The sequence below is a fragment of the Nonomuraea sp. NPDC050451 genome (assembly GCF_044458585.1).
The window spans coordinates 393,808-450,321 of sequence record NZ_JBITHZ010000005.1; the positions used below are offsets into that span (position 1 = coordinate 393,808).

Annotated in this window: 53 protein-coding genes and 1 pseudogene (2 of these 54 cut by a window edge); 27 read left to right on the plus strand and 27 right to left on the minus strand. The window is 69.8% G+C overall.

The features are described 5' to 3' along the window. The 3 genes from ACIBI9_RS20380 to ACIBI9_RS20390 form a co-directional block, all read right to left on the minus strand. Positions 1–450, minus strand: the start of a protein-coding gene (locus ACIBI9_RS20380; protein WP_397223696.1) for a LacI family DNA-binding transcriptional regulator. The gene continues 588 nt to the left of window position 1, outside the view; 450 of the gene's 1,038 nt are visible here — the first part of the coding sequence; its start codon is at positions 448–450; its stop codon lies off the left edge, out of view. A 12-nt stretch (positions 451–462) separates the two neighbouring features. Next, a complete protein-coding gene (locus ACIBI9_RS20385; RefSeq protein ID WP_397223697.1) occupies positions 463–1,260 on the minus strand; it encodes a family 43 glycosylhydrolase in 798 nt (265 codons plus the stop codon). Between the two features lie 61 nt (positions 1,261–1,321). Then, positions 1,322–2,848, minus strand: coding sequence for an alpha-N-arabinofuranosidase (locus ACIBI9_RS20390; protein WP_397223698.1), 1,527 nt, complete (start codon positions 2,846–2,848; stop codon positions 1,322–1,324). A gap of 115 nt (positions 2,849–2,963) precedes the next feature. Between ACIBI9_RS20390 and ACIBI9_RS20395 the strand changes: the two genes are divergently transcribed. Together ACIBI9_RS20395 and ACIBI9_RS20400 are read left to right on the plus strand one after the other, a co-directional pair. Continuing rightward, entirely contained in the window at positions 2,964–4,244 is a 1,281-nt protein-coding gene (locus tag ACIBI9_RS20395; protein WP_397223699.1) for an immunoglobulin-like domain-containing protein, read from the plus strand. Between the two features lie 105 nt (positions 4,245–4,349). Then, on the plus strand, positions 4,350–6,650 hold the full coding sequence (locus ACIBI9_RS20400) for an alpha-L-arabinofuranosidase C-terminal domain-containing protein (RefSeq protein ID WP_397223700.1): 2,301 nt from the start codon (positions 4,350–4,352) through the stop codon (positions 6,648–6,650). 102 nt (positions 6,651–6,752) lie between these two features. On the opposite strand, the gene ACIBI9_RS20405 is transcribed toward ACIBI9_RS20400, so the two are convergent. Then, entirely contained in the window at positions 6,753–7,295 is a 543-nt protein-coding gene (locus ACIBI9_RS20405) for a hypothetical protein (RefSeq protein ID WP_397223701.1), read from the minus strand. A 94-nt stretch (positions 7,296–7,389) separates the two neighbouring features. Next, positions 7,390–9,465, minus strand: coding sequence for a hypothetical protein (locus ACIBI9_RS20410; protein ID WP_397223702.1), 2,076 nt, complete (start codon positions 9,463–9,465; stop codon positions 7,390–7,392). Between the two features lie 364 nt (positions 9,466–9,829). On the opposite strand from ACIBI9_RS20410, the gene ACIBI9_RS20415 reads away from it, so the two are divergent. Further along, entirely contained in the window at positions 9,830–12,994 is a 3,165-nt protein-coding gene (locus ACIBI9_RS20415; protein WP_397223703.1) for a BTAD domain-containing putative transcriptional regulator, read from the plus strand. Here ACIBI9_RS20415 and ACIBI9_RS20420 read toward each other — a convergent pair. Beyond that, on the minus strand, positions 12,991–14,208 hold the full coding sequence (locus ACIBI9_RS20420; protein WP_397223704.1) for a serine hydrolase domain-containing protein: 1,218 nt from the start codon (positions 14,206–14,208) through the stop codon (positions 12,991–12,993). The two genes, ACIBI9_RS20415 and ACIBI9_RS20420, sit on opposite strands and share 4 nt — an antisense overlap. A gap of 350 nt (positions 14,209–14,558) precedes the next feature. On the opposite strand from ACIBI9_RS20420, the gene ACIBI9_RS20425 reads away from it, so the two are divergent. From ACIBI9_RS20425 to ACIBI9_RS20470, 10 genes are all read left to right on the plus strand, one after another. Then, positions 14,559–14,684: a lasso RiPP family leader peptide-containing protein gene (locus ACIBI9_RS20425; RefSeq protein ID WP_397223705.1), complete on the plus strand. Its 126-nt coding sequence runs from the start codon at positions 14,559–14,561 to the stop codon at positions 14,682–14,684. An 82-nt stretch (positions 14,685–14,766) separates the two neighbouring features. Then, positions 14,767–14,880 (plus strand): lasso RiPP family leader peptide-containing protein, encoded by a 114-nt coding sequence (locus ACIBI9_RS20430; RefSeq protein ID WP_397223706.1) that lies wholly within the window; start codon positions 14,767–14,769, stop codon positions 14,878–14,880. A gap of 13 nt (positions 14,881–14,893) precedes the next feature. Further along, entirely contained in the window at positions 14,894–16,708 is a 1,815-nt protein-coding gene (locus ACIBI9_RS20435) for an asparagine synthase-related protein (RefSeq protein WP_397223707.1), read from the plus strand. After that, positions 16,705–16,980 carry a lasso peptide biosynthesis PqqD family chaperone gene (locus ACIBI9_RS20440; RefSeq protein ID WP_397223708.1) on the plus strand — a complete coding sequence of 92 codons (276 nt, stop codon included), beginning with the start codon at positions 16,705–16,707 and terminating at the stop codon, positions 16,978–16,980. Before ACIBI9_RS20435 ends, ACIBI9_RS20440 begins: the two co-directional genes overlap by 4 nt. Continuing rightward, positions 16,977–17,399, plus strand: a complete 423-nt coding sequence (locus ACIBI9_RS20445; RefSeq protein ID WP_397223709.1) for a lasso peptide biosynthesis B2 protein — start codon at positions 16,977–16,979, stop codon at positions 17,397–17,399. Before ACIBI9_RS20440 ends, ACIBI9_RS20445 begins: the two co-directional genes overlap by 4 nt. Before the next feature lie 175 nt (positions 17,400–17,574). Next, a complete protein-coding gene (locus tag ACIBI9_RS20450; protein WP_397223710.1) occupies positions 17,575–17,775 on the plus strand; it encodes a hypothetical protein in 201 nt (66 codons plus the stop codon). 137 nt (positions 17,776–17,912) lie between these two features. Next, positions 17,913–18,275: a DUF6069 family protein gene (locus ACIBI9_RS20455; RefSeq protein ID WP_397223711.1), complete on the plus strand. Its 363-nt coding sequence runs from the start codon at positions 17,913–17,915 to the stop codon at positions 18,273–18,275. A gap of 20 nt (positions 18,276–18,295) precedes the next feature. Further along, positions 18,296–18,652 carry a YciI family protein gene (locus ACIBI9_RS20460; RefSeq protein ID WP_397223712.1) on the plus strand — a complete coding sequence of 119 codons (357 nt, stop codon included), beginning with the start codon at positions 18,296–18,298 and terminating at the stop codon, positions 18,650–18,652. Positions 18,653–18,658: 6 nt separating this feature from the next. Next, entirely contained in the window at positions 18,659–20,158 is a 1,500-nt protein-coding gene (locus ACIBI9_RS20465) for a sigma-70 family RNA polymerase sigma factor (protein ID WP_397223713.1), read from the plus strand. A 43-nt stretch (positions 20,159–20,201) separates the two neighbouring features. Beyond that, positions 20,202–20,786: a dihydrofolate reductase family protein gene (locus tag ACIBI9_RS20470; protein ID WP_397223714.1), complete on the plus strand. Its 585-nt coding sequence runs from the start codon at positions 20,202–20,204 to the stop codon at positions 20,784–20,786. A 358-nt stretch (positions 20,787–21,144) separates the two neighbouring features. On the opposite strand, the gene ACIBI9_RS20475 is transcribed toward ACIBI9_RS20470, so the two are convergent. From ACIBI9_RS20475 to ACIBI9_RS20505, 7 genes and pseudogenes are all read right to left on the minus strand, one after another. Further along, positions 21,145–22,023: a peptidase inhibitor family I36 protein gene (locus ACIBI9_RS20475; RefSeq protein WP_397223715.1), complete on the minus strand. Its 879-nt coding sequence runs from the start codon at positions 22,021–22,023 to the stop codon at positions 21,145–21,147. Positions 22,024–22,066: 43 nt separating this feature from the next. Then, positions 22,067–23,161, minus strand: a complete 1,095-nt coding sequence (locus tag ACIBI9_RS20480; protein ID WP_397223716.1) for a hypothetical protein — start codon at positions 23,159–23,161, stop codon at positions 22,067–22,069. A 107-nt stretch (positions 23,162–23,268) separates the two neighbouring features. Beyond that, on the minus strand, positions 23,269–23,439 hold the full coding sequence (locus ACIBI9_RS20485) for a hypothetical protein (RefSeq protein WP_397223717.1): 171 nt from the start codon (positions 23,437–23,439) through the stop codon (positions 23,269–23,271). A 209-nt stretch (positions 23,440–23,648) separates the two neighbouring features. Next, the gene (locus tag ACIBI9_RS20490) at positions 23,649–24,170 is read right to left on the minus strand and encodes a CBM35 domain-containing protein (protein WP_397223794.1); all 522 of its coding nucleotides are present in this window, start codon (positions 24,168–24,170) and stop codon (positions 23,649–23,651) included. 3 nt (positions 24,171–24,173) lie between these two features. Further along, positions 24,174–24,952: pseudogene (locus ACIBI9_RS20495) on the minus strand (glycoside hydrolase family 43 protein); the annotation flags it as partial. A gap of 147 nt (positions 24,953–25,099) precedes the next feature. Then, positions 25,100–25,228, minus strand: coding sequence for a hypothetical protein (locus ACIBI9_RS20500; protein ID WP_397223718.1), 129 nt, complete (start codon positions 25,226–25,228; stop codon positions 25,100–25,102). 324 nt (positions 25,229–25,552) lie between these two features. Beyond that, the gene (locus ACIBI9_RS20505) at positions 25,553–26,224 is read right to left on the minus strand and encodes a TetR/AcrR family transcriptional regulator (protein WP_397223719.1); all 672 of its coding nucleotides are present in this window, start codon (positions 26,222–26,224) and stop codon (positions 25,553–25,555) included. A 153-nt stretch (positions 26,225–26,377) separates the two neighbouring features. Here ACIBI9_RS20505 and ACIBI9_RS20510 point away from each other — a divergent pair, with 153 nt between their 5' ends. After that, the gene (locus tag ACIBI9_RS20510) at positions 26,378–27,601 is read left to right on the plus strand and encodes an oxygenase MpaB family protein (protein ID WP_397223720.1); all 1,224 of its coding nucleotides are present in this window, start codon (positions 26,378–26,380) and stop codon (positions 27,599–27,601) included. 377 nt (positions 27,602–27,978) lie between these two features. Continuing rightward, positions 27,979–28,755, plus strand: coding sequence for a carbon-nitrogen hydrolase family protein (locus ACIBI9_RS20515; RefSeq protein ID WP_397223721.1), 777 nt, complete (start codon positions 27,979–27,981; stop codon positions 28,753–28,755). 200 nt (positions 28,756–28,955) lie between these two features. Here ACIBI9_RS20515 and ACIBI9_RS20520 read toward each other — a convergent pair whose 3' ends face one another. Then, positions 28,956–29,927, minus strand: coding sequence for a helix-turn-helix transcriptional regulator (locus ACIBI9_RS20520; protein ID WP_397223722.1), 972 nt, complete (start codon positions 29,925–29,927; stop codon positions 28,956–28,958). A 91-nt stretch (positions 29,928–30,018) separates the two neighbouring features. On the opposite strand from ACIBI9_RS20520, the gene ACIBI9_RS20525 reads away from it, so the two are divergent. Both ACIBI9_RS20525 and ACIBI9_RS20530 read left to right on the plus strand, forming a co-directional pair. Further along, complete coding sequence (locus tag ACIBI9_RS20525; protein ID WP_397223723.1) at positions 30,019–31,002, plus strand: zinc-binding dehydrogenase; 984 nt, start codon at positions 30,019–30,021, stop codon at positions 31,000–31,002. Next, positions 30,999–32,138 (plus strand): winged helix DNA-binding domain-containing protein, encoded by a 1,140-nt coding sequence (locus tag ACIBI9_RS20530; protein ID WP_397223724.1) that lies wholly within the window; start codon positions 30,999–31,001, stop codon positions 32,136–32,138. Before ACIBI9_RS20525 ends, ACIBI9_RS20530 begins: the two co-directional genes overlap by 4 nt. A gap of 126 nt (positions 32,139–32,264) precedes the next feature. On the opposite strand, the gene ACIBI9_RS20535 is transcribed toward ACIBI9_RS20530, so the two are convergent. Next, positions 32,265–33,152, minus strand: a complete 888-nt coding sequence (locus tag ACIBI9_RS20535) for a LysR family transcriptional regulator (RefSeq protein WP_397223725.1) — start codon at positions 33,150–33,152, stop codon at positions 32,265–32,267. A gap of 130 nt (positions 33,153–33,282) precedes the next feature. On the opposite strand from ACIBI9_RS20535, the gene ACIBI9_RS20540 reads away from it, so the two are divergent. From ACIBI9_RS20540 to ACIBI9_RS20555, 4 genes are read left to right on the plus strand one after another with little or no spacing between them, the layout of a single operon-like run. Then, positions 33,283–34,212, plus strand: coding sequence for a DMT family transporter (locus ACIBI9_RS20540; RefSeq protein ID WP_397223726.1), 930 nt, complete (start codon positions 33,283–33,285; stop codon positions 34,210–34,212). Beyond that, positions 34,209–35,723 carry a leucyl aminopeptidase gene (locus tag ACIBI9_RS20545; RefSeq protein ID WP_397223727.1) on the plus strand — a complete coding sequence of 505 codons (1,515 nt, stop codon included), beginning with the start codon at positions 34,209–34,211 and terminating at the stop codon, positions 35,721–35,723. Before ACIBI9_RS20540 ends, ACIBI9_RS20545 begins: the two co-directional genes overlap by 4 nt. A gap of 30 nt (positions 35,724–35,753) precedes the next feature. Next, positions 35,754–36,122 (plus strand): RidA family protein, encoded by a 369-nt coding sequence (locus tag ACIBI9_RS20550; RefSeq protein WP_397223728.1) that lies wholly within the window; start codon positions 35,754–35,756, stop codon positions 36,120–36,122. A gap of 29 nt (positions 36,123–36,151) precedes the next feature. Beyond that, on the plus strand, positions 36,152–37,123 hold the full coding sequence (locus tag ACIBI9_RS20555) for a PhzF family phenazine biosynthesis isomerase (protein ID WP_397223729.1): 972 nt from the start codon (positions 36,152–36,154) through the stop codon (positions 37,121–37,123). 18 nt (positions 37,124–37,141) lie between these two features. On the opposite strand, the gene ACIBI9_RS20560 is transcribed toward ACIBI9_RS20555, so the two are convergent. The 3 genes from ACIBI9_RS20560 to ACIBI9_RS20570 all read right to left on the minus strand — a co-directional run bounded on the left by ACIBI9_RS20560 (position 37,142) and on the right by ACIBI9_RS20570 (position 39,452). Next, complete coding sequence (locus tag ACIBI9_RS20560) at positions 37,142–37,462, minus strand: transposase (RefSeq protein WP_397223730.1); 321 nt, start codon at positions 37,460–37,462, stop codon at positions 37,142–37,144. 167 nt (positions 37,463–37,629) lie between these two features. Continuing rightward, a complete protein-coding gene (locus ACIBI9_RS20565) occupies positions 37,630–38,283 on the minus strand; it encodes a response regulator (protein ID WP_397223731.1) in 654 nt (217 codons plus the stop codon). After that, positions 38,280–39,452 (minus strand): sensor histidine kinase, encoded by a 1,173-nt coding sequence (locus ACIBI9_RS20570; RefSeq protein ID WP_397223732.1) that lies wholly within the window; start codon positions 39,450–39,452, stop codon positions 38,280–38,282. The genes ACIBI9_RS20565 and ACIBI9_RS20570 overlap by 4 nt, the downstream gene beginning before the upstream one ends. Positions 39,453–39,536: 84 nt before the next feature. On the opposite strand from ACIBI9_RS20570, the gene ACIBI9_RS20575 reads away from it, so the two are divergent. Further along, complete coding sequence (locus tag ACIBI9_RS20575; RefSeq protein ID WP_397223733.1) at positions 39,537–40,022, plus strand: hypothetical protein; 486 nt, start codon at positions 39,537–39,539, stop codon at positions 40,020–40,022. After that, complete coding sequence (locus ACIBI9_RS20580) at positions 40,022–41,572, plus strand: multicopper oxidase family protein (RefSeq protein WP_397223734.1); 1,551 nt, start codon at positions 40,022–40,024, stop codon at positions 41,570–41,572. Before ACIBI9_RS20575 ends, ACIBI9_RS20580 begins: the two co-directional genes overlap by 1 nt. A 431-nt stretch (positions 41,573–42,003) precedes the next feature. On the opposite strand, the gene ACIBI9_RS20585 is transcribed toward ACIBI9_RS20580, so the two are convergent. Next, on the minus strand, positions 42,004–42,924 hold the full coding sequence (locus ACIBI9_RS20585; protein ID WP_397223735.1) for an AraC family transcriptional regulator: 921 nt from the start codon (positions 42,922–42,924) through the stop codon (positions 42,004–42,006). A gap of 223 nt (positions 42,925–43,147) precedes the next feature. Between ACIBI9_RS20585 and ACIBI9_RS20590 the strand changes: the two genes are divergently transcribed. After that, entirely contained in the window at positions 43,148–44,287 is a 1,140-nt protein-coding gene (locus ACIBI9_RS20590; RefSeq protein ID WP_397223736.1) for an SGNH/GDSL hydrolase family protein, read from the plus strand. Between the two features lie 29 nt (positions 44,288–44,316). After that, positions 44,317–45,243, plus strand: coding sequence for an NAD-dependent epimerase/dehydratase family protein (locus ACIBI9_RS20595; protein ID WP_397223737.1), 927 nt, complete (start codon positions 44,317–44,319; stop codon positions 45,241–45,243). A 305-nt stretch (positions 45,244–45,548) separates the two neighbouring features. Here the strand turns inward: ACIBI9_RS20595 and ACIBI9_RS20600 are convergent, their stop codons facing one another. From ACIBI9_RS20600 to ACIBI9_RS20630, 7 genes are all read right to left on the minus strand, one after another. Continuing rightward, a complete protein-coding gene (locus tag ACIBI9_RS20600; RefSeq protein WP_397223738.1) occupies positions 45,549–48,956 on the minus strand; it encodes a protein kinase in 3,408 nt (1,135 codons plus the stop codon). Between the two features lie 261 nt (positions 48,957–49,217). Further along, complete coding sequence (locus tag ACIBI9_RS20605) at positions 49,218–49,607, minus strand: PPOX class F420-dependent oxidoreductase (RefSeq protein ID WP_397223739.1); 390 nt, start codon at positions 49,605–49,607, stop codon at positions 49,218–49,220. A 73-nt stretch (positions 49,608–49,680) separates the two neighbouring features. Next, positions 49,681–49,887 carry a hypothetical protein gene (locus ACIBI9_RS20610; protein ID WP_397223740.1) on the minus strand — a complete coding sequence of 69 codons (207 nt, stop codon included), beginning with the start codon at positions 49,885–49,887 and terminating at the stop codon, positions 49,681–49,683. A 215-nt stretch (positions 49,888–50,102) separates the two neighbouring features. Further along, the gene (locus ACIBI9_RS20615) at positions 50,103–51,962 is read right to left on the minus strand and encodes a CocE/NonD family hydrolase (protein ID WP_397223741.1); all 1,860 of its coding nucleotides are present in this window, start codon (positions 51,960–51,962) and stop codon (positions 50,103–50,105) included. A gap of 98 nt (positions 51,963–52,060) precedes the next feature. Beyond that, the gene (locus ACIBI9_RS20620; RefSeq protein WP_397223742.1) at positions 52,061–52,468 is read right to left on the minus strand and encodes a hypothetical protein; all 408 of its coding nucleotides are present in this window, start codon (positions 52,466–52,468) and stop codon (positions 52,061–52,063) included. A 147-nt stretch (positions 52,469–52,615) separates the two neighbouring features. Continuing rightward, on the minus strand, positions 52,616–53,848 hold the full coding sequence (locus tag ACIBI9_RS20625) for a serine hydrolase domain-containing protein (RefSeq protein WP_397223743.1): 1,233 nt from the start codon (positions 53,846–53,848) through the stop codon (positions 52,616–52,618). 230 nt (positions 53,849–54,078) lie between these two features. After that, entirely contained in the window at positions 54,079–54,684 is a 606-nt protein-coding gene (locus tag ACIBI9_RS20630) for a GNAT family N-acetyltransferase (protein ID WP_397223795.1), read from the minus strand. 20 nt (positions 54,685–54,704) lie between these two features. On the opposite strand from ACIBI9_RS20630, the gene ACIBI9_RS20635 reads away from it, so the two are divergent. Then, positions 54,705–54,845, plus strand: coding sequence for a hypothetical protein (locus ACIBI9_RS20635; protein ID WP_397223744.1), 141 nt, complete (start codon positions 54,705–54,707; stop codon positions 54,843–54,845). A gap of 405 nt (positions 54,846–55,250) precedes the next feature. Here ACIBI9_RS20635 and ACIBI9_RS20640 read toward each other — a convergent pair whose 3' ends face one another. Then, positions 55,251–55,958 (minus strand): alpha/beta fold hydrolase, encoded by a 708-nt coding sequence (locus ACIBI9_RS20640; protein WP_397223745.1) that lies wholly within the window; start codon positions 55,956–55,958, stop codon positions 55,251–55,253. Positions 55,959–56,039: 81 nt separating this feature from the next. Between ACIBI9_RS20640 and ACIBI9_RS20645 the strand changes: the two genes are divergently transcribed. Beyond that, on the plus strand, positions 56,040–56,514 hold the 5' portion of the coding sequence (locus ACIBI9_RS20645) for a helix-turn-helix transcriptional regulator (RefSeq protein ID WP_397223746.1). The gene runs 473 nt beyond the window's last position; only the first 475 of its 948 coding nucleotides appear in the window; it begins with the start codon at positions 56,040–56,042; its stop codon lies off the right edge, out of view.

Genomic DNA, 56,514 nt, shown 5'->3' on the forward strand with positions numbered 1-56,514 from the left:
CCCGTCGAAGATCCGCTCCCCCAGGATCACCACCGGGAAGTCGACCTTCAGCAGGTCGGTGTCGGCCGGGCCGAGCCCGACCGTGCTGAGGATGAGGCCGTCGTAGAGCCGGTTGCGCGACAGGGCGAGCGCGGCGAGCTCGCCCTCGCGCGAGGCGCCGGTCTGCTCGATGGCGACCTTCAGATCCCGCTTCGCCGCCGCCGCGATGATCTTCGCAACGAGCTGCCCGTAGTACGGGCGGTCGATCTCTGGGACGGCGAGCCCGATGGTCCCGGTACGCCCCGTGCGCAGGTTGCGCGCCGCCACGTTGACCCGGTAGTCGAGCTTGTCGATGGCCTGCAGCACGCGCTCGCGCGTCTCGGCCTTGACGTGCGGATGGTCGTTGATGACGTGGGAAACGGTCATCGGCGAGACCCCGGCGGCCTTCGCCACGTCCTGTATCGTCACCACCTCGACATCCTTTCACGGCCTCAACCCTTGACACTGCCTCGGAGGCAGCCCGTTGACGATGTGCCGCTGACTCAGCACGGTCTTACCGCCGCCCGATCCGCATCCGGCCGGCGCCAGGACGGCGGCCGCGAACACCGCGGCCGATCTGCCGAGCATCAGCCTTCCGAGCAAAGCCGTGGGGGGGAGGGGCACGCGGATCGGTGTCCGCGCGAAGGTGACCGGTTCGAGATCGCCGTCCGGGCGGTGGACGAGCCGGTCGAACATGATCTCCCGATGGGTGCCGTCCCCATCCGGGATCGCGAAACGGTGGTAGGCGACGATCCAGTCGTCGGTGCCGGGGACGCGCAGGACCGCGTGGTGGCCGGTGCCGAGGATGCCGCGCTCGGTGTCCTTCGCCAGCAGGACGCCGCGGTCTTCCCAGGGGCCGAGCGGGCCCGGGCCGACGGCGTAGCGGACGCGGTAGTCGGGCTCGCGGGTGTCGTTCTCGGACCAGGACAGGTAGTAACGGTCGTGGCGGCGGTGCACGGTGGCCGCCTCGCGGAAGGCGGTCGGCACCCAGGAGACGACCTTGGCCGGGTCGAAGGACATGAGGTCGTCGTTCAGGGGGACGGCGTTGCCCCAGTACAGGTAGGTCACGCCGTCGTCGTCGGTGAACACCGACGGGTCGATGGCGGTGCCCGGGTGGCCGTCGGTGGTCGGGTAGAGCCAGTAGCGGCCCTGTGCCACCAGCAGGGAGGGATCGGCCAGCAGGAGCCCCAGAGCCGACGGCGTGCCGTCCGCCGCCGGGCCGACCTGGACGTCATGAGACATGGACGCATCCCTCCTTGGACAAATGGTTGATTGTATCGATACAAATTCCTGGCGTATCAACTCACGAAAGCGCGAGTGCCGTCCAGGAGACCGGAGGCAGCTCCACCGTCACGACACCGTCGGCGAACGCGGCGGAGTCGTTCTTCGCCAGGCCGACCCGGGTCTGGTCGGCGAGGGTGTTCTTGGCGTACACGTCGTCGTCGTGCAGCGTCAGCGCCTGCGCGACGGTCGTGAGCCCAAGTGACGTGACGTCGATCGTCACGGTCTGCGAGCCGGTCATCCCCCGGTTGACCAGGAAGATCGCCGCAGAGCCCGCGGCCTCGTCGAACGTCACCGCCGCGTCGACGAGCGGTGTGGCGCCCTGGGCGCTGTCGTACGCTCCGGTCCGGATGCGCGGGGCGAGCACGACCCCGGTGGCCAAGCGGGCGGTGAGCGAGAACGGGAAGAACGTCGTCTGCCGCCAGGCCGGCCCGCCCGGTTCGATCATGATGGGGGCGATCACGTTCACGAGCTGCGCCAGGTTCGCGAACTCGACCCGGTCGGCGTTCCTGAGCAGCGTGATCAGCAGGCTGCCGACGACCACCGCGTCGGCCACGGAGTACACGTCCTCGAGCTGGCGCGGCGCCACCGGCCACTCCCCCGCCTTGATGCGCGCGGCGTCCGGCGCCTCGGACTCGGTGGGCGGGCGGCCCTGGTACCAGACGTTCCACTCGTCGAAGGAGATCCCGATGGTCCTGGCCTTGCGCAGCTTGGCCTTGACGTGGTCGGCCGTGGCCGCGGTGGTCCGGATGAAGTGCTCCATGTCCAAGGAGGAGGCGAGGAAGGAGCCGAGGTCGCCGTCCTTCTCGAAGTAGTAGGCGTGGCAGGAGATGTGCGACACGTGATCGTAGGCGTGCTCGAGCACCACCCGTTCCCATTCGCCGAAGGTCGCCATCCCCGTCCACGACGAGCCGCACGCGATCAGCTCCAGCCCCGGCTCGGCGGCGTTCATCGCCTGGGCGGTCCTGGCCGCGAGCTTGCCGTAGTCGTCGGCAGTCATGTAGCCGAGCTGCCATGTCCCGTCCAGCTCGTTGCCCAGGCACCAGGTCCTGATCCCGTACGGATCGGGGCTGCCGTTGGCGGCGCGCTGGTCGGCGAGCGTCGTGCCCGGTGCGCCGTTGACGTATTCCAGCAGGTCCAGGGCCTCCTGGATGCCGCGGGTGCCGAGGTTCACCGCGAGCATGAGCTCGCTGCCGGCCAGGCGCGCCCAGCGGGCGAACTCGTCGATGCCGATGTCGTTCGTCTCCGTGGCGTGCCAGGCGATCTCCCTGCGGCGGGGACGCCGCTCGCGCGGGCCGATGCCGTCCTCCCAGCGGTAGCCGGAGACGAAGTTGCCGCCCGGGTAGCGCACGGTGGTCACGCCGAGTTCCTTGACGAGTTCGAGGACGTCGCCGCGGAAGCCGTCCTCGCTGGCGGTCGGATGCCCGGGCTCGTACAGGCCGGTGTGGACACCGCGCCCGCCGTGCTCGACGAACGCGCCGAACAGGCGGCGGCGTACGGGGCCGACGACGGCCGCGCGGTCAACGGTGATGGAGGCGGAAGAGGTCATGGCGGCCACGATCTCCTTGAAGGTCGCGAAGTGGGGGGTGGGATCTAGCACTGCCCTGTGTCGGGCATGTAACGTTACAAATCCTTTGCGGCACAGACAAGGGGCACCCCTCAACATGAAGAACACACATCCGGGCACGGAGGCCCTGCGGTCGGCCTCGCTGCTCCTCGATCGACAGCTCTCGCCCGGAAGGCGGGTCAAGGGTGCTCTGCACCTCCCCGGCGCCATCGGCGGCACGACCCTGACGTGGGAGACGTCGCATCCCGATGTGGTCGGTCCCGACGGCCGCGTACGGCGTCCCGACGCCGGAAGCCCGCCGATCGAGGTCACGCTCACGGTGGGCGCCACCGGCATGCAAGACGTGCACGTCGTGACCGTCCCGCCGTTGCCGTCGCCCGAGCCGCTCTTCGGCTACCTGCTGGTCCACTTCGTGGAGAGCCGCGAGGACGGAGGCGAGCAGATCTTCTTCTCCCTGAGCGACGGCGACGACCCGTTGCGCTGGAGGCGGATGAACCAGGGCCGGCCACTGCTCGTCAGCAAGGAGGGGACCGGCGCCCTGCGCGATCCGCACATCGTCCGCTCGCCGGAGGGCGACCGCTTCTTCATCGTGGCCACCGACCTGCACGTCCACACGACGGACTGGGCCGACGCCGTTCGCTCGGGCAGCCGCCACATCGAGATCTGGCGCAGCGACGACCTGCTCGAATGGGGCGAGCAGCGGCACGTCCTGGTGTCCGGCGAGGCCGCCGGCATGACCTGGGCGCCCGAGGCGATCTGGGACGACACGGCCGACGCCTATTTTGTGCACTGGACCTCCTGCCTGTACGAGTCGGCGGACCGTACGCATGTGCCGCATTCGAAGATCCTCGGGGCGTACACCCGGGATTTCTGGCATTTCTCCGAGCCGCGCGTCTGGATCGACCCCGACCTCGACCCCTCCCTCGCGGGCGCCGGGCTGCTCGACGCGACGATCGCCAGGACCGCCAACGGTTATGTCCGGTTCGTCAAAGGCGAGGTCGCGGGCGACCTCGACGAGCTGGGCCAGCCCCTCGGCGACGTCTTCGCCGAGGGGGCGCCGACCCTCGGCACGCCCGCGAAGCAGTGGGAACGCATCGGCTCGGCCCTGACCTTCCGCGCCACGGGGGGACACCGCCCCTACGAGGGGCCGCTGATCTTCCGGCGGAACTCGGGCGACGGGTGGCTGATGTTCGCCGACCACTTCGGGCCGGACTTCCACGGATACGTCCCGTTCGCCAACGCCGATGTCACCACGGACGCTTGGCGGTGCGTACCGGCCGCGGAGACCGATATCCCACCCAACACCAAGCACGGCGCGGTCCTGCCGCTGCGCGTCAGCGAATACGAACGGCTGGCCGGCTCTGCGCTCATGCGCTGAGCCGACGATGGAACCCGTGAACAGCGCGGCCCTTCATAGAAAACGTTCGCTATGGCGGAAAAGGGTCTCGCTGCTTTCCTTCATCAGCGTGGAAGGACGCCTCACATGACCACCCGCGAGCCCATCACCATCAATGTCGGCCCGGCCCAAGGGCCCGTCGCTCCCGAGCTGTGGGGGCTGTTCATCGAGGACCTCAACGACGCCCTGGACGGCGGGCTGAACGCCGAATGCGTGCGCAACGGCGATTTCGAGTTCACGGCCGCCGACCATGACGGCTGGCACCCGCTGACTGCGTGGAACGCCGACGGTGCCGACAGCGTCGAGGTCAGGACCGACGCTCCCATCCATCCCGACAACGCCCACCATGTACGCCTCGCCGGGCCGGTGACCCTGGTCAACGACGGATGGGACGGCATCGGCACCACCGCCGGACAGGCGTTGTGGCTGTCGTTCTTCGCCCGCGCCCAAGGGGAGCACGGAAAGGTGGCGATCTCGATCACCGGCGAGGACGGCGACCTCGCCCGGGCTGAGGTCCTGGTGCCGTCCGGCGGCTGGCAGCGATGCGAGACGCCCCTCACCGCGACGGCCGACGGACGGGGCAGCCTGCGCATCGCCGTCCCGCCCGGCCTGACCGTCGACCTCGATCACGTCTCGCTGCGGCCGACCGGCCCCGACGGCCGGCCCCTCACCTTCCGCCCCGACCTGCTGCAGGCGCTGAAGGAGCTGCGGCCCAGCTTCATCCGTTTCCCCGGCGGCTGCCTGGCGCACGGGCTGGGCCTGGACAACCTCTACCACTGGAAGACCACGATCGGGCCGCGCCACGAGCGCGTCCAGCTGCCCAACCTCTGGGGCTACCACCAGTCCCGGCAGATCGGCTACCTGGAGTACTTCGAACTGTGCCAGGCCACCGGCGCCACCCCGCTGCCGGTGGTCGCGGCAGGCGTGTGCTGCCAGAACTACCCCGGCGGCGCCCAGGCCATGGACGACGACGCCATGGACGCCTACATCCAGGACGTGCTCCACCTCATCGAGTTCGCCAACGGCGACCTCGACACCGCCTGGGGTGCGCGCAGGGCGGAGCTCGGCCACCCCGAGCCGTTCGGCCTGCGCTACCTGGGCGTCGGCAACGAGGACGAGATCACCGAGGACTTCCGTGACCGCTACGCCCGCATCGAGGACGCCATACGCACACACCACCCGGAGATCCGCGTGATCGGCACCTCCGGCCCGCAGTTCTCCGGCCGCGACCACGAGGCCGGCTGGGCCGTCGCCCGCACGCGCGGCATCGCCATGGTCGACGAGCACGGCTACCGCAACCCGCGCTGGTTCCACCAGAACGTCGACCGCTACGCCGCCTACCCGCCCGGCCCCCAGGTCTACGTCGGCGAGTACGCCGCCCGCAGCAACACCATCCGCTCCGCGCTCGCCGAAGCCGCCTTCATGATCGGCCTGGAACGCCGCCCCGACGTGGTCCGGATGGCCTCCTACGCACCCCTGCTCGCCAGGATCGGGCACACCCAGTGGACCCCCGACCTGATCTACTTCACCGCCACCCAGGTGCTGCCATCGGCCTCCTACCACGTCCAGCACCTGTTCTCCCGCAACCGCGGCGCCCACCTGCACCAGGTCACGATCGACGGCGTCAGTCCCGAATCGGTGAGGCTGCCCGAGACCGGTGCGGTACGGTTGCGCTCGCCAGGAGCGGAGACCAGCTACGACGGCATCCTGCTCAACGGCTTCCCCTGCCCCGGCACCGCCACCGGCCCGAACGGGCAGAGCGTCGAGCTCGGTGTCATCGACCCGAGCTCGACAAGCCTGGAGTTCACCGCCACCCGTCACGCGGGCAGCGAAGGCTTCACCGTCGAACTGGGCCCGCCGGCGCCCGCCAGCCATCTCCATGTTCACATCGGGGCCTGGCAGAACAAGTCCACCGCCGTCATCCGCAGCGACGACGGCATCACCAACGACGACGACGGGCCGCATCACTGGCCGGGCGTGCACTCCGGCGTGCCCGTGCACGTCGCGCTCCGCCTTGACGGCCCTCGCGTACGCGTATGGGTCGACGGCGAACTCCGCCATGACTACGAGCAGGACCTCCGGCCCGAGCACCGGGTGGTGGCCGGGGCGGCCTCTCGCCCAGGTGCCGACGGCACGACCGAGTACGTCATCCACGCCGTCAACGCCCACCCGGCCGCCCGGACCGCATCCGTACGGCTCCCCCAGCCACCCGGTATGACGACCGCTGAGGTCACGACACTGGCCGGCGCGGGCCCGGACGACGGACAGCCGTTCACCGCCTCGCCCGTCATCCCCTTCAGCACCACGATCGACGGGCATGGGGACAACGTCGAATTGGACCTTCCCCCGTGGTCGTTCGTCACCGCCGTGATCAGGTCCGCAGAATGAAACGGTGATGTACCCGGCACAGCGGGACCGGGGCCCCGGCTGACCGTGACGGCATCAGCAACCGGTCCCGCCGGAGGACGGCTGCTCTCGTTTCCGGCGTGGTCAGGCCGAATGCGGACTGGCGTCTCCCCGGGGCCGGCGGGTGACCACGGAACTGAGCCAGGTGGCAGACGAGTGGACGGTGGTGAAGCGAAGAACACGCAAAGGAGCAAAGCGTGGATCGCGAATGCGCCGCTGGATGTCCGCTCGTCGCGCCGCGTGCTGGGACCACGCCCACCAGGCGGGATGATCCCGCCGGAACCATTCCGCCACGGTCTCCCGGTTCCCGTTGAAGATCGACTCACGGAGAAGCGTCCTGCGTAGCGACCGCCGCAGAATCCGGGGCATGATGACCCGCCGGGGGTAGTCCAGCCACACGACGGTGTCAGCGTGCTCCCACAGCAGATCACGGACCTCCGGGTAGCCGAACGAGTCGAAGACCCAGGCGGGAGACCGGGTGATCTCAGTGACCTGAGCGGCAAACCGCTCGTTCTTGGCCCAGCCGGGGCCGGCGAAGTACAGGGCATCCATCTCGTGGTAGGGCACGGCGAGCCGACTGCTCAGCGACCGTGCCATGGTGGACTTGCCTGCCCCGGTGATGCCCACGACTAGGATGCGCTGCATTCAGCCAGCTTAGGCTCGCGGTGCGGCGGGGGAACGCCGAGTCACACTCATCAACACGACCAATCGGAACGCCACGTCAGGGGCGAGGGGTGGGGGACGGTGTGCTCTCGTCGGCGGTGTTGTTCACCTGGGCGACGGGCAGCGGGGCGATGACGTTGTTGACGAGGGCGGTCGCGGCCGTGGTCGCGACGGCGATGGCCACCGCGGCCATCGGCGCGCCCAGCGTACGCAGTGTGCGGATGCTCCTGACGCGCGCCCACGGCTCGCCGGCCAACCGCATCAGCCGCCATTCCCACCACAACCCCAGCCCGATGCTGACGAACGCGATGTTGCCCACGGCGACGAGCGTGCCGATCAGCGCTTCTTCCGACGTGGGCTCCAGCGTTGAGGTCACCACCGGATCGGCGGTGACGGTGACGAGTGTCCGGACGTAGACGGGCAGCTCGACGAGAAGCGCCGCTATCAGCAGTGCGAGTGACTTCGCGATGGGGCTGCCGCCGCGCACCCGCGGGTAGAAGTAGCCGAAGATCATGCTGAGGGCGGGCAGCGAGATCAGGGCCAGCGACGCCAGCAGCGGCTCGGTGTCCGCGCCACGCCAGGTGTCCAGAGAAACGAGGATCCGTACGGCCGAGAAGGGCAGCGAGAGGAGGGTTCCCATGGTGAGCGCGGCCAGTGCGTTCTGCCACGGCGTCCGCCCCGCGACGGTGGCCAGCGCGTAGTCGGAGTCGACGGGGCCGGCGTGTTCGTCGCTCGCCCGTTCCAGTGCCGCCCGCTGCTGCTCGAAGTCGGATGGCGAGCCGTCACCCGTCGGCCCCTGCCGCAGCAGGCCGGTCAGGGCGAGGCGGACGGAGCGGCGCCTGAGCATGTCGCGGACGAGGATCCGGTGCTCGGACTCGGACACCGGCGTCACTGCCACGGTGGCGCGGGGCAGGAGCCAGATGATGCCCGCCAAGGCCGGCAGCAGCGTCAGTCCGAAGTACTCGGAGGACAGCGCGATCGGCCCGCGCAGCGCCAGCAGTAACAGCACGGCCGTGTAGTAAGTGGTCGTCGTGGTCAGAGCGGCGGTGTCCTGGCCGATGCGGCGGACCCGGACGATGAACGCGGTCATGGCCAGCAGCAGCACGCCATACGTGACCCAGGGGTAGATCCAGACCGGGATCGGGCCCTGGTCGACAGTCCATGTCGGCATGGTCCACTCCGGAAGGGCCGCGTAGGACACGACCCCGACCGTCACAGGCACGCCTACGGCGCACATGACCGCGGTACGTGCCGACCACACGTGGCTCGCCTCGGTGACCCAGCCGATCGCGAGGACGGACAGGCCCACGGCGACCAGCGCGACCCACACCACAGGGCCTGGCAGGATCCCGCCCACGACGACCCGTCCCGCGGACTGCGCGCCCGCGGCCAGCATGACGAGCGCGACGACGGGCAGCGCGCGCCGCCACTGGGGAACCGCCGCCACCACGCCCGTGGCGACCGCCGCCGCGGCCGACCACCACAGGATCATCGCCTCGCCTGAAAACATCCACAGGGCCCAGAGCGCGAGCACGATGCCGGCCAGTGCCGCGGCCCCGGCCGCGACGAGCGCTGGGCGCGCGTCACTCACGGCGCGGCCGGCGGACACGAGCGACAGGAGCGGAAGACCGACCCCAAGGATCGTCACATAGGCCCATTCCGTGACGAGCCCCTCATCCGACGAAGCGACGGCCACGACGAAGGCGATCAGCGGCGTGACGACACTGATCCAGTTGCGCGGCCGGCGCCACCACGCGCCGCCGAGCGCCCGGACGAGGGCGTAGAGCAGGACCAGCACCGCGGCCGCCGCCGAGACGGCGTGCAGCGCCGTCCAGCTCCGCGGAAGGAATTCGACTTCAGGCGGATCGCTCGGATCCTCGTCCTGCTCACTGCCGTCGATGTACCGCCCGATCTCCGGGTGGCTCAAGAGATAACCGGCCACCGATCCGGTCCGGCCGTCCCTGAGGAAGGCGGCCTTCATGGCGCTCCTGGCGTTCATGCGCAGGTAGTGCCGGTCCTGGCTCAGCGGCGGCGAGCCGCGCGTGCCGCCCACCGTCCAGCCGGTGGCGGAGATGACGAGCTCGTGCGCCGTCAGGGGGAGCTCGTCTTCGTCGCGGGGCAGTTCTCCGCCCACTGCTTCGCCATCGGCCGGTGAGAACTCGACGCCTATGAGGCTGCCGTCGTCGGCGTCGGCGAAACCGTACGTCCGGCCGGCGAAGGTGACGACAGCCTGGCGCGCGCCGCGCTCCAGCCGCGAACCTCGACACCCTGTACACCTTTCTCACCGGCTCCGTCGGTCCCCTGGACGGGATCACCGCCATCGACACCACCCCGCTGCTGGCGACCGTCAAGCGTACGGGCCTGATCCGCCACTGACGACGGTGGAGGCAGCCCTCACTCACGTCTCAGCCGCTATCAGGGCCCGCTCCTGATCACCGGCGCCCCAGCCTCGTGCTCGTGCGGTCGCGGCCGCGGCGATATCTGACAAAGTGCTGGCCATGGCACATGCGAGTGGACAGGTGCGCGTCGGCATCCTCGGTCCCCTGACGCTGGACACCGCCACCGGCCCGACGCGGGTCGGGGGCGCGCGGCTGCGGGCGTTGCTGGCCCGGCTGGTGCTGGACGCCGGGCGTGCCGTCCGGCCGGCGACCCTGGTCGAGGCGCTGTGGGGCGAGGTGGCACCGGACGACCACCTGCACGCGCTGCAATCGCTGGTGTCCCGGTTGCGGCGCGTGCTGGGTGACCCCGGGCTGCTCACCTCGGGCCCGGCCGGGTACCGGCTGGCCGTAGAGCCGGAGGCGGCCGACGCCGTCCGGTTCGAGCGGCTGGTCCGCGCGGGCCGGCACTCGTACGCGCAGTCGCGGCCGGCCGAGGCCGCCGCCACCTTGCGCGAGGCCCTGAGCCTGTGGCGCGGCCCTGCCTTGGCGGACGTGCGCGAGGCACCGTTCGCCGCGGCCGAGGCCGAACGGCTGGAGCGGGCCCGGTTGGCCGCGCTGGAGGACCGGGTCGAAGCCGAGTTGGCACTGGGTGCCGACCTCGACCTGGTCGCCGAGCTCGAGGCGCTGACCGCCGCGCACCCGTTGCGCGAACGGCTGCACGCCCAGTTGATCCGAGCCCTGGCACTGAACGGCCGCGGCGCCGAGGCGCTGGCCGCCTACCAGCGGATCCGCGGCCTGCTGGCGGACAGTTTCGGCAGCGATCCCGGACCGCAGCTCCAGGAGGCCCACCTGGCGGTGTTGCGCGGTGAACTCCCCCGGCCTCGCCGATCGCGCGGCAACCTGGACGTCCCGCTCACCAGCTTCGTGGGCCGCGACGACGACGTACGCCGGGTCGTGGATCTGCTCGGTCGAGTTCGGCTGGTCACCCTGGTCGGTCCCGGAGGAGCGGGCAAAACCCGGCTGGCCAACACCATCGGCGGGCGGCTCACGCCGTCCGGCGGGGTGTGGTTCGTCCCGCTGGCCCCGGTCAGCGCGGACGACGTGCCCCGCGTGGTGCTCGACCTGTTGCGGGTGCGAGAAGAGGGCGCGCCGCAGCGGCCTGTCACCCCGGATACCGTTCTGGACCACCTGGTCGAGACGCTCGCGGACGACGACCTGGTGCTGGTGCTGGACAACTGCGAGCACGCGATCGAGGCCGCCGCGACGCTCGCCGGGACCCTGCTCGGCCGGTGCCCGAGGCTGCGGGTGCTGGCCACCAGCCGGGAAGCCCTGCGGATCGACGGTGAGACCTTGCACCCGGTGCTCCCGCTGGAACTGCCCGAACCGGGGGCGACGGCCGAGCGGGCCCGAGCCTGCGCGGCGGTCCGGCTGTTCCACGACCGGGCCGCCGCCGTACGGCCGGGCTTCGCTCCGGAAGGCACCGCGCTGACCGCGGCAGTCGAGATCTGCCGCCGCCTGGACGGCCTGCCGCTGGCGATCGAGCTGGCCGCGGCGCAGTTGCGCGCCCTGCCGGTCGAGGCGGTCGCGGCACGGCTGGACGACCGCTTCCGGCTGCTCACCGGCGGCAGCCGTACGGCCTTGCCGCGGCACCGGACCTTGAGCGCCGCGGTCGCCTGGAGCTGGGACCTGCTCGACACCGACGAGCGAGCGCTGCTGGAACGGCTGGCGGTCTTGCCCGGCAGCTTCGCCGAGGACGCGGCGGAGGCGATCGGCAGGTCGGGCGACGTCCGGGAGCTGCTGACGGCGCTGGTCGACAAGTCCCTGCTGCACCCGGTGCAACCTGCCGACCCGGTCGAGCCGCGCTACCGCATGCTCGAGACCATCCGGGAGTACGGCCTCGCGCGACTGGCCCGGCGTGACGAGGTCGACGTCGTACGTGAGCGGCACGCCAGGTTCTTCCTCCAGCTGGCCGAGACCGCGGACCCGTACCTGCGCACGTCCGACCAACTGCGCTGGCTGGCCCGCCTGTCCGCGGAACGGGACCACCTGTCGGCCGCGATCCGCTGGGCGGTCGAGTACGGCGACGCCGGCCTGGCGGTCCGGTTCGGCGTCGCGCTGTGCTGGTACTGGTTCCTGCGGGACCACCCGCCGGAGTCGCTGGACCTGCTCGGCCGGGTGCTCCAGGTTCCCGGCCCGACTGAGCAGCAGGCACGCGCGCTGGTGGTCGTCGCGCACGCGCTCGCCACCACCGAGACCATCAGCCGGCCGGACGAGGCGGAAGCGGCCTTCGATCAGATCAGGAAGGCGCTGGAGCATGCCGCCCCCGGCACCCACCCCATTCTGGAAATGGCCCGGTCGGCGCTCGCCATAAGTTCAGGACACGATGGAGCCGCACCGGACGAGCCGACGGATCCGTGGAGCCGGTCGCTGGCTCTGCTGCTCCGTGGCGTGCTGGCCATGAACACCGGGCACGCCGTCGAGGCGACGCTCCTGCTGTCGCGCGCGCTGACCGGCTTCGAGGAACTCGGCGAGCGGTGGGCCCTGGCGACCACGTTGAGCACCCTGAATTCGGCGTTGCAGCGGTCAGGCGAACCCGCCCGTACCTCCGCGCTGGTCGAGCGGGCCACCCGGTACTTCCAGGAACTCGGCATGCCCGAGCACACCATGGAGAGCGAGGTGGCGGCCGCGCTGCACCGGGCGGAAGCCGGCGACGTGGACGGCGGGCGGCGGCAGCTCACGGACTTGCTCGACCGGGTCGAGCGGGCCGGGTCGGCGGAGTCGCGAGCTCAGGTGTGCCTGGGCTTGGCGCGGCTGGAGTGGCGGGCCGGGCGACCGGGGCCGGCCCGCGAGCACGCCCGGGCCGGCTTGGCCGACGCGCCACCCGGCCGGTCGACCCCGCATCTGACCGCGTTGCTGCTGGGCGTGCTCGCCCAGGTGGACGTCGCGGAGGGTGCTCCGGACGAGGCGGTACGCCGGCTCGACCACCCGGCGGTACACATGACGCTGACCTGGCACACGCCGGTCGCGGCCGCGATCGCGGCCGTGGCCGCCGCGATCGAGCTGTGCCACGACCGGCCCGAGCGAGCGGGACGGCTGCTCGGGGCAGCTACCGTGCTGCGGGGCCGGGAAGACCTCCGCGACGGCGACGTCCGAACGATCGCACAGCGGGCCACGGCTGTCCTGGGCGCCGCCGGGTTCGCCGCCGCGCACGCCGCGGGTGCGGCGATGTCGCGGGCCGAGGCCGAAGCCCTGGTCTCCGCGACCATCACCGCGCCGGTCGGCTAGCGGGAGCCCCCAGTGGGCACGGGCTTGCCGAACATCGTGCACGTCACGGCCGTCTGGAGCGCCTGGGCGGCCTTGGCGATCTTCGGGTCGGCCTCGAACTCGGCCCAGAGCTCCGTCGAGATGAGGACGGTCGCCGAGCGGGCGCCGGTGCGGTCGGTGATGCTGGTGGTGAGGTAGCCGGGGATGCCGCCGTCGTGACCCCAGAACGTGCCGCACGGATGGGCACCGGTCTGGATCCCCAGCCCGTAACCGGGCCCGTCCGGCTGCCGCGGGTTCACCGGCACAGTGGTGCGCATCTGTGCCAGCTGGGCATCAGGCAGCAGCTTGCCGGACATCAACGCGGTGGTGAATCGGGACCAGTCCTGCGTGGTGGACACCACCGCCCCGGCCGCCCCGCCCCATCCGGGGTCATTGTCGGAGACGTTCACGTGTCCGTGGTGGCGCGCCCCGGCGAAGCTTCTGAACGTGGCCGGCACAGCCGGTGGCATGTGGGCGGCATCCCGTTCGTAGCCGTGGGCATGAGGGCCACGCCAGGTGGAGTCCGTGGCGAAATAAGTACGTTTGAGGTTGAGCGGCCGGGCGATCCGATCCCGGACCAGATCGGCCAGGCTCGCCCCGGTGACCCGCTCCAGGATGGCGCCGATCGCGGCGTAGTTGGTGTTGCTGTACGACCACTTCGTGCCCGGCGCGAACAGCGGACCGTGCTTCACCCCCACGGCCAGCAGCTTCGCCGACGTCCACCGCCGCCGATCCTTGCCGAGGAACGACGGCAGGAGCGCGGCGTCCTCGGTGTAGTCGAACAGCCCGCTGGTGTGGTTCAGCAGCATGCGCAACGTGATCGCCTTGCCGTTGGGCACCTTGCCCGGCAGCCACTCCTCCACCGGGTCGGTCAGGACGAGCTTGCCCTCGGCGACCAGTTGCAGCACGAGGGTGGCCATCAGGGTCTTGGTGTTGGACGCCACCCGGAACTCGTCCCCGGCCTTGAGCACGTGATCCCGCCTGGTCCAGGGAGCCTGCTCGGCGATCTCGACCGGCCGCCGGCCGTCGTCGACCCGCACGATCACACCGGGCGCCCCGGCATCCACCAGCTTCCGCGCCAGCTGCTGAATCTGGGCGCGCCGCGCCTGCGCGCCGCTGTCCGCGTACGGCGTGGCCGCCGCGGCAGCCGGGGACGCCGCGGCCACACTCGCGGCCAGTACGGCAGCTGTGACCATGCGCAGCCGGCGTGGCCGGGCCGTGCGAGCCGACGAAGAGACACGTTGGGACATTGACCCGTTCCTCCGGTGATAGGTGACGCGGACGAGCCCACCCTCCGACTCACCGCTCACAAACCGCACACAGCAGGCTGGCAGCGCACTACCGGGATCGCCCCGACCCTGCACCCCATGGCCACCGCTCCGCCGTACCCGGTGAGCCCTGGCTGTCCTGTCCGAGCGCCTGACCTTCCGCCGCGGTCTGTCGTCCGAGTGCGTCCGAGTGCGTCCGACCTCCTGTTGGACAGCGGGAGCGTGGGTCTTCACTGACGGTGACGCGGCGATCCGCCGCACGGACGAAGGGACCTGTCATGATCGACAACGAGCGCACCGAGCCGTACGAGCCCCCGCAGATGCTCGAGATCGGCGAGTTCGGGCAGCTGACCCGCGGCTACGGCATGCTCAACATGGACTGGGCCTACTACTACCGGGGGTAGTGAGGCCACCGTGCCCATCGAGTCCCACGGAGTCCGGTACGGGTCCGGACAGCCGGCACATCCCAGGAGAAAGGCGCCAGTCATGGTCGGCAACGAGCCGTACGAACCCCCGCGGATGCTCGACATCGGCGAGTTCGGAGAGCTGACACGCGGCATGGCCGGGCCGCTGATGGACGCGGTCTACTACTACCAGTGAGATGAGGGGTCCGGTGCGCAAGCTGAGCGGCGAGGAGTTCGCGGTGCTGTCCGACAGCGCCGCCGGCGAAGCCCTCGCTGAGGCGCTGCACGGCGCGGTGGTGTTGAGCTACGCGTCCGGCCGTCCCTGTCTGCTGGCCGCCTCGCCCGGCGAGATCGTCCACGCGGAGGCGGGCCACGCGCGGCTGGCGGTGATCGGCACGTGCCCGGTCACCGCCGGCCGACTCCGGCGGATGGCGGCGCGACTGGGGTGCCTGGCGGACGCCGACGCGGTGGCCGCGGCGCTGCCCGGCAGTTTCCATCTGGTCGCCGTCGTGGGCGGGCAGGTTCGGGTGCAGGGCACCGCTTCGGGCATGCGGCGGGTGTACTACGCGCGGGCCGGCGGGGCGGTGGTCGCGTCCGGCCGGGCGGCGGTGCCGGCCGCGCTGACGCGGGCAGCGGTGGACGAGCAGGCTCTGGCGGTGCGGTTGCTGATGGCGGTTCCGCCGGCGCTGGCCGAGCCGCTGTGGGAAGGGGTCGCCATGGTGCCGCCTGGTGCGGCGGCGCACATCGACGCGGACGAGGTGCGGCTGCGCGCCTGGTGGCGGGCGCCGGAGCCGGAGGTACCGCTGGAGGAGGGCGCTCCCGTGGTGAGGGCGGCCCTTGAGGAGGCCGTGGCCGCCCGGATCGGCGAGGGCGCGGTGGTGGCCAGCGACCTGTCCGGCGGGCTGGATTCCACGCCGGTCAGCTTCCTCGCCGCCGCGGCGGCCGGGCAGCGGTCGGCGAAGCTGATCACGTTCCTGCTGGCCATCGACGATCCCGAGCATGACGACCCGGAGTGGGCGGCCCGGGCGCGGGCGCACCTCCCGGGCGAGCACGGGGTGGCCCGGCCCGGTGACGTGCCCAAGTGGTTCGCCGGCGCGGCCGAGGCCGTTCCCGGGCTGGACGAGCCGACGCGGTGGCTGCGCGCACTGGCCCGCGAGCTGGCGAGTTCGGCGCTGCTGGCCGGGCGCGGAGCGGCCGTGCGCCTGACCGGGCACGGCGGCGACGAGGTCACCCTGCTGCCCGACTGCTACCTGCACGACCTGGCCCGTCGCCACCCGGCGGCGCTCTGGCCCCACCTGGGCGAGCGGCGGTCCAGGGCCCGGTGGCCGCTGTGGGCGTGCGCCCGCGCGCTGGCCGACCGGCGCCCCTATGCCGCCTGGCTGGCGGATCAGGCGCAGACGCTCAGCGCGCCGCTGCCCCGCTTCCGGCCGGACTTCGGATGGGAGCAACCCCTGCGCCTGCCTGACTGGACGACCGAGGCTGCGACGGACGCGGTCCGCCGGCGGCTCGTGTCGTGCTCGGCCGAGCCGTACTCCCCCCTGCGCGCCCAGCACCAGAGCCTGTCGAACGTCCGTACCATCGCTGCCTCCCTCGACGGCGTGCGGGTCCTGACGGGCCGCGCGGGCACCCCCATGCACGCCCCCTATCTGGACGACCACGTCGTCGCCGCCTGCCTGGCCGTGCGGCTGGACCAGCGGGCGGTGCCGGGCGCCTACAAGCCGCTCACCCGGGCCGCGATGCGCCCCGTCATGCCGACCGAATGTCTGGAACGCACCACTAAGGGCGAGTTTTCGGCCGACATCTACCACGGGCTGCGCCGCCACCGCGACCAGCTCCTGACCCTGCTCGACGGTTCGCTGCTGGTGGAGCGCGGCCTGGCCGACGCCGCCGCCCTGCGCCGGGCCTGCGTGCGCACCCCGGCCGAGGGCGGGCCGAGCGTGATGACACTCGACGTCTTCATCGCCGCCGAGAACTGGCTACGGACCCTTCCCTCCAACCCCACCCAGGAGGAGTCGTGCGCGTGAGGCTTCGCCCCGGCGTCACTCTCACCCCGATCGACGAGGTCGCCGTGCTCCTGGACGAGCGCACCGGCCGCTACCGCCAGCTGAACGCCACCGCCGTGCTCGTCCTGCGCAGCCTCCTGGCGGGACATGGCCCGGACGAGGCCGCCCGCGACCTCGTCCGCACCCATCCGGCCGCGACGCCCACCGCCGAGGCGGACATCGCCGCGCTCGTCGCGCAGTTGCGCGCCGCGAACCTGATCGTCGAGACCGTCGACCGGGAGCAGCCGCGATGAGCGTGTCCATGGTGCCCGCCGACCGGCCCGCCCTGCCCTGGCGCCGCCGCCTGCCGGCGCTGGCCGCCGTGGCCGCCGCGCACCTGATCGCCCGCTTGCCGCCGGCCCGCATCCGCGCGGTGCTGACGTTCGCCCGCCGCGGCGCCGCGCCCGCGAGCGCCGAGCAGGCCAGAGCGGCGCGGGACGCGGCGATCGCGGTCAGCCTGTCGTGCGCCGGGGAAGGCTGCCTGCCCCGCTCCATCGCCGCCGCCCTGCTGTGCCGGTTGCGCGGAACCTGGCCCACCTGGTGCGCGGGCATACGGGTCCACCCGTTCGGCGCCCATGCCTGGATCGAGGCCGACGGCCACCCTGTCGACGAGCCGTCCCACCGCTACCAGGTCACGATCGCCATCGCCCCGGACAGAGAGCTTCGCAGATGAGGGTCCGATGGCAGTGCCGGAGCGGGCGGCCGCCTTGATCGAGGAGATCGCCGAACGGACGAGCCGCTGGAAGCGCGGTTCTGGATCGCCTCGCCCACGCCGGCGCCGTTCCCGCCGTACAGGGCGTACACGATGATCGCGCCGTACGCCGCATCGCCGGCGTTCAGCACGACATTTGCGCCGCACGCTCGATCGCTGGGTCGCCGGGCTGGCGCCCCTGCCGGGCATACTCACGAGGCGACGGCGTCGCGGCGGCCAGCTCCTGGCGCGGCCGGTCAGCTTCCGCGGCGTGCTGTTCGCGCTCGCGGTCCGGCTCGGCGCGGGCCTGGCCGGTCGGCGGTGCGCGACCCTTGAGCAGCAACCGAACGGCCAGTGACGTCAGCGGCTGGGGTCGGTCCCTACTTTGAGGCGGCTTCTGATTTTTTCTGTGCGGGTGTCGATTGGCGTCGAGCGCGTTCGTAGCCAAGGTGAGAGGCCGGCAACGGGCCGGTCGCCCCTCACCGGAGGCCTACGATGTCCGCCATCACCGTCGCTCCCGCGAAGTCACCGATCAGCATCGGCGGTCTGACCGCCGCGGCCGTGGCCGCAGCGGGTGCGTTCGCCGGGCTCAGCCTCGTTGTCGGCGGCGCGCCGATCCCGGTGTCCGGGTTCGCCGTGCTGACCGTCATCTTCTCCGTAATGGGCCTGGTGCTGGCTCGCGCGGCTCGCCGTCCGCGTACGGCGTTCGTCCGCACCACGATCGTGCTCACCGCGTTGTCCCTGGTACCGGATGTGCTCGCGGACGCGTCCGCGGCCACGAAGGTGCTGCTGATGTTGACGCACGTGGTCGCCGCCGCGATCGTGATCCCGGTCATCGCCCGCCGCCTGTCCGCCTGATCCTTTTCAAGGAGTTCGTCATGAAGAAGTACCTCCTCGCCGTCCAGTTCGACGAGAGCGCGCCGCCGCCGTCCGAAGAGGAGATGCGCGAGCAGCAGGCCGGGACGGCCCAGGTCACCGCCGACATGCAGTCCGCCGGTTCGTGGGTGTTCGTCGGTGGACTGCTGCCCTCGCACGCCACCACGGTCGTCCGCCCCGGCAACGGCACGACCACGATGACCGACGGCCCGTTCGCCGAGACGAAGGAGCAGCTCGGCGGGTTCTGGGTGATCCGGTGCGACGACCTGGACCAGGCGCTGGTCTGGGCCGACAAGTGCGCGCTGGCCTGCGGGGCCCCGATCGAGGTGCGCCCGTTCGTAGACGCGCAGTGGGGATGAGCACGGATGGATTTGGACAGCGTCTACCGGGCGGAGTACGGCCGGTGCGTGGCCACGCTGACGCGCCTGCTCGGTGACATCGGGCTCGCCGAGGAGGCCGTGCAGGACGCCTTCGCGGTGGCCGTCCAGAAGTGGGACGAGACGCCGCCCAATCCCGGCGCGTGGATCGTGACCACCGCCCGCAACCGGGCGATCGACCGCCTGCGCCGGGAAGCCACCCGCGAGGCCCGCCACGCGCAGGCGCTGCTGCTGCACCAACCCGACGAGCCAGAGGAAGTGGGACCGGTGCGCGACGACCAGCTCCGCATGATCTTCACCTGCTGCCACCCGGCGCTGTCGCCACTCGCGCAGACCGCGCTCACCCTGCGCCTGCTCGGCGGGCTGGAGGTGGCGGAGATCGCGCGGGCCTACCTGGTGCCGGAGGCGACCGTCGCCCAGCGGATCGTCCGCGCGAAGAAGAAGATCCGCGACGCCGGCATCCCCTACCGGGTGCCCGACGCCGCCGCACTCCCCTATCGGCTGACCTCGGTACTCACCGTGCTCTACCTGGTCTTCAACGAGGGATACACCTCGACTTCCGGGCAGCTGCTGCGGACGGACCTGTGCCTGGAGGCTATCCGCCTGGCCAGGGCGCTCGCCGCCCTGATACCCGACGAGCCGGAGGTGATCGGACTCCTGGCGCTGCTGCTGCTCGTCGAAGCCCGGCGGCCCGCGCGGGTGGGGCCTTCGGGCGAGCTCGTGGTGCTCGCGGAGCAGGACCGGTCACTGTGGGACCGGGAGCTGATCGCCGAGGGGCATGAGCTGGTACGGCGGTGCCTGCGCCGCGCTCAGCCGGGGCCATACCAGTTGCAGGCCGCGATCAACGCCGTGCACACCGACGGGCCGGCGACCGACTGGGCGCAGGTGCTGGCGCTCTACGATCAGGCGATCACCCTGGCCACCAACGACACCGAACGAACCTTCCTGCGGACACGACGGGCGCGCCTGGAGCGGGAGGCCCGAGATGAAATGACAAGGAGCGTGCACACCGTGGACCAGGAGAACGTGAGCGCCACCCTGACTTTCGCCGTGCCCGCCGCGAGGGTGTTCGCGGTGCTGGCGGACCCGACGACCCATGCTGCGATCGATGGCACCGGCTGGGTTCAGGAAGCTGTCAACCAGGCGCCGCTGACCGAGGTGGGGCAGATCTTCCGGATGGACATGCATCACGACGACCATCCAGACGGTGACTACCAGGTGGTCAACGAGGTGCAGGTGCTCGACCCGCCGCGCGCCATCGGCTGGCTGACCGGGTATGACAAGGGCGACGGTCAACTGGAGTTCGGCGGCTGGATCTGGCGTTACGACCTTGCGCCGCTCGGTCCGTCCGAGACCGAGGTCACGCTCACCTATGACTGGTCGGCGGTGCCGCAGTTCCGGCGGGAGTACATCCAGTTCCCGCCGTTCGGCCCCGAGCATCTCATCAACTCGCTGCATCACCTGGCCGAGCTTGTCTCCGGTGGATGACCTTCAGTACGACATCCGATCAACCGCATTCGAGGAGAGCATCATGACCGCTACCTACACCTTCGACGTCTTTTCCAGCCTCGACGGCTACGGCTCCTACAACAGCAGCGGCGACTGGGGCGGCTACTGGGGCAAGCAAGGTCCCGAGTTTCTCGACCGCCGCCTCGCCCTGTACGGCGAGGAGCAGCGGATGGTCCTCGGGGCCAACACCTTTCGGCAATTCGTGCAGGTGCTGGGCCCGAGCACCGAGGAGTCCAAGGTGAGTGACCCGGTGAACACCCGGATGCGGAACCTGCCGACAACGGTGGTGTCGACGACCCTCGAAGGACCCCTCACCTGGCCGAACGCGACCCTCGTGAGCGGTGACGCCGTCGACGTCGTCGCCCGGCTCAAGGAGGAGTCCGAGGTGCCGTTGCGCTCGCACGGCAGCCTGTCGATGAATCGGGCGCTGATGGCCGCCGGTCTGGTCGACCGCGTCCAGTTGACAATCTTCCCTGTCATCACCGGTCAGACCGGAGTGGACCCGATCTTCCAGGGTGCGGCCGACTTCGACCTCGAGCTGATCGAGAGCCGGACGCTCGACGGCCACACCCAAGAGCTCATCTACCGGCCCATCCTGCATGTCTGAGTCCGTCCACGCACCCCACCCGTCAAGCAGCCGAACCTGACCCGGAACTTCCGGCCGACATGCCGGCTGGTCTTATGGCTCCGTGGCTGCACGTCGCCCGGCGCGCGACAGCAGCTGACTACCTCGTGCACCACGGGCGGCCGGCCCGGCTCGTGGGCGCCTCCTGCCACAGGAGCCATCTCGCCCGTCAGCGCGGGAGGCCAGCACAGCGAACCTGAACCGCCCTTAGGCGCTTGCTTGAGCCGTGTGCCGCGAGGAGTGGCACGCAGATCGTCACTGGCCCGGCTCACGCGAGCACTGCGCGCCACTCGGCTGCAAGCGGTGCCCGCGCGGGGGCTGTCAGGAGGCTGCGGTACAGCTATCGGATGTTGTAGCCCTGGGAGTTCCAGAACGCGGTCGGGTTCGGATTCTCCAGCCTCGGATCATGGACGCTCTTGGCCGCGAGGGTCTTCTGACCGAGGCGCATCTCGACGTGGGTGTGCGCGTTCGAACTGGACGACACCCCGCGCCACGATTCGACGCCGATGACCTGGCCGCGGCTGATCTGCTGGCCCCGGTGCAAGGAGGACGGGGCGGTGTGCAGGTAGATCACCGTCTTGTCCAGTGCGGCGTTGTAGATGGCGATCGTGGAAAGCCCCCGGCCGCCGGTCGCCCCTGGCACGACATTGATGACCTTGCCGCTCACCAGGGCGTGGACTTTCACGCCCAGGCCGCGGGCGAAGTCGATGCCCTCATGCCGGCCAGGGAGACTTCTGTAACCGTCGAAGCCGACGACGAGCCGGCCTCTGGCCTCATACAGCGCGTACGACATGTCCGTGCGCGCTGGTGTCGACGGGTTGAACGCGTGTGAGGCGTTCTGGTTCTTGAGAGCGGGATTGAGGTTGCCTTTGGCGCCTGGCGGGAAGTCCTGGTATTCGCCGGCGTGGTTGCTGTTGTAGTAAACGCGGACGGTGGTGTTGGTGCGGTTCCACGCGGAAGCAGCGGCATTCTTGATGCATTGGCCTTGGCCGTTGCCGGGTCCCTTGAAGTCGTAACAGGACGGCTGTCGAGTGCCGTAGTCGGCGACGGATCCGGTGAAGTCCGAGACGGACCCTTGATTGCCGCTGTTGAAGTAGTAGCAGAATTCGCCGCTGTCGCATACGCCGTCGCGGCCAGTGGCCACGGCGGGCTGTGCGGCGACGATCGTCCCGCCGAGCGCCATCGTGGCGGTCGCGGTGGTAAGGGTCCTGCTGAGCATTCTCATGGTTTCTCCTGCTTGCGGATTCTGGGTTTTGAAGGGGTCAGCGGCGCTGGTACTCCTCCCAGGTGCGGATGGCGACCTTCGGGCCGTCGTCAGGGCCACGGTTGGCGAGCCCGTTCTGGCCGAGGTAGTAGTCACCGATCTGGTGCTGCGCCTGACTGGAAAGGTCGGTGTCGCTGATGGCGGCGGCGTGGATGTGCCACGGCCAGTTGCCTTGATCGGGGCTGCGCACCCATGCCGCGAAGCCGATCTGACGCAGGGCGCGGACGGTCGCGGTGCGGGTGGCGGCGCTCATCCCCTGCACCGAGATGTCGACGACGCCGCCGCCGTCGTGGGTGCCCTTGGACGTGGGGTCGCCGCCAGGGTTGTACGACCCCTGCTCGAGCACGAGTTCGCGGCCGAGCAGCCGCTTCGCCTCGGTCAGCATGCTGCGCGTGCGGGTATTGAGGACGAAACCGCCGCTGGACACCCGCCTGCCCGGCTCGATGATGTGGGTGAGCGTGAAGCGGCCGGCTCCGAGCCTGGAGAGTGACGCCTTACCCGGCAGGCCGTTGGCATCGAGACCGGTATAGCCGAGCGAATTCTGGTATTTCGTGTAGGCGGCGACCGTCACGGTGCCGAAGTAACCGTCCACCCACTTCGCGTCGAGCAGGTGCTGGTCGCGCAGCGCCCGCTCGACGAGGAGCACGCCGGCCTTCGCGCCCGGCGTCTGCGTGTTGTCAGAGCGGCGCGGGTCGATCTGGGCCGCCTTGACCGTGGCTTCCATGTTCACGCTGGGAAGCGCCGCAGCCTGGTGGACGAAGGTGCCGTCGCCATAGGAGGACCAGCGGCCGCCCGACAACTTGCAGCCCGGGGCCGACTGCGGCGCCTCGGTCGCCTTCTGCGGAAGCCTCTCGTAGCGAGCGCCGCAACCGTCGGCATCGACGTCGACCCCGTGCTCGAACGCGGTCCGCGCGTAGGCTTCCCGGCTCTTTGCGGCGACCGGCAGGTCGGCGACGGCGTTCCCGGGTAGCGGTGGGCCGGCGCGCTCGGCGAGCGCCTCAGCCGCGGCCGCGGCCGGGCTGGAAGTGATGGCCGCCACCACAGCCAAGATCGCGCCGATTACCGCCAGAGTGGGGCGTCCAGCCACGAGCATGATCCTCCAGCGTCGATGCATCGCTCTGCGTAAGCGATCACTCGCGCTAAGTAATCATGCCGCTTGCTGGTTGCATCACTGGCGACATGGTGACAGCCACCTGTCTGTCAGCCTTCTGCTAGCAGAAGACTGATCTGAATTCCAGCTTCTGTCTCCACTTCGGTGACTATGCGTGATTGGTTCCATGTTCCGCCCTCTTCAGCGGAGATGGTTTCACCGTGGATCAGCAGCCAGTCGGTGCACTCTCTTCGAACGGTGCCGACCCAACGCTCGGTCATCGCGTCGGCCCTGGTCGACGATCCCGCCGTTCTCGCCGAGTTCGGCGTTCATTGCCGGTAATGGACGCCGGCTGCGGAGCAGTACACCCACCTGGGCCGGATGCAGGTCGACAACGAGCCGAACCATGAGCAGATCGCCGACGGACCGGCCGCGTACATGCGCGGTGCGATGGCCGCATACGCGTATCGGCTCGCGGCATGCCCATGGATCAGGCGATCTCGACGTGGTCCAGCTCCGCCCAACGCGTCTGGTGCTGGAAGCGTAGAGTGTTCCACCCGGCGTTCAGCGTGAGCTGGGCCGGCACCTGCGTCCAGTTGTCCCAGCCGCGGTCGGGATAGCTCAGCGTGAACCGCGTGCCCCCGTTCACCGTCACCAGGTGCTGCGCGTCACCGTACCCGGCGGCGTAGGCCACGTACGCGGTATAGGCCCCGGCGACCGGCGCGAACACCCGCACATCGACCCAGCTGTCCGCATAGTCGATCTTGGCCACGACGGCCCCCTGTGATGCGCCGGCCGCGCCGGTACGGACCTCGGCATGGTTGAGCGTGCCGCGCTCGGCCTCGTACCGTACCCGGCTGCCGCGAACGACCGGGTAGTCGTTGGCCCAGCCCAGCTCCGCGGTGTACATGTGGCGCGCGTTGCTCACCCAGCCATGGAAGAAGACGCGGCTCCCGAGCACGTCGGTCCCGCCGGGGCCCTGAACGGCGCCGTCAAAGGTGGCCGTCGTCATCAGCGGCCGGTACGCCTTGGTGTAGGGCCCGGTGAGAGACGGGGAGGCGGCGTAGCTGGTGAAGTAGCTGTTGCCCGCGTAGGACCCGGCCGAGTAGAAGAGCACGTACTGGGAGGGCCGCTTGACCAGCACGGGAGCCTCGATCACCCCGGCCTCCTCGGGCCGGTCGTTGCGGATGAGCTCGGTGCGGCCACCGACGAAGGTGACGCCGTCCGGGCCGACCTGCTGCAGCCACAGAACGGTGGGCCGGCCGACGGCGTTGCCGTCGTTCTTGTAGAGCAGGTACCGCTTGCCGTCGGTGTCGACGAAGCTCGACGGGTCGATGTCGCCGCCCTCGCCGGCGTTGCAGACGAGCGGTGAACCGCTGGTCGGCTGGAAGGGGCCGAGGGGTTCGCCGAGGTTGCGGCGCCGATGCACATGCGCCCGGTAGCGGTGCTGGGGCCGGTGAAGTACATCTGGTAGCGGCCGTCGGGGAGCTGGGAGACGTCGGGTGCCCAGAACCCGCCGCTCCCCGCCCAGGACGGTTTGGCGGGCAGCGCGTCCCCGCGTACGGTCCACGGGCCGGTGGCGGACGAGGCGCTGGCGACCGGGATGCGACCGGCCCAGCTACTGGTGGAGTAGGCGTAGAAGGTGGAGCCGACCTGGATGACGTCCGGATCGGGGAAGTCGGCGCCGATCACGGCCGCCGGGGCCACGGCGGCTGCCGCCGGCTCCGCACCGGCCGCAGGTAGGCAGATCGCGGTCGCGGTGAACACCAGGAAGAGCCGGCCGAGCAGCCGCATGGGGACCTCCGATCATCCGTACTCACGGGTATAGGCCATTCCGGAGCCGCGGAGAAGAAATTTCTTGACTTTCAGTCAGGAGATTCTGATCGCCGCTGTCAGACCGGCAGCTCAAGAGCCGTCTGGATGACATGGGGTGCGAGCGTCTCAGTGGTGGGCGCGCACCCAAGTGGTGCTCGGCAGCATCGAGACGCAGGTGTCGGCGGTCAGCACGATGCTGGCGTGCCCCAGCGTGCCCTGCACCACCTTCAGCTCGATACCAGATGCCAGCGCCATTGTGACTGCTCCGTGCAGCCGGATCGGCGGCAGCCCGCCTGCCGCCGCTCTCCTCTGTGCCGTCAGGCCGCCTCCCGCCGAGCAGTCCACACCACCGGATGCACCCGCCCCGGCGCCGGGTGGCCGGGCAGTCAGGTCCTCACGCACCGCATGGTTCAACGCCGCCCGCGATGTCGCCCGGATGTGCGCGCTCGAAGCCGATCGGCGAACGCGTATGCCTCTCGACGTCCGCGTGCAGTCCACTCCGGCCATCCAAGCGGTTCCGCGTTTCTACGCTGGAGGAGCTGGTACGTCAGCCTCAGGAAGCCGGCGCGAGACCGAAGATCAGGCTGGTGGCTCCAGCATGGGGACGAGGAACCGCCGGGCCACGGCAGCCAGTTGCTCGTCGTCATCCAGGTCGATGATGGCACTGGGGATCGTCAGGAAAGAGGTGGAGATCCGCACCATCATCTCGGCCACGAGGTCGACGTCAAGGCTGCTCGACACGTTGCCCGCGCGTTGCTCGCTGCGGAGCTGTCCGGCGACGAAATGCCGCACGGTGGCGAGGGTCTGACCCCCGTCAGCCGTCATGGAGGGGACCAGCAGGTCCGGTTCTGTGGCGATGAGTCCGCCGATCAGCGGGTTGCCGTGAATTGCCCGCAATGAGCTCACGAAGCCCAGAACCACCCTGTCGGCAGCGGTGCCGGCTTGTTCTATGTCGATGAGGAACTGGTCGAAATAACGACGGAACTCCCGGCGCACCACGTGTTCGATCAGCGTGTCCTTGGTGTCGAATCGCCGGTAGACCGTGATCCGCGACACCTTCGCCAGTCGGGCGACGTCCTCCATGGTGGAGCGCCTGATGCCCATCCGGCAGAACTGCTCGTACGCCGCGTCAAGGATGCGCGTCCGTAGCTCGTCGCTGTCGTCGACGCGATCGACGGCATCGAAATAGGCGCGCTCCAGCAACGAATCCGAGTCCGACGGCGCCATGAATCCGGACAGCACAGATTCCACGATCACCTCCTGTAGGGATTCTGCCTCAACCGCGGTCTTGTGATGCTAGTCACACTGTGCTCTGATGATGATACACAGACTCATGATTTGTTTCTCAGTATCATCCGTTTCTCGCATGCCCTGAGCGGACCCCACCTCGAAGGAGTGCAGAGCATGGCAGAGTTGAGCAGGCGCGAGGTACTGATCTCGGGCACCACCTTGGGAGCGCTCGGCGCGTTAGGGATGGCCTCCCCGGCCCAGGCGGACTCCCTGTCCGGCGACTGGACCTGGCCGGCCAGTGGTTCGATCGCGGGTTCCGGCAGCGGCGCCGACCCCCGATGGGTGTGGGACGACGTGGCCGATCCGCTCCTCGCCTCACTGTTCGACCGCGGGGTCATACCCGAGGTCAACCGGCTGCTGTACGACTGGAACCGCAACGACCAGCCCCTGCCCGCGGGGCTGCCGGAGGATCTGCGGGCCTTCATCGAGCAGGCGCGTCAGCTGCCGCCCTGGGCCGACCCCACCCTGCTGGATGCCGGGGCGCGGTTCCACGCGCTCAAGGGCAACTACATCGTCGTCCTCACCATTGTCGGCGCCGGGATGCTGGCCACCGCCATCCCCAAGGAGGCACGCGCTGTCTATTACTCCGCGGGCGGTGCGGATCTGAAAGACCGGATCGCCAAGACGAACATCCTGGCGTACGCGGTCAGGCCCCAGAACGCCTGGGGTGCCGGCGGCACGGCCGTGGTCGAGGCTGTGAAGACCCGGCTGGTGCACGCGGCGGTGCGGCACCTGCTGAAGTCGTCTCCCCACTGGTCCGGCCCTATCCCGATCAGCCAGGAGGACATGCTCGTCACGTGGCACACCCTGGCGACCTACTCCATGCGCGGGATGCGGGAGTGGAAGGTGCGTATCTCCTCCACTGAGGCCGCGGGGTACCTGCACTCGGTGCAGATGCTGGGGCACATGCTCGGCATCAGGGACGAGTTCCTCCCCGCCACCTGGGACTCCTCCTACGCTCAGTCGGACCTGGTCCTGCCCAGGAACATGGGGCCGACCCCGGAGGGGGTGGAACTCAACGCCATCCTGCGGGACATGCTCGCGGAGCTGACCAGCCCCGGCGGCGTCGACAAGCCTCTCGTCAACGCGTTCGCCAGGTACCTCACCGGCAACCAGGTGGCCGACTGGAACGGCATCCGACGTGAGCCGCTGTGGGACCCGGTGGTCAAGTCCGCTTGGCCGCTACTGGTGCAGTTCCGGGAGGGTCTGATCGGGCTGCCGCTGGTGCCCGCCGCCGCCTGGCTCCTCGACGAGATGGTCAAGAAGTGGACCACGTACTACCTCACCAAGGGAGCGCAAACCAAGATCGTGATTCCGACGGGCAACCGGCCCAGCTGATCACGGTCCAGGGATGCCGCTCGCAAGCCCTCGCGGATTCGTCAGGCCGCCAAAACATGGTCTTGCCCTCTGCGTCCTCAGGGCGTGGGGGCAAGTCTGTTTTCCAGCCGAGCTGAAGCGCCCCCCGTCCCTTTCTTGAGGCCCCACCCGTCGCCCGGCTGTGTGGTTGGGCAACTGGAGTTCGCCCTGGTCAACTGTCCTCGCTTCGCTCGGGCCTCCTTGATCGCGCGCGCCTTCTGTGGCTTGCGCGTCAGGAGCGATAAGGCGCGCAGCACTAGTACGAAAATTCATAACAGAACCTGCAGGCCAGCTGTACGTTTATCCGCTCCCCTCACGCCCGATACGCATGGCTGCCGCGCAGGCTCCGGCGGAAGCCGGTGACATCGAGGCCAACGCCGCCACCGTGGCAGGCATCTGTCCGTGAGGCTGCCCGGGCCGAGGCCCGGCTCGTGGTCTTCCCGGAGAAGTTTCTCAGCGGCTACGAGCCCGATCTCATCCAGGCCGACCCACGGCGATGCGCCGTACAGCCGGACGACCCACGACTGGGCCCCATCGCCGACGCCTGCCGGGAGACCGGCACGGTTGCCATCGTCGGCGCCGCGTTCCACGATCAGGATGATCTGTACGTCTCGGCACTGGTCATAGGTACGAACGGGGAGTTCGTCACCCGCTACGACAAGCAGAACCTGTTCAAGTCGGAACGCAAGATCTATCGCGAAGGCGCGGTCGGGTGCACCCTTGAGCTCGACGGCTGGCGCCTCGGACTAGGCATCTGCTACGACTCCGGCTTCCCCGAGCACGCCCGTGCGGCGGCGCTGGACGGCTGCCACGCCTACATTGTCGGCGCCCTGTTCAGCGTCGGCAACGGCTACCACGAGTCGCGCACATGGTTCCCGGCACGGGCCCTGGACAACACCTGTTATGCCGTGCTGGCCAATCACATCGGCACCACCGGGGGCTGGAACACCTGCGGGTCCAGCGCCATCTGGGGCCCGGACGGGCGGCCGCTCGCCGAGGCAGGCCCGGATCAGTCCGAGCTGATCATCGCAGACCTTGACCCTCAGATATTGCTTGCCACCCGCGATTCCGAACCGATGCTGCGCGACTTGCGCGACACAACCACTTATCCTCGCGCCCGACACCAGCTCAGCTGATTCGCTCCCAGCTCCACGGATGCACCGAGCACGTCCGGTAGGGGCTGTTCCCGCAGGCTGTCAGGCGCTGGGAGTGTCCGGACTCCCCGAGGGCAGCGTGGATCACAATGGGATCGCGCAGACGGGGGTGGGAGCGCCCCTGGCAGGACGTCTTCCCTTGCCTCGGCTGCTACGGACGTCGCGCCATCGTCGCGATCCGGCTATGGCACGGACGGTCTGTCGGGTGCGCTGGTGGCCCGGACGAAGCGGGCGCCCCACTCCTGGACGTGCGCGGCGAACTCCGGCGGCCCCAGCACCTCGAACTCGGTGCCCGCATTGCCCAGCGCCTGGGTCGGCCAATCGAGAGAGGTCGAGGTCATGGTGATCCGGCAGGTGTCATGGTTGAGCGGTTCGATCGTGCCCCACTGGCCGACCGCCTGCCGTACCCGGGCCGCGGGGGCGTGGACGAGCGCCTGGACCGTGTACGGCGCCGGGGCTCCGCCGGCTGCCTGGACGAAGGCCGCGGCGTCCTCGGCCGGGAGCGGCCGCGGCCGGAATCGCGTGCCGGTCCCGGCCGGCCCGGTCAGCCGGTCGAGGCGGAAGCTGCGCCAGTCGTGCCGGGTCAGGTCGTAGGCGACGAGGTACCAGCGGCCGCCGAGGGCGACCACGCGGTGCGGTTCGACCTCGCGCCCGGTGGGGGCGGAGCCTCTGGCGGTGTAGCCGAACCGCAGCCGCTCCTGGTCGCGGCAGGCCTGGGCGACCGCGGTGAGCACCTCCGCCGCGACGACCGGCCCGGACGCGGCGACGGAGAGGGTCATCTCCCGCAGGGCGTCCACCCTGGCCCGCAACCGGGGCGGTAGGACCCGAATCACCTTGGTGAGCGCACGCAGCGACGCCTCCTGCATCCCGGCGATCCCGCTCTGCGCCGCGTCGCCGATGCCCACCGCCAGAGCCACCGCCTCCTCATCGTCCAGCAGCAGCGGCGGCAGGACGGCGCCGGGCGCGAGCTGGTAGCCGCCGTCGGTCCCCCGGGCCGCGCTGACCGGATAACCGAGCTCGCGCAGCCGGTCAACGTCGCGGCGCAGGGTCCGCTCGGATACCCCGAGCCGCTCGGCCAGTTCCGTGCCGGACCAGTGCCGGTGGGTCTGCAGCAGCGAGAGCAGTCGGAGGGTCCGTGAGCTGGTGTTCGCCATATCGCCATCCTCGCCGGACTTCCGGTCAAAAAGTGACCGGAAGCCTCTTTAGAGTCGATTTCGAAGGCCGTACCGACATAAGGACCAAGAAATGATCACCCGTGAGATCCGGCTGACCGCACAGATCGTCGGCACCCCCACGCTCGACCACTTCGCTGTCGCCACCACCGAGGTGGACGGCGAGGTTGTGGTGCGGACTGACCAGGTAGGGCTCGCCGCGACCTACCTGGAGTTGATGCGCGCGGACTGCACCCTCCCGGTACCGGCCTGGCAGCCGGGCCAGCGGGTGGGCGTGGCCGCCATCGGCACCGTCGTCCGGTCCGACAGCCCCGAGCTCGCGGTCGGCGACCTGGTCCAGTCGATGACCGGCTGGAGCGAGTACTCGGCGGGCCCGGCCGCCCAGTACGTCAAGCTTGATCCCATCGCCGACCCCGGCTACTACCTGGGGCAGGGGCCGACGGCCTACTACGGGATGGCCGACGTGGCGGGCGTCGGCGAGGGCGACGTGGTGTTCGTCTCCGGCGCGGCGGGCGGGGTCGGCTCACTGGCCGGGCAGATCGCCAAGTGCCTGGGCGCGGCACGGGTGATCGGCAGCGCCGGCAGCCCGGCCAAGGTCGACTATCTGGTGAACGAGCTCGGCTACGACGCCGCGTTCGACTATCACGACGGCTCGCCGGTCGACCGGCTCCGAGAACTCGCGCCCGAGGGCATTTCGGTGTTCTTCGACGTCGTGGGCGGCGAGCAGTATCAGGCCGCGCTGCAGGCGGCCAGGCCCGGCGCCCGCTTCGCGCTGTGCGGCTCGCTGTCCAGCCAGCTCGGCGACGCGGCCGAGCGCTTCCCCACGCCCGACCACGCCGCGGCCCAGGCCAGGGGCATCCAGCTGCTGCCGTTCTCCTGCTACCACACCCCCGACCAGATCGCCGCCTGGCGGGAACACTTCATCACCTGGCTGGGCGAGGGCCGCTTCGTCTACCCGCAGACGGTCGTCAAGGGCGAACTCGAAGACGTGCCGCAGGCGTTCTTGTCCCTGCTCCAGGGCTCCTACCGGGGCAATGTCTCGGTGCGGCTGTCATGACAACTCTCTCGAGCAGGGCCCTGAACCGGGCCCTGCTGCATCGCCAGTTCCTGCTGGCCCGCACCGATCACACCCCGCTGGAGGTGATCGGACGCCTGGTCGCAATGCAGGCGCAAGAACCCAACTGGCCCTACGTCGGGCTGTGGAGCAGGATCTGCGGCTTCACCCACTCCGAGCTCACCACACTGCTGCAGGACCGGAAGGTGGTCCGCTCCGGCCTGCTCCGCAGCACCCAGCACCTCGCCACGGCCGACGACTTCCGCCGGCTGCGGCCGCTGCTGCAGCCCGTCCTCGACCGCACCGCCCGCTCGGCGTACTTCGCCCGCAACAGCGCGGGCCTGGACACCGCCTCACTGGTCGCCACCGGGCTTGAGCTGCTGCAGGGCGGGACGACACCGCGAAAGGAACTGGCCCGGCGGCTGGCCGAACGCCACCCAGGCCGCGACGGGCGGGTCCTCGCCGGGGAGGTCGAGCTCAGAACTCCCCTCATCCACAACCCGGCCACCGGCACATGGGGCTCCTGGGGCACCCGGTCGGCCGTCTCCGTCACGCCCGCCGAGACCTGGCTCGGCCGGCCCATGGCCCCGGCAACCGCCAAGGACCTCATCCGCCGCTATCTGGCAGCGTTCGGCCCAGCCGGGATCATGGACGTACAGGCCTGGTCCGGGCTGACCCGCCTCGGCGAGATCGTCTCCGACATGCGCGCCGAACTGCGCCACTACCGCGACCCCGACGGCAGGGAGCTGATCGACGTGCCTGACGCCGAACTGCCCGACCCCGACACCCCCGCACCCGTACGACTGCTGCCCGCCTTCGACAACGCCCTGCTCGGCCACGCCGACCGGTCCCGCGTCATCAGCCACGAGGACCGCAAGCGCGTGATGCCCGGCCAGGCACAGGTACGGCCCACCTTCCTCGTGAACGGCCACGTGCACGGAACCTGGTCCCTCAAAGGCGAAACCCTGCACCTCACGCCGTTCCGCCCCCTGACCGCGACCGATCAGGCCGCCTTGGAGCAGGAGACGGAGCGCCTGCTGCCGTTCGTGGGAGGCAAGAACGTGTCCTACAGCAGCCCGATCGCGACCCGCCCGGCGACGCCGGGGCTGTCGGCTGTGTGCTTTCCGACCTCGCCGTGATTCGACGCCGCGGGGAAGCGGGGACCTCCATGGGCTCGCTGTGGATGCCGGTCGCCGGGACCGCGACTGTCCGACGTGCTCGCCTGGATTGCCCAGGAGATCCTGCCCGGGATGCGGTAGCACCGGCTATGCCTCGCGGCGACTTCCCATGGACTTATGGGCGATGTCCCGCATACGTGTGACGTGGGGATGCCAAGGCCGGTCCGTAGGGCCGGTAAGCACGAGCCGACGGCCGAGTCTCGGTTCGAGCTCGACCATGATGAGGGTGTCCGGGAGCATGGTGGCGGCGAGTGAAGGCATGATCGCGACGCCGAGGTGTGCTTCGACCATGGCGAGAACGGTGCTGACCTCGTGGACCCTCTGCGCGGGGGCGTAGCGGGCGCCGGCCATGGCGTGCAGTTGCTTGATCTGGGGCTCGCAGCCGCTGGAGGTCACCAGGAGCGGATCCGCCAGAAGATCCTCCAGTTCGATGCGCCCGCCGGCCGCCAGAGGGTGATCCCGTCGGAGCACGGCCCGGAAGTCGTCGCCGGCCAGCAGCAGACCGCCTGATGGGAACGGGTCGGGGTCGATGAGCACGGCGGCGTCGACGGCCCCGGTCGCCAGCCATTCCTCGAGTTCGGCGTCGCTGCCTTCGAAGAGCCGGATGTCGACCCCGGGGATCTCCGTACGCCACAGGGCGAACAGTTCGGGAATGAGCCGGTGGGAGACGGTCGGCGGCGCCGCCACCCGAACGAGGCCGGTGGCGTCCTTCTCGTTGTGGGTCTCGATGGCGGCTTCCAGGGCGCGTGCCGCCGCGAGCACGCTGCGGGCGTGTGGGAGGAGGGCCTCGCCGAGCACGGTCGAGGTGATGGCGGGGGAACGGCGCACGAGCGGGGCTCCGGTGGCGCGTTCGAACGCGGCGAGTGTGTGGGAGACGGCTGACTGGCTCATCCGGAGGTGGTCGGCCGCCGCGCCGAAGCCACCGTGGTCGATCACGGCCGTGAACACCTCGAGCTGGCGCAGAGTCACGCTCATGTAGCTACCTCATGAGTGGATGAACTTCATTTATTTGCTTCATCTCTGGAGCTTACCGAAACTGAGCGGGTGACGGCACGATCAGCGACGGCATGTGTCGAGAAGACGACGCGAAACGAGGAGAACAAGCGTGAACGGCATCGCCGGCAGAGCTTGGGCATGGGCCCGTCTGGGCGTACTCGCCCTGCTGTGGGGATCGACATTCCTCTGGATCAAGCTGGCCCTGACCGCGCTGTCTCCCGCCCAGCTCACCTTCGCTCGCTGCGTACTCGGGGCGCTCACCTTGATGGCGTTGTGCCTTGGGGCGCGTCAGCATCTTCCCCGTGGGCGCAAGATCTGGGGACACCTTTTCGTCGCGGCCTTCTTCTGCAACGCTTTGCCCTTCTTCCTCTTCAGTGTCGGTGAGCAGAGCGTTGACTCCGGGGTGGCCGGCGTGCTGAACGCGACGACTCCGCTGTGGTCACTGCTGATCGGCATCGTCATCGGCACCGAACGCGGAATCCACCCGGTCCGCCTGAGCGGGCTGCTTCTCGGGTTCGCGGGAGTCGTGGTGATCTTCGCTCCATGGCAGCATGCCGGCGCTGTCGGCTGGGGAGCGTTCGCCATCGTCGCCGCGGCGGCAAGCTATGCCATCGCCTTCGTCTACATGGGACGAAACCTCGTCGGGAAGGGGGCCGCCACGATCTCCCTCTCCACGGCTCAGCTCTTCGCGGCGGCGGCGCTGACGGCGCTCACCTTGCCGGCCGACGGCCTGGCGCCGGTCCAGGCCGACCAGCGGGGCTTGATCGCCGTCGTCATCCTGGGGATCTTCGCCACCGGAATCACTTTCCACCTCACGTTCCGGATCATCGCTGACGAAGGCGCGACCAATGCCGCGACAGTCGGCTACCTGCTGCCGGTGGTCTCGGTGGTGCTGGGTGCCATGGTGCTGGACGAGGGTTTCAGTGTGCGGGTCGCCGCCGGGATGGTCGTCGTACTCATCGGTGTCGGTATGACGCGTCGAAGGAAACCGGCCGTCGAAACCTCGCGGACCGCGAAAGAAAAGGATGTCCTTCAGTGACGACAGTGACAGTGAGCATCTCCCCGGCGGTGTCGCTGCGAGCGGACGCCGTCGTGATCGGTGTCGCCAAAGGCCCTCAGGGGCCGGTGCCGGCACCGGGCGCGGAGACGGTGGCCAAGGCGTTCGACGGTGTGCTGGCCGAGATCCTCGGCATGCTCGGCATGACCGGTGCTGATGGCGAGGTGGTCAAGCTGCCGTCCCCCGACGGCGTCGAGGCCAGCGTGGTCGTCGCGGTCGGCCTTGGCGACGCCGTCGACAGCGGCGCGTACGATGCCGAGAAACTGCGTGAAGCCGCAGGTGCGGCCGCCCGGAGCTTGGCCGGCGCCGAAAGAGCTGCCCTGGCCCTTCCTGTCGGGACCGCCGAAGCCGTGGAGGCGGTGGCCCTGGGCGGTCTGCTCGGCGCGTACACCTTCACCGCGTACCGCACCCCCGGCAACGCCAAGGCACCCGTCGGTGAGCTGACCATCCTCACCGATCATCGGGGCCACGCGAGCGCCGAGGTCGCGGCACGGCGCGCCACTGTGATCGGCCGGGAGCTGAACCGTTGCCGGGACCTCGTCAACATGCCGGCGAACGACCTGTCCCCGGAGAGCTTCGCCGCCACCGTGCTGGCAGTCGGTGAGGAGTATCGGCTCGAGGTCGAGATCCTCGACGACAAGGCGCTCACGGAAGGTCAGTTCGGCGGCATCATCGGTGTCGGTCAGGGGTCGGTCAACCCGCCGCGGCTGGTGAAGATCGCCTACAAGCACCCGGAGGCGAAGACCGACCTGGCCTTCGTGGGCAAGGGCATCACCTACGACTCGGGCGGCATCTCGTTGAAGCCGGTCGGCTTCAACGAGATCATGAAACGGGACATGTCCGGCGCCGCCGCCGTGTTCGCAGCTGTGGCGGCCGTATCCCGGCTCGGCCTGCGGATCAACGTCACCGGCTGGCTGGCGCTGGCTGAGAACATGCCGTCCGGGTCCGCCACCCGCCCCGGCGACGTGCTGCGGATGTACGGCGGCAAGACCGTCGAGGTGCTCAACACCGACGCCGAGGGACGGGTGGTGCTCGCCGACGCCCTGGTACGCGCGGGCGAGGAGAAGCCTGACGCCATCGTTGACGTGGCCACCCTGACCGCGGCCATGAGAATGGCACTGGGCAACCGCATCTTCGGCGTGATGTCCAACCACGACGACTTCCGCGACCGAATCCTCGACGCCGCCAGGCGGGCCGGCGAGCAGGCCTGGCCGCTGCCGCTGCCCGCCCAGCTGCGCAGGAGCTTGGACTCCCGGGTGGCCGACATCGCCAACACCGGCGAGCGGATGGGAGGCGGCCTGGTGGCCGGCCTGTTCCTCAGGGAGTTCGTGCCCGGCGACACCGACTGGGCTCACCTGGACATCGCCGGACCGGCCTTCCACGAGGGCGCCCCCTACGGCTACACCCCCGAGGGCGGTACCGGATCCGCCGTGCGAACCCTGGTTCAGCTGGCGGAGGACATCGCCGGCGATCGCAAGCCGGCTGGCAGATGACCATGCATGAGGAATGGGACTGAAGACCGTATGACCCTTCTCGACTCCGCCGCACCCTTCGGCCACTACTCACTGGCCACGGTCACGCCGGACGGCACCATCTGGGTGTCCGCGCAGCTTCCGGTGGGCCGTGGCATCTCTTCCGATTCCCCCGTTCCGCGGCAGGCACGACAGGCATTGTCGAATGTCCTGTCGATCGTCGAATCCTTCGGAGGCAGGATCGAGTCCGTTGCCAAGGTAAACCTCTACCTGACAGACATCTCTGACTGGGACACGGTCGACGCCGTCTTCGCTGAGGTGTTCGGTGAACATCGCCCAGCGCGGACCGTGCTCCAAGTCGGCGGGTTGCACCATGGCTTTCGCGTAGCGGCAGACGCTGTCTCCTGGCGAACACAATGATGACTTTTCACTCGAAAGGGCGCGCGGCCATGAGGATCCTCTACCAGGTCGATGCCTTCACCCTCACTCCGTTCACTGGCAATGCGGCCGGTGTGGTGCTGGCGGCACAGGGCATGACGGACGCCGAGATGCTTGCGGTCGCGCGCGAGCTCAACAACTCCGAGACGGCATTCGTGCTGCCCCCGGATGGCTCTGACCATGATGTGCGAGTCCGCTTCTTCACCCCGACGACAGAGGTTCCGACTTGTGGGCACGCCACCGTGGCGGCACACTTCGCCCGAGCCGTCGAGTATGACTTGCCGTCGTGCTCATTGGTGCAGAAGACCGGCGCCGGGTTGCTCCAGCGAGTCGACGTCCGCCGGGACGGCGACCGGGTCCGAATCGGGATGCACCAGGGTGCGGCCGGCTTCGGCCCCGAGCTGGACCGCCACCAGGTGGACAGGCTGCTGCGAGGTCTGGGCGCCGGTACCGGCGACCTCGCCGGCAACGGTCCGGTCCAGGTCGTCTCGACCGGGCACTCCAAAGTGTTGGTGGAACTACGTGACCGCGCCGCGGTGGACGCCTTGAAGCCGGATCCCGCCGCGTTGACCGAGCTCAGCCATGAAGTGGGCAGCAACGGCTTCTTCGTTTTCTCCCGCGCCACCGGTGACGCCGGTCTGCTCACCTGGTCGCGGATGTTCGCCCCCGCGATCGGTATCACCGAGGACCCGGTAACCGGCAATGGGCACGGCCCGCTCGGCGCGTATCTGGTACGACACGGCATCGTCCCGGCACCGGGCGGACGACTCACCTTCACCGGGAGACAGGGAGCAGCAATGGGACGGCCCGGCGATGTTCGCGTTCATGTCGAAACCCGGTCCGACGGCAGACTCCTCGTGTCCATCACCGGTGATGCGGCAACGGCATTCAGGGCCGAGCTGCGCAGTCCCCTGCCGGACGGGCATCCAGCGGACACCATGGCGCCCGGGCCGCTGAACGAGCCGGGTCTTTCATTCGGCTGAAGCGCACGTCGATCCCTATCACGTGGCGCTGCGCCCAGAGCTGACGGCCTGCCTGCGCACCAGCCGTGCGCTGCCGGTGCCCCGGCCCCGGACCCGGGTCCGGGGCGTGCCTCGGGTGATGGTGGTACGACAGCCCTTACGCCTGTTCACCCCGGCCAGACCGGCGGCGCGCATCAGCCGGGCCACCCGCTTGTGGCCCACCCGAACCCCGTCGAGCTCGCGCAGGTCCGCGTAGACGCCGCCGGCCTCGGGATCAGCTGATCCCTGAGATGGGTCTGGCCAACCGCCCTTCGAGGGGTGCCAAAAACTGGAATACGGCGGATACGGGCCGTGCCGCAACCTCGGTTTTCGCCCCTACCGCCTGACCTGGAGTTTCCGGTGGACGCGGCCCGTTCCAGCCGTATTCCTTTCAGATGATCAAGCGAGCCCTCCACCGGCGTCGGCCCCGGCTTGACCTATCCAAGCCCGTCGAGGTGCTTCTTGATGCCGTCGTGTTTCATCACGCTTCACCCGTGCCCTGCCAGGCCGCTCTGGTGGGCGATGATGGCCAGCTGGGTGCGGTCCCTGGCGGGGAGCTTGGTGAGCAGTCGGCTGACGTAGGTGCGTGCGGTGTCGGGGCTGATGAAGAGCTCGGCCGCGATCTCCCGGTTGTTCAGGCCGCGCCCGATCGCGGCCAGGACCTCGCGTTCGCGTACGGACAGGCCTTCGACCAGCTCCGGCCTGGTTCGCGTGTGCGCCGAGGCGGCGGCGCGCATGACCTTCTCGGTGATCGACGGCGCCAGGAGCGACTGGCCGTCGGCCACGAGGCGGATGGCGTTGCGCAAGTCCTGCGGCGCGATGTCCTTCAGGAGGTATCCGGAGGCGCCCGAGGCGATCGCGTCGAAGACGTTCGCGTCCTCGTCGAACGTGGTCAGCACGATGATCCGGACGCCGTCGAGGTGAGGGTCGCCGACGATGCGGCCGGTGGCGGCGATGCCGTTGAGCACCGGCATGCGGATGTCCATGAGCACGATGTCGGGCCGGTGCTCGCGTACCGCGTCGACCGCGCTGCGGCCGTCGCCGGCCTCGGCCACGACGGCGATGTCGCCGTCGTGTTCGGCCAGCGCGCGCAGGCCCGAGCGCAGCAGCGGCTCGTCCTCGGCGATGACGATCCTGATCATGTACGGGGCTCCCGGGTCAGTGGCAGCCGGGCGGTCACAGTGGTGCCGGACGCCGGCGATCTGGTGGTGGTCAGCGTGCCTCCCAGGAGGGCCGCGCGCTCGCGCATCCCGGCGATGCCGTGCCCGCCCGCGCTCGGCTCGCCCGGTCCCCTGCCGTCGTCGCCGATGGTCAGGTGGAGCGTGTCGTCCTCGATCCTGGTCGTCACGGTGAGCGTGGTCGCGCCGGCGTGCTTGATCACGTTGGTCACGGCCTCCTGAGCGATGCGGTGGGCGGCGGTGGCGATCGTGGGCGGCACACGCGCCGGCTCGGCGGCCAGCTCGGCGCGCGTGGTGAGGCCGGCCTGCCGGGCGGTCTCGATGATGGTCTGGATGCCTTCCATCGTGTGGGGCGCGCGGTCCGTCCGCGCCGGGGAGTGCAGCATGGACACGGTGGAGCGGAGTTCGCGCAGGGATCGCGTGGTCGCGTCGGTCACGTTGGACAGCGACCGGGAGACCGTGTCATCGTCGCGTCCGACGGCCTCGCGGGCGACGTTGGCGTGCACGGTGACGATGGCCAGGGCATGCCCGATCGTGTCGTGCAGGTCGCGGGCGATGCGGATGCGCTCCTCCTGCATGGTGCGTTCGGCGCGGTCGCGTTCTCGTTCGCGTTCCAGCGTGATGATGCGTTCCTGCTGCTCGCGCAACTGGTGGCGGCTTCGCACGGTTGAGGCGAACGCGATCGCGCAGCCGATCAGCGCGGCGTTGGTCAGCAGGTCGTAAGAGAGGACGTCGCCCGGCTCGTGCTCGTTGACCGCTCGGAAGAAGGCGGACACGGCGAGCAGTACCATGCCTGCGCCCACCGGCCACCAGACGTTCCTGCGTTCGGCGGCGAAGTAGAGCGCCGCTGCCGCGGGGACGGCCATGCCGATCGGCGGATGCTCCAGGGTGTAGTAGGCGAAGATCCCGGCGATGGTCACCGCGAGCACCCCCAAGGGGGCGGCTCGGTGCGCGAGCAGCACGGCACCGAACCCGCACGCGAAAGCGTACGCGCTCCACCCGCTGTAGCCGCTGCTCGCAGCGCCTAGCGCGATGATGAGCGAGATCGCGAACGCCTGCCCACAGGCGACGAGGGTCAGGAACACCCAATCCGGGACGCCGTCAGCGTCCTGGGATCGTCCGTGCTGGAACATGCGATCCATCCTGCTCTGATATGTCTCACCCGTCCCGTCCTAGTCTGCGGCTTGACCCGCGGCGGGACGGACCGGACCGCGCAGATGTCGCTTCTCGACGTACAAACGGGTCGCGAAATGACGCTTGAGGAGCGACGCGCCGCGAGACCACGCGTTCGTACGTTCGACCGCATGACATCGAACCACCGACCTCCGGAGTCCCTTCTTCATTCGCTCAACTGGCTGCTCATCATCGGCCTGGCGGCCATCGCGCTCATCCGGCCGCTGTTTTCCCTGGTGGGTTTGTCGGACGCGCTCGGAAAGCCGGCGACGCCGATCGTCTTGACGGTCGCGATCTCGCTGGCCTGGATCCTCATCGTCGGGCTGACCCGGGTGCGCAGGCCTGTGCTGACGCTCGTGCTCGCCGGTCTCCTCTACGGAGTCGTCGCCGTCGCGACCAGCGGCCTGGTGCTGCGCGGCGGCCCCGCCGTGGTCTTCGGCAGTGTGTCCATCCTCATCACCAACCTGCTGTGGGGCGCGGCGTGCGGCTTGCTCGCGCTCCTGCTGCAACGGCTGCGCGGAGTGCGTTGATGCTGTCCAGACGTGGGCTGCTCACGCTCGGTGGCGCCGCGCTCGTCCTGCCCGCCGGCCTGAGCGCCTGCTCGGGCGGCGGAGGAGGAGGGTCGTTGATCGGGTCGGGAGGGGCGAACAACAGCGAGGAAGGCAGTGGCGGGGCGCTGCTCAACAGCGAGGTGCCCCTTCCTGACCCGTTCACCGTCGTGCTGCCCGTCCCGCCGGTCCTCCAGCCCGTGCGCAAAGACGCCGACACCGACTACTACGAGATCACCCAGAAGGCGGCAAAGGTCGAGATCCTGCCTGGGCTGTGGACGGAGATCTGGGGGTACGAGGGCATCTTCCCCGGGCCGACCGTCGTGTCACGCCGCGGCCGTCGTACGGTGGTCACCCACCGCAACGACCTGCCGGTGCCGGTCTCCGTACACCTCCACGGCGGCAGGACCGCCCCCGAACACGACGGCTACCCGACCGACGTGATCCCTGCCAGGGGCGGGGCCGCCGACGGCAGCAGGGAGTACGTGTACGCGATGGAGCAGCGGGCGGCGACCCTGTGGTACCACGATCACCGGATGGACTTCACCGGTCCTCAGGTCTATCGCGGCCTGGCGGGCTTCCACCTGGTCCACGACGACGCCGAGGAGGCGCTCGGCCTGCCCGGCGGGGAGCGCGACGTCCCCCTGATGATCCTCGACCGGTCGTTCGCCGCCGACGGGAGCTTTCGCTATCCGTCCGTGGATCCGACCCTGATGAAGACTCCGGGCGTCACCGCCGAGTACATGAGCGGCGTGCTCGGGGACTGCATCCTGGTCAACGGTGCTCCGTGGCCTGTCCTGGACGTCTCGACCGCCCGCTACCGGTTCAGGCTCCTCAACGCCTCCAACGCCCGCCGCTACCGGCTGCGCCTCGACGGCGGCCCTCCGTTCGTGCAGATCGGCAGCGACCAGGGCCTGTTGTCCGCCCCGATCGAGCATGAGGCGATCGAGATCGCCCAGGCCGAACGCTTCGACGTCATCGTGGACTTCTCCGGCCACCGCGTCGGCGACGAGATCACGCTCGTCAACGACCACGGCAGCGGCGGCACCGCTCAGGTGATGCGCTTCCGGGTGACCCGCCAGGAGACCGACGACAGCGTCGTACCGGACCGGCTGGCCGACGTCGAGACTCTCTCGGACGGTGATGTCATGTTCGAGAGGGAGTTCACCTTCGCGCGCGGCGGGGCACAGGCGCACGGCATGACGCTGTGGACGGTCAACGGCAAGCCGTTCGATCCCCAGAGCATCGTGGCCCGGCCGAAGCTCGGCGCCACCGAACGATGGATCATCCGCTCGCAGAACGTAGAGCACCCCATCCACGTCCACCTCGCCCCGTTCCAGGTCGTGGGCAAGGACGGCAACGACGACCCCGGGCCGTTCAACCACGGGTGGAAGGACACCGTGAACCTCGACAGCGGCGGGCGGGCCGAGATCCTCATCCGGTTCGACGGGTTCCGCGGCAAGTACGTCTTCCACTGTCACAATCTGGAGCACGAGGACATGATGATGATGGCCAACTTCGAGGTCGTCTGAACGCGTTGGTCGGCCGTCATCACCGCATTCGTGCCGGAGCCGAAACCGCACGGTTTCCCAGGCGGTGAGGGTGGCCCGCCGGCGGGCGTGGGGCTGTTCGGTTTCCCCGCGTCTCGGCTGGGCCCGGGTGTAGGAGCGGTAAGTGGGGGCCGGCCCGCCGTCGGTCGACGCTTGTTCTGGGACCGGGTGTTCGGCGCAGATCGAGCGGGACGGGCCGCTGCTGGTGACCGGGCCCCCGGGGGTGCCACACCGGAATACGGCGGTACGGGCCGTGCCGGGGCGCCGACCGGGCAGAACCGCGTACTGTCCCGTTCCCAGAACGGCGTCTTCCCAGGCGTCGAGGCCCGAGGCAGGCCTGCGGCGGCGTGGGGCCGGATGGGCTCCCGCAGCGTGCTGTCCGACTGGTGCCTTCCCAAAGTCTGGGCGTGCGGTCAGCTCACCTGCCGTTGCCGCCGGTAGCGGCCCGGGGCTATGCCGTACTCGCGTTTGAACGCCTTGGCGAATGCGTACTCCGAGCCGTAGCCGCAGCGTTTGGCGACGGTCTGGAGTGGGGCGTCGGTGCCGCGCAGGAGTCGGGACGCGGTGGTCATCCGCCACCAGGTGAGGTAGGCCAAGGGTGGCTGGCCGACGGCGGTGACGAACCGTTTGGCGAAGGTGGCGCGGGACACGCCGGCCCGGGTGGCCAGTTCTGCGACAGTCCAAGGGTGTTCGGGGCGCTGGTGGATGTCGTGCAGCGCGGTGCCGATGGCCGGGTCGGTCAGGGCGGCGGCCCAGCCGGTGGCGCCGGGTCCGGACTGCTCGTCGAGCCAGGCACGCAGGACATACAGCAGGAGCATGTCGATGAGAGGAGCCAAGATCGCTTCGGAGCCGACGCGAGGTTCGCGTAGTTCGTCGCCCAAGAGGTCGACGGTGGCGCGGAGCGAGCGGTGGTGTCCGACCCGGGCAGGCAGGTGGATCACCGGCGGCAGGTCGCCGAGCAGCGGATGCGGGCGGACGCGGTCGAAGCTGTAGCAGACACAGAGCATCTCGGTGGCGGCGCCCGGGCCGGGGATGTTCAGGTCTGTGATCAGCGATTCGCCGTCGCGGACGGGACGGAAGTCGATCAAAGGGCTGCCGGGCCGGTCCGCCAGCACGTGTCCCTGCCCCGGCGTGGTGAAAAGCACGTCGCCGACGCCGAGCGTCAACGGCGCGCTGTCAGGGGAGATCAGGCAGCACGTGCCCTGCAGAACGATGTGGCAGCAGGCCGAGTCGCCGACCGGGAATCGTACGCCCCAGGGTTCCCAGCATCTGGTGCGGCCCGCGTACGGCCGTCCGGCGCGCATCGCGGCGAGCACGTCACCGAGAACATCCATGACCGAAATCTAGCATGATCATATTAGACGCAGGAACATTGATTTCAGACGACAGGATATTCAGCGTCTGTCATGGACTCCCTACGGTGGATCGCGGACAAGTTATCAATCTTGATGTCTGGGGAGCGCCACCGTGTCTGTCATGCCACCGACCAATACAGCCGATACCGGCCTTGCTCCGGCCGCGACTGCGACCACCTGGGCCGCCGCCTGGACCACTTCGATGCAGCGTCCGAGTGCGAGCTTCGCCCCGAACTGGTCCGAGGAGGGCTTCGCGCGCCAAACCGTCCGCCAAGTGGTCCGGGTCACCGTTGGCGGCGACGCGGTCAGGATCCGGCTGTCGAACGTCTACGGGACCGGCCCGCTCACGATCACCGGGGCCACCATCGCTGCCTGTGCGGGTGGCGCCGCCATCCAGGAGGATACTCTTCAGCACCTCACCGTCGATGGGGAGCGGACGTTCACGATCGCGGCCGGTGCGGAGCTCGCCAGCGACCTGACGCCGTTCAGGGCGGCGCCGCTGGACAAGGTGACGATCACGTTCTATGCGGCCGAGCCGACCGGCCCCGCGACATTCCACGCCCAGGCACTGGCGACCAGCTACCGCGCCGACGGTGACCACCGGGACGACGCCGACGGCACGGCGTTCGCCGAGACCTCACAGTCCTGGTACTACCTGAGCGGGCTGGACATGACCGGCGGCACGGCCCGGCCTCCGGGCGTCGTCCTGTTCGGCGATTCCCTCACCGAGGGCGTGGGCAGCGCCCCGGACGCCGACCGCCGCTACCCGGACGCGCTCGCCGAGCGCCTGGCCTCGGCGGGTCGACCCCGCGCCGTGCTGAACCAGGGCATCGGCGGCAACCGGGTGACGGTCGACTCGGCCTGGCTCGGTGACAGCGCGGTGTCCCGGTTCCGGCGCGATGTCCTCGGTCAGCCGGGCGTGGAAACGGTCGTCATCCTGCTGGGCATCAACGACATCGGGATCAGTGAGGTGGCCGCGGCGTCGCCGTTCCCCACCTTCGCGCCGTATACCGAGGTCTCCGCCGACGAGGTCATCGCAGGTTTCCGCTGCATGATCCAGCAGGCCCGCACCGCAAGGCTGAGGGTCGTCGGGGCCACGGTAATGCCCGTAAGGCCCTCGGCGTTCTCCACCGCGCGCAGCGAGGCCAAACGCGCCGCCGTCAACGCCTGGATCCGCACGTCGGGCGAGTACGACGCGGTCATCGACTTCGACCGCGCGGTGGGCTCGCCTGAAGACGCGTTCCGGATCGACCCGGCCTTCGACTCCGGTGACCACCTGCACCTCAACGACGCCGGATACCGCGCCATGGCCGACGCTATCGATCTGTCCGACCTCGGCTGAACACCCCGCATCCCCACGAAGGAGTCTCGATGTCATTCCACGTCGTCGTCGGAACCAGCGCCTCCGGAATCGCCACCGCGCGCCTGCTCGCCGAATCCGGTGAGCGTGTCCGCATCCTCAGTCGGCGTGGCGGCGGGCCCGAGCATCCGCTGATCGAACCGATCGCCGCCGACGCCCGCGACGCCGCCCGGCTCACCGAACTGACCAGCGGCGCCACGACACTGTTCAACTGCGCCACACCGGCATACGACATGCTGCCCGTGGAGACCCCGGCACTGGCGGCCGCGCTGCTGACCGCGGCCGAACGTAGCGGCGCCGGGTACGTCAACCTGAGCAACACCTACGGATACGGCCCCCCGGCCCCCGGCGAGCCCATGACCGAAGCTCTCCCCATGTCGCCGACCACCATCAAAGGACGGGTCCGGGCGCAGATGTGGGAGGACGCCGTCACCGCCCACAACGAGGGACGGATTCGATTCACCGAAGTGCGGCCCGGCGACTTCATCGGACCCGGCCAACTATCGATGTTCAATCTGCTGATCGCGCCGCCGGTGCTGGCCGGCGAGCCTGCGGTCGTACCCGCAGACCTGGACGCACCACACAGTTGGAGCCACCCCGGCGACGCCGCAAACGCATTGGTCACCCTCAGCCGCGACGAGCAGGCATGGGGCCGGGCCTGGCATGTGCCGCCCATCTCCGACGCCACCGTACGCGAGGTGACGAAAAGGTTCGCCGAACTGGCCGGAGCTTCCGCGCCACAACTGATCAGCATGTCACCCCTGGACCTGCACAACGCCGGCCTCGCCGACCCGATCATCGCGCAGACGTGGGAGATGCAATATCAGTACCAGCGCCCCTTCATCCTGGACGCCTCACTGACCGCGAAGACCTTCGGCCTGACCCCGACCCCACTCGATGACGTTCTCCTGGAAACCGCCAAGTCGTTCGCTGACTAGTGGCTCCCCGAGCGACGATGCTGCGCGCTTCGGCGCGGTCGAGGGCGCGGTACACCGTCGCGCGGCCAGTGATACGGGCTGGTCAGATCGTAGACGTTGGTGACCGCGCGGGCATCATGCACGGCGCTCCCAGCCGGCACGAACCGAGCGTTCGGAGACTCCTCCCGCAAGAAAGTGCGGTCGGTCAGGTCACAAGCAGGCCGCTTCGCCGCGCGCGGAGGCCGAAGAGTCAGTCGTGCTCCAGGTGCCACGGTCGGAGTGCCGGCTAACCGCTTTCGAGGGCGATGACCTCTTCCAAGGCGCGCTCAAGGGCAGCTGTCGCGGTACGGAAGATCCGGGACATAGGCCCTCCATTCAGCGGTGGTGAGGGAGCCACTCGTCCGCCGGCAGATCGCCCGGATGACACCGGCAGGTTCGATGACGTGCGTCCGCGCCACCCCGTTCAGGTCAAGGGTGACGACGCCGGCCCCGTCAGCCGTGAAGGCGATCGACTTGAGCTGCCCCATTTCCGAATCCTGCCCTCCCCCGGAGTCACGCAGCGTACCGAGGCTCGTTCCTGTGACCGGATCGAACAACCGCACCTTGCCGTCTGTCGCGCCGACCGCGACGACGTCGTCACGCGGGGAGTAGGCGGCGATCGACAGATCGCCGGCCTCACCGCGGACGACCGGCCCGCGGCGCTTGCCGGCGGTGTCCCACAGCGTCAGGCGTCCTCGGGAGTCCAGAACCACCACGCCGTCGCCCTTGTGGAGGAAGAAGACCCGGAGGCCGGCGGTGTCCCTTCCGCCGGCGCCGAAGGGCCCGGTCACCGACCCTCCGGTGGCGGCGTCGAGCAGGCGCTGGCCGGCACCGGCGAAAGCCAGCCGCTTGCCATCGGCGGAGAAGGCCACGTCGTTCGTCTCCGGGAGCGCCGCGCTCCAGAGCTTCCGCTTGGCCTTCCAGTCCCATACCTGGGCGGCGTACCTGAGCACGCCGCGCCCGTCGTCCGGGCTGCGCAGGACGAGCGCGAGGCGGGCGCCGTCCGGGCTGAAGCTCACCACGTGGGGCTCCAGACCTCCCGGGTCAGGGGCGATCTTGCCCAGGACGGCTCGCGAGGCGACGTCCACGATCTTCACCGTGCCCTGGTCCACCGCGGCCAGCAGCCTGCCGTCCTTGCTGAAGTACGCCTCCTGCATGGCGGGCAGGGCACCCACCGCCCTGCCGCTGCGCACGTCGCGTAGCTGGGTCCTGTCACCGGTCTGGGTCACCGAGAGCTGCCCGCCCGGGCTAAGCCTGCCGAAATTGGTCGAAGAGTCCGCCGGGGTGGCGGAGAGGTCGGAGACGTCGACGGAGAAGACCCGGTCCTCGACGAGGTAGCGGAATGTCCGGCCGTCGAAGGCGCCCTGGGGCTGCTCGCCATCGGTGTCCGTGTTGCCCAGCAGCGGCACTGTGGTGAGAAGCTGGGCATCGGCCATCCGCCAGAACTGGACCTCCTTGTCGGTGATCGAGGCGAGCAGCTTCCCGTCCCCGCTGACCGTCACCGCGCCGCCGTTCCAGGTCCCTTGTGTGCCGGCGCCGTCTTTGACGCCGATGTCCACGACGGACCTGTCCTCGACGTTGGTCAGGCGCACCGACTTCGCCCGCGGCGTCGCCAGCCACCTGCCGTCCGCGCTCGCCGTCGCGCCGGCCGTGGAAAGCCTCGTGCGCTCGCCGGTTCGCGGATTCCACTGCTGGTTCTTGTCGGGCTCACGGATCGCCACCGTCCGGTCGTCCACGCGAACGATCTCCGCCCAGCTGTTCACGAGGTCGAGCGGGCGATCGAAGACCCAGGTCCCGATGGCCGTTCCGCTGGACAGCTCCCAGGCCCGGATCCGCTTGTCCGTCAGGACGACGATCGTACGGCCCGAGGGCGCCAGGGCCACCGCGGTCACCTGGTCTCCGGCCAGCCCCAGCCGGGTGATCTGGCCGGTCCGCTTGCCGGTGCGCACGTCCCACACCTGGGCGGTGTCCTGGCTGACACCGGCCAAGGTACGCCCGTCCGCACCGAGGGCCCGGACCGTGTCACCGGCGCTCACCGGATCCGTGAACGTCGCCGACTCGCGCTGGGCGAGTGCCGTCATCAGCCCTGCCCTGGTGAGCGGCGTGCGGTCCAGGCTCCACGCCGCCACGCTCAGCCGCATCGCCAGCATCGGATCGGTGACGCGTACCTGTTGCGCGAGCCCGGCCAGCCGAGTCGCCTCCGCCCTGACCAGCGACGCGGTGACCTCCTCGGCGCGCCGATCGGCGATCAAGCCCTGCTGGACGGCCAGCGCTCCGGCCACCAGCGAGATCACCAGCAGCCCGCCGAGGGCGAGCGACACCAGCCGGGCACGCCTGGCGCCGCGTCTGGCCAGGTCCGCACTCGCCTGGAGGAATCCTCGCTCCACCGGGGCCAGCGTGATGTCGCGCCGCGAGCTGGCCGCCCACTGCAGGGCGTTGTCCAGACTGCTGCCGCGGAACAGGTCGCCGTCTCGCCGGCCGGCCCCGTCCCACCGGCGCGCCGCCGTGAGGATCTCCCGGTGGACCGCCAGCCCGTCGCGGTTGTTGTCGATCCAGTGCCTGTACCGGGGCCAGGCGTGCGGCAGGGCCGGCCGGGCCAGCCAGATCTCCTCGCCGTCCCTGGCCAGGAGGTACGTGAACACCTCCAGAATCCGGTTGATCGCCGCCGCCTCGTGCTGTGCTCTTCCCTGGAGGAGCTCGGCCCGGGCCGCCCGCCGTCCGGTCAGCTGCCCATGCTCGTCCACAGTGACCAGCCGCAGGAGAACCTCGGCCACCAGCTCGCGCTCGGCGGGCCCGAGCATCGCGTACGCCTCCTCCGCCAGCGCGCCCAGCGCCGGATCGTCGGCCGGCACCGCGATCCGGGTGGCCTCGCGGCCGCCCTCGGCGAGCAGCCCGGCGATGTCCAGCCGCCCGCCGCCGTTGACCAGGCCGAGCAGCAGCCCCCGGGAGGTCGGACGGTCGAGCGGATCCTTGGCCAGAGCGGCGGCCACCAGCGGGTGCAGCGACCCCGGCAGCACGCTGAGGTCCGGGCTGGCGGACAACACGCGGTGCATGACCCCGCCCAGGCTCTCGGCCTGGAACGGGTCCTCGCCGGTGGCGGCGAACATCACGATGCCGGCCCAGGCGAACACGTCCGCCGGCGCGCCCGCCCGGTGTCCGGTGAACACCTCCGGGGCCATGTACGTGGGCGTTCCCGCGACCAGGCCGGTCTCGGTGAGCGACATCTCCAACGTCCGGGAGATGCCGAAGTCGATCACTCGCGGGCCGTCCGGCCCGAGCAGCACGTTGTCCGGCTTCAGGTCACGGTGGATCACGCCCGCCTCATGGACGGCGGTCAGGGCGGTGGCGATGGCGGTGGCCAACCGGTGCAGGTCACCGCCCGCGAACCGGCGGCCGCCGAGGACGACCTGACGCAGGCTTGGCCCTTCGACGTACTCACTGACGATGTACGGGCGAGGCCCCTCCAACTGGGCGTCGAGCACGCGCGCGGTGCAGAACGAGGCCACCCGCTGCGCGGCTGTCGCCTCCCTGCCCAGCTGAGCTGCCTGGTCGCCGTGCAGGACCTTGATCGCGACGCGGCGGGCGTCCTCCGTGTAGGCCTCATAGACCACACCCTGACCGCCCGCGCCCAGCCGCCCTGCCAGCCAGTACTGCCCCAGCCGCTGCGGATCCCCGTCGAGCAGTTTCGTCGCCATGCGTCATCCCGTCCGTCAGTGACTACGCGTGATTCGATGCACCCGGCCCGGACAAAGTTCGATCACGACAAGCTCACTCGTACGGCACCGAGGATGCGCGAGCAGGACCTCAGCCTGAGAGGGGCCGGCGACGGCGCGCGGCACACCGTGTACCGGCGAACGCACCGACGGCCAAGCGAGCGCAACGACTCTCAGCTGAAGGTGTGTCATCGCGAGCGGCAGCGCCACCTGCCCCTTCTCAAGCGCTTGGGATCGCGTGCTTCAGATCCTGCGGCTCGCCCTGGGGCCGTCCAGGCCCCACGAGATGATCTGGGTGGGGGTGATTGTGATGATCTGCCGGGACAGGCCCGGGAGCGGTGGCTCGTGGTCTGTCAGGGCCACTGCCGAACCGCGGATCTCGACGCCGCGCGGCGTCCACGGGTCCGTTGCGGCGAGGTCGTCCACGACGAGCGAGGCGGTGCTGCCCTGCTGGACGTTCCTGAACTTCTTGGTGGCTCCCAGGGCGCCGCCGCCGATCGTGATCGTGCCGGCGGCGGCGTCGACGAAGAAGTTCACGGGGTTGTTCTGGACCTGGCCGGCCGGGGAGACGGTGGCCAGGCGGCCGAGCGGTTGGCCGGCCAGATAGTCGAGTTCGGCTTTGGTGAAGATCATGCGAATCAGCCTGCAATCTTGATAGTGGCCCGGTCAAACCGGGCCTTTCTGATTTTGAGGGTGGCCTGGCGCGTCATACGGCGGTGGGCTGGTCGTAGAGCCAGGCGGTGGCCTTGTCATCGAAGCGGCGGAAGAAGACCGGTATGACGAGGTCGTTGACCGCGACCACCTCGTCGACCGGTCCGTCGAGCGCTTCCTGGGGTCCCGTACCGCGGCCACCACCCATGTCGGCCACGCCGAGACCCGCGCCCGCCCGACTGCCGTGGCCGGGACGGAGCATCCGCGCGCCACCCCGAGCAGTACGCCGCGGTGATGGAGCGCTGGACCGGCGCGGCCGCCGCCATGCTGCCATGAAGAGGCCGGATCGCTCCTGGCTGCGATCGTGTTCTTCGCCGTCCAGCGGCATTTCGTGTCCGGCTTGTGGTGGCAGGTGCCGGCAAAGGACGTCCGAGACGTCATGCGTACGGTCGAGACCGTCCCCGAAGGCCGATCAAGCTACTCCCCGCTGGACGTACCGGTGACCAGCGGCAGCGAGATCGACGTGCCGTCCAGGTCGACGGCGACCTTGGTCCCGGTGCCGGTTTCCGCGTCTCCGAGGTCGGAGTTGGTTCCGGTCAGTACCAGACCGAGCTGGTGCCCGGCCTTGAACTCGTAATCCTGCGGCAGCATCTTCCAGGTGATCTGGTACGACTTACCCGGCGTCAGCGGTGTCTGGCGGCTCAGCGACGTGTGGTTCTGCGCGTCCAGGATTCCGCGGGAGACCACCTGGAAGCCGGAGGTCACCGTGTTGTCGGCCATCCTGAGGTAGCAGCCGTCGTCATCGGCCGTGCGCTCGCCGACGCAGTCGCTGCCGTCGGCGAGTTTGAGGCCTTGCCACCCGTTGGGGTCGGCGCCGTGGATGCGGGTGTCCTGGCCGTAGTCGACGAGCAGGACGCCCAGGTTGGCGGTCGGCCTGTCCAGCTTGAGGCTCAGGCTCACCGTCGGCGTTCCGGACACCCTGATCGCGTTCTTCAGCGGCGGGGTCAGGTAGGCCAGCCGGTTGGGGTTGGCGGTGGCGGGGTCGGCGGCCATCGCGGTCTCGGGCTGGGCGGTGTCGAGGTAGCTTCCGGTGCCGGTCGAGGGCTTGCCGCTCAGGGAGCCGTCCTGCTGCGGGCGCAGGGTCGTCGTCCGCGTCGGCGCCGGCCAGTCGGCCTGGGTGATCCAGCGGTCCGGGCCGAGCTGCACGTCGGCGCGGGGCCGGCGCATGATGTCGTTGGAGACGCCCATCAGTTCGTGGTCGAACCACTGGTGCAGGGTGTCGACCCACACCTCGCGGCGCGCCCAGAACGGGTCGAGGTGTCCGTACTGGGTCACCCACACCTTGCGCTCCACCGAGCGGGGCAGCCCGGCCCACCACGTGGAGAACTGGCTGCCCATCACGTTCCGGTCCTGCATCCCCACCACCGAGAAGACGCTGGCGCGCACGTTGCTCGCCTTCGAGACCGGCCCGGTCCGGTAGTCGAGCTCGCGCCAGTAGGCGTTGTAGTTGCCGGTGTCGTCGTCCGAGCCCTCGGTCATGCGCTGGTGCGCCGCCGCGCATTTCTCGTCCGGATCGAGGTCGATCCGTTGGGCCATCCATTGCTGCCCGCCCTTGATGTCCGTGAGGGTGCCGTTCTCGCGCCACATCCCGTACCGGTTGCTAGGGCCCGCGAGCGGCACGATCGTCTCCAGCCCCTGCACGCCGGTGCCGGCGACGCCGATGGCGAGTCCTCCTTCGTACGAGTGGCCGATCATCCCGGTACGTCCGGTGGTCCAGGAGGCTTTGACCGGATCGCCCTGGTCGTCGTAGGCGGTCGCCCGGCCGTTCAGCCAGTCGATGACCGCCTTGCCGCCGAGCACGTCGGAGGGACCGCCGGTGGTCGGGCAGCCGTCGGACAACCTGGTGCCGATCATGTCGACGGACACGAACGCGTACCCGCGCGGCACGAAGTAGTTGTCGTAGAACAGCGGAAACTTCGTCACGTTCCCGTCCGCGTCGTACTTCTTGTGATCCAGCTCGAAACCGACACCCGGTTCGTCGTAATACGGGCTTTCGTGCATGATCACTGGGACCTTCAGCCCGGAACCGGACTCCTTCGGCCGGATGATGTCCACCCGGACCAGGTCCTTCTTGCCGTCGCCGTCGCTGTCGACCGGCGACTGCACCCGGACGTGCTCACGGATGGCGTCCTGGTAGGAGAAGACGGGCTGTGTCAGCCCGCCGGAGACTTCGATCTCCGGCTCCGCCGTCGCGGATGCGGCGGGAGCACCGGCGACCACGAGCGCGGTCGCGAGTGTGACTGCGGCGAGAACCCCTCGCCGTTGCGAGGTTGACATGTGTGTCCTTTTTGGTCGGTTGCTGTCATCGGTGAAGCCCTCGTCGCCGTGTCACCGGGGCCCGGGCAGGACCCCGGTGACCGCGGGTCGACATCGCGTCAAGCGGCGTGGAGGGCTTCGCTGATCTTGCGGATCATGTCGGCCAGGGTGGGGCTGGGCCGGTCCTGGTGGGTGCGGGCGGCTGCTTCGACGGCGACGATGACGGTGCTGCGGAAGTTGTCGGCCTCTGCCGGGTCCTGCTTGTTGAGCAGACTCATGGCTGCTGTCAAAGCGGGAAGCACGTGGTCGGCGATTGCGGCTGCGGACTTGCCGTTCAGGTTGATGTCCCTGGTCTTTTCCGCGAGCACGTGGCCGACCAGCCCGGTCGAAGAGGACAGGGCGATGGAGCCCTCGGTGGCGATCTTGTGGGGCTTGCCGGTGGCATCGGCGGCGGCCAGCAGCGAGACGGCGCCGTAGGCGGCGGTGCGCAGGGTGGTCTTGTCCTGGTCGGTCAGGGTGACGGACATGGTGGTGTGCTCCTTGTGTACGGCTGAAGCTGTTACGGACTGCGGTTGACGGACGGATGGTGCGATGCCGTCCTGTCTCGATGGCTCGGGGCGGGGCCGCCTGTTGGGTGTCGTGGGTTGAGGGCGGACCGGCGTGCGGGCTGGGTGTCAGTCGTCGATGGCCTGGTAGAGGGTGGTCCAGAAGTCGTGGATCAGGCGCGCCGGATCCGGCGTGGACAGCCCGACCTGGGTGAGCAGGATGCCGGTGAGCTGCTTGTCCGGGTCGGCGTAGACGGTGGTGCCGGTTCCGCCGTCCCAGCCGAACTGGCCGACGGAGGCGTAGTCGCCGCGGTAGGTGCGCACCGCCATCCCGAAACCCCAGCCGCCCTGCTGCCCTTGGCCGAAGGACACATGGACGTTGTCGGTGGCCAGGGCGTTGCGGGCGGCGTTCTGCTCGGGCGTCAGGCGGTTGGTGGTCATCAGCTCGACGGCGGGCCGGGACAGGATCCGTTCGCTGCCGTGCGTCCCGCCATTGAGCAGCATCCGGAAGTAGGCGTGGTAGTCATCGACGGTGGAGACCAGCCCGCCGCCGCCATGCTGGAAGGCCGGAGGCCGGCTGTAGCGTCCGCTCGCGGCCTCGTCCCAGACGTGGAACTCTCCGGTCTGCGGGTCCGGGGCGTAGCTCGGCGGCAGCCGGTCGATCTTGTCGGCGGGCACGTGGAAACCGGTGTCCTTCATCCCCAGAGGGGCGAAGACGCGTTCGCGCAGGAACGTCTCGAACGTCTGACCGGTGACCCTGGCGACCAGCACAGCGAGCACGTCGTGGCTGAGCTCGTACTGCCACCGCTCTCCGGGCTGGTAGGCCAGCGGCAGCTCGCCGAGGCTGCGCATCCACTTGTCCGGCTCGGGCGCCAGGCCCGTTTCCGGGTTGTAGTTGGCCTGCTCCAGCACTGCGGCCATGATCGGGGAGCCCATCAATGTCAGGTCCACGCCGAGCCCGAACGTGGAGGTCAGCAGGTCCCGTACGGTGATCGGCCGCCGCGCCGGCACGGTGTCCTCCAGCGGGCCGTCAGCCCGCGCCAGCACCTGCCGGTCGGCCAGTTCGGGCAGCCACTCGTCGACCGGGTCGTCCAGCCGCAGCCGGCACTCATCCAGCAGGACCATCGCCGCCGCCATCGTGACCGGCTTGGACGTCGAGGCCATCCGGAAGATGGTGTCCCGCCGCATCGGCGCGCCACCGTCATGGCGCATCGTCCCGATCGCTTCGACATGCGTCTCACCACCCCGGCTCACCAGCGCGACAAGCCCGGGAATCTTCCCGGACTCGACATGCCGCGCCAGCACCTCACGCAGCCTACGCAGCCCTGCCTCGGAGAAGCCGCTGTTGCCGTGTCCCATCATGAATCTCCTTGCGTAGTTCGATGTGCGAGACCTGCCCTGGCCTGGCGCTCATGGCTTCGATGAGCGCCGCTCGGGAGTAGCCACGGCTGAACTGCTCATGGCAGCCACCATGGCCGACCGCTCTGATACCGGGCCGTTGCCGTCCTGACGCGCCCGCTGACACGACACCGCAGGGTCAGCGCGCGGGCTGGTCGGCCAGGTCGAGGGATCCGGTGATCCTGCGGGCCGTCTCAGTTTGGAAGGTGCGGTGCGGTCCGGTTCTCGCCGGTCATCTCGTCCCTGCCTGTACGTCCAGTTGGTACTCGTGGCTGCGGCGATGCTCGCGGAAGCCGAGGCGCTGGTTGACGGAGAGCATGTGGACGTTGTCCTGGGCGTTGTCCGTCTCGATCTCGGTGAAACCAGCGCATGTCGTTCATGGCGCACTTGGCGGCGGCGAAGGCGCCGGCCAGGTCGTCGGGCACAGTCCTGGTCCAGGCGACCAGCGCGTAACCGGGCGGCGCGGCGTCCGCCGCCCTCGTGTCGGCCGCGGCCACGTCAAGCAGCAGGTGGATGAAGGTCAGTACGCGCCGGAACCCGTGTGCTTCGCAGAAGGCCGCCCCTGGCCCGCGGTCCGCGGTCACGCCGACCATGCAGCGGCGCTGCTCCACCCGCGCGGCGAAGACTGCCTGCGCCAGCAGTTGCGAGCCCACACCGCGACGGCGCCGGTCGGGATGGACGTACAGTTCCAGTTCGCTCAGGTGCTCCCGTCCCGGCGAGTCGAACAGCCGCGGCCCGGCGACCCCTTCCACTGCTCCGTCCGGCCCGGTGGCCAGCCAGAGCAGACGGCGGCTGTCCAGCCCCCGGTAGTGAGCTGTTCGTGCACCTGCTTGAGGCTCGGCGGTTGCTCTCCGGGCAGGTCGTGCTCGGTGGAGGCGGCCACCACCTCTACCGGGCCTACCCCAAGCTCGGCGTCAACTCCCGCCGCGAGCTCGCCGGCCTCGTCCTGACGGACGGCTGACTCCCGAGGACCTGCCGTTGGAGCCTCGAGACCCGAAATCGGCCGCTCCACCGCTTTCGCGACACACGTGGGACGCTGACCAGCAGTCCATCGAGGTGCCCAAGACCCTGCCCCCGCGCCGCAGCCGCCGACGACCTCGCCAAGGTGCTGAACTCGATCTGGAGCCGCCGCCCCCGCCGTCCAGCTGTACGCACTGCTGGCCGGCGAGGTCACCGACGCCGAAATCCGGGCAGCCCGACGCCGCCGCGACCGTCGCTGACTTGCTGATCATGCGTGGCGTAACACCCGGACGGATCGTTTCGCCGCCCCGTGTCGGAGGCGTCGTCCAGCATGCCGCAGGGAAACCGGCGGCGATCACAGGCCTGGTCATGAGCATGAACCAGGCTCGGAGGCGACGTGAGGTCGTCAGAGCAACGCGGCGAGATCCGCCGGTCGCGAGAACATCGGCCAGTGGCCGGTCGGCAGCTCGACAAAGGTCCATTCGGGTGTGCCGAGCGGGGCGAACGCCGGGTTCCCCGAAGCGATCAGCTCGCGGATCAACGCCACCGGCATCGTCGAGGCGACCATGGTCTTCGGCGTCGCCGGGATCTGCAGCGGCCGCTGAACCGACTGGGTGACCGCGCCCCACGGCTGCGGCGTCGCCTTCGCGCGGATCTGCGCCCAATGCTCCTCGGTCAGTCCCGCGAACATCCCCTCCCCCGGCTCGAAGGAGGGCACCTCGAGCGCATAACCGTCCCCCACCTGAGCGCGCCAGGCCTTCTGGGTGCCCTCGTCATTGAAGTCGATCACCGCCACACCCGACGGCAGCGGCGCGGTGTCGACGTAGACAACCCGGCTGAGCCGCTCGGGATGCCGGTCGGCGACCGCGGTCACCGGGACGCTCGCCCCGCTGTGCCCGACCAGGACGACCTCCTCCAATCCGTCCATCGCCGCGAGGATGTCGGCGACATGGGTCTCCACGCCGACCTCCGGCGACAGTTCCCCAGCCCGCTCCGCCAGCCCCGTCAAAGTGACCGCCCGCACCTGGTGTCCGGCCGCGCGCAGCTTCTGCGCCACCTGGTCCCAAGCCCAGGCGCCGAGCCAGAAGCCGGGAACCAGCACATAGTTCGCCATCTCATCGTCCTTCCAGTGAGCCGATGTCGCTACGCTAAAGCCGATAGCGGACAGAATCCGCCCGGATTAAGTGGGTGACCTGTGTCATATCCGGCGACCCGGATGCTGGCGATGCTCGAACTGCTCCAAGCACACCACGGGCTGGGCGGCCGCGACCTGGCGCAGCGGCTCGGCGTGGACGAGCGGACCGTCCGGCGCTACGCCGCCCGACTCGCCGAACTGGGCATCCCGGTCGCCGCCGAGCGCGGCCGCTATGGCGGCTACCAGTTGATGCCCGGCTACAAGCTGCCACCGCTGATGCTCACCGACGACGAGGCCACCGCCGTGGTTCTCGGCCTGCTCGCCGGACGCCGCCTCGGCCTTGCCGCCGAGGCCACCGAAGCCGCCCTGGCCAAGATCCGGCGGGTCCTGCCGGCCGCACTGCGAGAACAGGTCGGCGCGCTGGAAGAGACCTTGGACTTCACTCTCGCCGAACGTGCGGCGCCAACGCCCGCGAGCCGCGCCGTGCTGACCCTGGCCGCCGCGATCCGCGACCGCCGCCGGGTCACACTCCGCT

Bases quoted from the DNA above. Each gene is read 5' to 3' on its own strand.
- ACIBI9_RS20385 (WP_397223697.1), bottom strand. From the start codon at position 1,260: ATGTCTCATGACGTCCAGGTCGGCCCGGCGGCGGACGGCACGCCGTCG.
- ACIBI9_RS20390 (WP_397223698.1), bottom strand. From the start codon at position 2,848: ATGACCTCTTCCGCCTCCATCACCGTTGACCGCGCGGCCGTCGTCGGC.
- ACIBI9_RS20395 (WP_397223699.1), top strand. From the start codon at position 2,964: ATGAAGAACACACATCCGGGCACGGAGGCCCTGCGGTCGGCCTCGCTG.
- ACIBI9_RS20400 (WP_397223700.1), top strand. From the start codon at position 4,350: ATGACCACCCGCGAGCCCATCACCATCAATGTCGGCCCGGCCCAAGGG.
- ACIBI9_RS20415 (WP_397223703.1), top strand. From the start codon at position 9,830: ATGGCACATGCGAGTGGACAGGTGCGCGTCGGCATCCTCGGTCCCCTG.
- ACIBI9_RS20420 (WP_397223704.1), bottom strand. From the start codon at position 14,208: ATGGTCACAGCTGCCGTACTGGCCGCGAGTGTGGCCGCGGCGTCCCCG.
- ACIBI9_RS20425 (WP_397223705.1), top strand. From the start codon at position 14,559: ATGATCGACAACGAGCGCACCGAGCCGTACGAGCCCCCGCAGATGCTC.
- ACIBI9_RS20430 (WP_397223706.1), top strand. From the start codon at position 14,767: ATGGTCGGCAACGAGCCGTACGAACCCCCGCGGATGCTCGACATCGGC.
- ACIBI9_RS20445 (WP_397223709.1), top strand. From the start codon at position 16,977: ATGAGCGTGTCCATGGTGCCCGCCGACCGGCCCGCCCTGCCCTGGCGC.
- ACIBI9_RS20455 (WP_397223711.1), top strand. From the start codon at position 17,913: ATGTCCGCCATCACCGTCGCTCCCGCGAAGTCACCGATCAGCATCGGC.
- ACIBI9_RS20460 (WP_397223712.1), top strand. From the start codon at position 18,296: ATGAAGAAGTACCTCCTCGCCGTCCAGTTCGACGAGAGCGCGCCGCCG.
- ACIBI9_RS20465 (WP_397223713.1), top strand. From the start codon at position 18,659: ATGGATTTGGACAGCGTCTACCGGGCGGAGTACGGCCGGTGCGTGGCC.
- ACIBI9_RS20470 (WP_397223714.1), top strand. From the start codon at position 20,202: ATGACCGCTACCTACACCTTCGACGTCTTTTCCAGCCTCGACGGCTAC.
- ACIBI9_RS20475 (WP_397223715.1), bottom strand. From the start codon at position 22,023: ATGCTCAGCAGGACCCTTACCACCGCGACCGCCACGATGGCGCTCGGC.
- ACIBI9_RS20480 (WP_397223716.1), bottom strand. From the start codon at position 23,161: ATGCTCGTGGCTGGACGCCCCACTCTGGCGGTAATCGGCGCGATCTTG.
- ACIBI9_RS20485 (WP_397223717.1), bottom strand. From the start codon at position 23,439: ATGACCGAGCGTTGGGTCGGCACCGTTCGAAGAGAGTGCACCGACTGG.
- ACIBI9_RS20490 (WP_397223794.1), bottom strand. From the start codon at position 24,170: ATGACGACGGCCACCTTTGACGGCGCCGTTCAGGGCCCCGGCGGGACC.
- ACIBI9_RS20500 (WP_397223718.1), bottom strand. From the start codon at position 25,228: ATGGCGCTGGCATCTGGTATCGAGCTGAAGGTGGTGCAGGGCACGCTG.
- ACIBI9_RS20510 (WP_397223720.1), top strand. From the start codon at position 26,378: ATGGCAGAGTTGAGCAGGCGCGAGGTACTGATCTCGGGCACCACCTTG.
- ACIBI9_RS20520 (WP_397223722.1), bottom strand. From the start codon at position 29,927: ATGGCGAACACCAGCTCACGGACCCTCCGACTGCTCTCGCTGCTGCAG.
- ACIBI9_RS20525 (WP_397223723.1), top strand. From the start codon at position 30,019: ATGATCACCCGTGAGATCCGGCTGACCGCACAGATCGTCGGCACCCCC.
- ACIBI9_RS20530 (WP_397223724.1), top strand. From the start codon at position 30,999: ATGACAACTCTCTCGAGCAGGGCCCTGAACCGGGCCCTGCTGCATCGC.
- ACIBI9_RS20535 (WP_397223725.1), bottom strand. From the start codon at position 33,152: ATGAGCGTGACTCTGCGCCAGCTCGAGGTGTTCACGGCCGTGATCGAC.
- ACIBI9_RS20550 (WP_397223728.1), top strand. From the start codon at position 35,754: ATGACCCTTCTCGACTCCGCCGCACCCTTCGGCCACTACTCACTGGCC.
- ACIBI9_RS20555 (WP_397223729.1), top strand. From the start codon at position 36,152: ATGAGGATCCTCTACCAGGTCGATGCCTTCACCCTCACTCCGTTCACT.
- ACIBI9_RS20565 (WP_397223731.1), bottom strand. From the start codon at position 38,283: ATGATCAGGATCGTCATCGCCGAGGACGAGCCGCTGCTGCGCTCGGGC.
- ACIBI9_RS20570 (WP_397223732.1), bottom strand. From the start codon at position 39,452: ATGTTCCAGCACGGACGATCCCAGGACGCTGACGGCGTCCCGGATTGG.
- ACIBI9_RS20575 (WP_397223733.1), top strand. From the start codon at position 39,537: ATGTCGCTTCTCGACGTACAAACGGGTCGCGAAATGACGCTTGAGGAG.
- ACIBI9_RS20580 (WP_397223734.1), top strand. From the start codon at position 40,022: ATGCTGTCCAGACGTGGGCTGCTCACGCTCGGTGGCGCCGCGCTCGTC.
- ACIBI9_RS20585 (WP_397223735.1), bottom strand. From the start codon at position 42,924: ATGGATGTTCTCGGTGACGTGCTCGCCGCGATGCGCGCCGGACGGCCG.
- ACIBI9_RS20590 (WP_397223736.1), top strand. From the start codon at position 43,148: ATGCAGCGTCCGAGTGCGAGCTTCGCCCCGAACTGGTCCGAGGAGGGC.
- ACIBI9_RS20595 (WP_397223737.1), top strand. From the start codon at position 44,317: ATGTCATTCCACGTCGTCGTCGGAACCAGCGCCTCCGGAATCGCCACC.
- ACIBI9_RS20600 (WP_397223738.1), bottom strand. From the start codon at position 48,956: ATGGCGACGAAACTGCTCGACGGGGATCCGCAGCGGCTGGGGCAGTAC.
- ACIBI9_RS20605 (WP_397223739.1), bottom strand. From the start codon at position 49,607: ATGATCTTCACCAAAGCCGAACTCGACTATCTGGCCGGCCAACCGCTC.
- ACIBI9_RS20610 (WP_397223740.1), bottom strand. From the start codon at position 49,887: ATGCTCCGTCCCGGCCACGGCAGTCGGGCGGGCGCGGGTCTCGGCGTG.
- ACIBI9_RS20615 (WP_397223741.1), bottom strand. From the start codon at position 51,962: ATGTCAACCTCGCAACGGCGAGGGGTTCTCGCCGCAGTCACACTCGCG.
- ACIBI9_RS20620 (WP_397223742.1), bottom strand. From the start codon at position 52,468: ATGTCCGTCACCCTGACCGACCAGGACAAGACCACCCTGCGCACCGCC.
- ACIBI9_RS20625 (WP_397223743.1), bottom strand. From the start codon at position 53,848: ATGATGGGACACGGCAACAGCGGCTTCTCCGAGGCAGGGCTGCGTAGG.
- ACIBI9_RS20640 (WP_397223745.1), bottom strand. From the start codon at position 55,958: ATGGCGAACTATGTGCTGGTTCCCGGCTTCTGGCTCGGCGCCTGGGCT.